This is a genomic window from Chloroflexota bacterium, from assembly GCA_026710945.1.
GTDB lineage: Bacteria > Chloroflexota > UBA11872 > VXOZ01 > VXOZ01 > VXOZ01.
The window spans coordinates 1-57,671 of sequence record JAPOQA010000020.1 but is presented as its reverse complement, the minus strand read 5'-3'; the positions used below and the strand labels follow the sequence as shown (position 1 = coordinate 57,671).

Here is a 57,671-nt window from a genome sequence, read left to right as displayed (position 1 = left end):
ATTTGCAACGATAGTCCACGCATTCTCCGAGAAAGAAGATAACAATGAGTGGACAGTCCACGATCTTGTAGATTTCGTGCGGACCAAGAATGCGAGGGATATAGATGCCCTCTTTGGTGATGCAACTGTTCAGTTACATACATCAACCCTACAGGCAATAAAACGAAAACTATTCCGTAGTGAAAGCAGAATCCCAGCTTTCATTGATCCTGAACCTTCCAATAGTGCGCTTGGTGAGCCGAAACGCAAGACTGGATCTATCGACGACATTTTCCTTCCCGGCCTTAATGTGATCCGAATAAGTGAAGGTGATGCCCGAGGGTACGCGCTGTTTCTATCACACCTACTTGGTCGCGCTGCTGATGTCAGGTCCCGCTCAATTCAATCAGATACGAGTCAGGCTGTTAATCCTGCTCCTGAGTTGCTCATGATAGTCGACGAGGCTGCGGACATCTTTAGGGCAGACTCGCGTTACTTGCGAAGCGCTGCAACTGGAATGCTCGCTGAACGCATAAGGAAGGGACGCTCCCTTCGCATTGGATACGTTATTGCAGTTCAGGATGCGGGCGACGTTCCGGAGAACATTCGTCACAATCTCAATACGACAATTGTTGGGCGTCACCGTCACCTTGGCACGTTGAGAGAGGCTCTCCCTACCGTCCGAGAGGGTCTTCTTTCTAGTGCAGACAAGCTTGATCCAGGTGAAATGCTGGTTGACTTATTCGGTGTACCTTCACTTCTGCTTGTCAAAATGGATATGTCGCGCTCGAATCTAACCGTCTTTTCGTAAGCCTCCATGCCTCGCGATTGGACACGATACCTTGCAAATGCCCGCACGGATGCGGGTCGGGCTCTTGTTGAGCAGGGGATGCGAATCAGTGAAGCCCGGCGGGAATTGGCTGCTGACGACTATCAACTTGTGCTCGAGGCCGCAGGTGTTACCCCCCGCGATGCGCGCCTCCTCGCGACGATTGGTAGCCGGCTAAGGCAAGTCCTAGACATTAGACCAGAACCACGCCTGCCTATCCGAATCCGAACCCTAGCCGCGCTTTCCGATTTGTCCAGTGACACTCTGCTGCGCGCTGCTAGGGACGGGCTAATTCACCCGGCGATGACAGAGTCTGATGCGCGATCGCTTCGCGGACCTGCAAGCGAAGCTCTTCCGTCCTTAGTTCGGCCAACCGACAATTGGAGCTTTTCAACTCTGAGATGGCCCCGAATAGACGGATGGGAGGGTCATGGCTATATACCAGGTGACATTTATGCCAACTGCCTCTGGTACTATGCGCACAATGGAGACAAAGTTGTTGATCCAATGGCTGGATCTGGAATGCTCCTTCGCGTCTGGGAAGACCGTGGTACATGGATTGAAGACGATTCACTGAGGATTGATATCGTGCTGTCGGATCTGTTGCCCCGTGGGCCATACGGCAAACAGATCATCCCCTGCGACTTGCTTAAGGGCTTTCCCACGGAACATGCTGATTACATTATCGTTGATCCCCCCTATCATGGATTGACCAAAGGTCAATATTCTAACCTCCCGAATGACCTTGCCAACATGGATGCTCCACAGTGGACAAGTGCAATGGTGCGTATTGCTCATCAGCTTCGAGCGACCCAAACTAGGGGTGGGCGATGCACCGTGATTGTTCCGAATAACCGCACGATAAGTACTGGCAAACGTTTGCTGTTCCCAGAGATAGTCCGGCGTATTTTTTGCGATGCGGATTACAAGCTCTTTGATGTCGCCTATGCTTCCCGAAGGACTCAACAGAAGCAAGGTCGACAGATGGGAATTCTAAATAACCGTGCGCGACGCAGTAGGATTCTAATGTCGGATGTTTCGGAAGTGCTTACCTTTGTCGTTCCTTGATCGGAGCAAACATAGAAGCAAACATGCAGGCGCAATCAGAGTAACCACACTTCATTGGAATAGTGTAGTAAGCAGCTAATGCAGCAGTTAGGAAGGATGTTCCTGTGAGCATGCTAATTCTCACCCAACCGGGTAGCCGCGCCAATACTTATGGACCGTATACCTCTGAAGTACTAAAGGCGGAGGGATTTGCGGACTTCGACGTGCAGCCCATCGGCCAGGATGCTCTGGCGCGGGTTGACGCCTATGATGCGGTTGTCCTGACGCCCAGTTTGCCGCGACGCGCCTACGTGGAGCGGCTTGTGGCCTATGTGAAGTCGGGCGGGCGGCTGATCGCGCTGCGTCCTTCACGCGTGCTCGCTGTGGGGCTTGGTCTGGCGCCGACGGACACCGCCGCCTATCCGGCCTACGTGCGGCCGCTGCCGGGCAATGCCATTGGCGCCGGCGTGCCGCATGAGTCGATCCAGACCCACATGCCGGTGGACAACTACGAGCCGCTGCAACTGCCGGAAGGCACACGAGAGATCGCCAGGATTTACGTCGATGCTGACGTCGAAACGTCATACCCCGCGGTCATGCACTTCCCGCTTGGTAAAGGACAGGTGGTGGCGTTCGGTTACGACCTTGCCCAAGCGGTGGCGTTGATTCGTCAGGGCAATCCGGTGCACTATGGCTGGCGCACCGTGGGATTCGGCAACCCCTACCGTCCCAACGAATTCTTTAGCAATCACCTGGATACGCGGCGCATGCACCTGCCGCAGGCCGACATCCATGCCATGCTGCTCGGCAATGCCATCAATGCCATCGCTAAGCACCCGCAGCCCCGGCTGTGGTACTACGACACGCCGGAGACCAAGAGCATGGTGGTATTGGACTCTGATGACGACTACTCGCCGCTCGAAGCCTTCGAAGCGCTGATGAATGCGGCGGAAGCGCACAACGGACACGTTACCATTTACCTGATGCTCGGCCCATCCAAGTACACCATCGCGACGCCGGAACGAGTGGAAGGCTGGCGCGCTCGTGGCCACTCCTTTGGCATCCACCACAACGCCTTTGATCCGCAATACGTCAATGAAGAGCAGGATGCCGTCATGGAAGAAATCGTGCGGCGGGATACCGACTATTTCCGGGAGCACTATGGCGGCGAGACCGTCATTGCCAACCGCAATCACTGCCTCGGCTGGAAGGGCTATGTCGACCTGCCGCGCATCTACGAGGACGTAGGTGTGGTATTGGATACCAACGTGCTCAGCATCCACGACCAATGGCTGCAGTACACCAACGGTTCCGGGCATCCCGGCAAGTTCGTGGATACCAACGGCGAGATCATCGAGGTCTACCAGCAACTGACTCAGGCGTACGACGACGCATCCGTCAAAGCCAAGCTCTCGTCGGACCCGGTGGGCGAAGCCAAGCGCACGCGCCAGGTGATGCTGGAGAAGAAGGAGCGCTATTTCAGTCCGCTCACGGTGCTCTCGCATCCCGTTTCGTTTTACACCTATAGCAGCGCCTACCAGAACCAGAGCTGGGACTACGCAAACGAACTGGGTCTGCCCATCTGGAGCGCTTTCGAATGGGCCGACTTTGTGCGCGCCCGCAACCGGGCGCAGGTCTCTCATAGCGCCTGGGATAATGGGAGCTTCTCGTGCCGGGTCTCCGGCAGTTCGCCCAGCGGCAACTTTACGTTGATGGTCCCGCTCGAAAACGGCGAGACTCCTCGTGCCAGCGTGGACGGTGAGGCGGTGGACGTGTCGCTGCAAGAGGCTTACGGGTGGACCTATGCCTTGGTGCCGGTGCCAATCAGCAGCAACGGGGCGGAGGCGCGGCAGGTAGTCGTGCAAACGTGATAAACTCGTCAAGACAAGATACGCTGGCTAGGCAGTGTTGATACTGGATCACGTCCAGCACAGGCCATGTCATGTCATTCCGAGCGCAAGCGAGGAATCCGGTGCGTAGCGCGGGGGTTGTCCCCGGCCTGAAGCAGTGTGCGCTTGGGCGGAGTGGATGGATTCCCGCTTACGCGAGAACGACGGAAAGGGCCGGCAAAGATGGATTCCGGCTTTCGCCGGAGTGACAGTCTGAGCGCTCGACGTTGGCATCTTCGCGGCATGTGAGATTCAGCAATGACAGCCTGGTTCTTGAATTGTCAACACTAGCTAGCCGAACATGTGTGTCGAAGAGAATGTGAGGTAGCAAGGAGAATTCGATGGAATTGACAAAAGACGAACGAGACTTGCTGGAGCACGGCAAGCGGCAGTTTCCGTTTCCGACCCTCGGCGGCTGGTACACCCAAGCAGAGGTAGACGCTATCAACGCCAGCCTGCAGGAGAGCATGGACTGGCGCATCGGCTTTCACGGCCCGGAGGTCGCGCAGTTTGAGGAGGCATTCGCTGAGTATTGCGACGTCAAGCATGCGCTGGCCGTGAACTCTTGCGGCACCGGCTTGGACGCGGCAATTCACGCCCTCCAACTCGGCCCCGAAGACGAGGTCATCGTGCCTGGCATCACGTTCAAGGCCACGTCCCTTTGCGTGATGGGCGTTGGCGCCAAGGTGGTGCTGGCGGAGATCGACCCGGCCACATTCAACATCGATCCGAATGACGTCGAGCGCTGCATGACCCCGAATACGCGCGCGATCCTGGCTGTGCACAACAACGGTCTTTCCGCCGACGTGGACGCCCTGGAAGACATCGCGCAGCGGCACCCGCACCCCGTCCACGGTCCGCCGCCTGTGCTTTGCGACGCGGCCCGCGCCGTCGGCGCCGGGTACAAGGGCACCAAGGTCGGCAAGAAAGGCGCCATGAACATCTTCAGCTTCCAGACCAGCAAGAACATGACGACCCTGGGCGAAGGCGGCATGGTCACGACCGACGATGACGATTACGCCGCATTCGTGAATAGCATGCGCTCGTTTGGCAGCGCGCTGGACGGCTGGGGCACCAACTTCCGCATGACGAAGCTGCAAGCGGTGGCCGGTTCCATTCAAGTCACGCGCCTCGACGAAATGAATGATGCGCGAAGGCAGCGCGTGGCTGATTTTGTCGAACTGATAGAGGATATTCCCGGCCTGATCCTGCCCATCGAACCCGAGGGTTACCACCACGTGTGGTACGGCTACACGCTCATGCTGGAAGAAGACTGGGCCGGCGACCCGCGGGACAAGTTTGCGGACCGCCTCATCGGCGAGCACGGCGTCGGCACGTGGATCATGAACGCCTCCTTGCCGGACTACGTCGGGTATATGGTGCGGATGGGGCACAGTCCGGAAGACGTGCCGGTCTCTACCGACACCGGACGCCGCCTCTTCTGTCCCGCCATCCATCCGCTCATGACCGATGAGGACCTGCGCTACGTGGCCGCGGCGATTAAGGAGAGTATGAACACGGTGGCGGCGGATATGCGCTTGCCGGTGGCGGTGGGATAGGACCGAGAGCACCTGAATAGCGACGAATTACAGGTAGTCTGTGGTTTGAGTCTTGCGGTGACGCTAGTCGCAGACTGCCAGTAGTATTCGGTTGTGTTTAACGCCTGCATGTCTGATCCTGCCTAAGTGCTGAGGGCACCCAATCATGCGGTTGATCGGCTGGTAGGGTTGGCATTACTGCGGAATGGCCCGGCCTATGTGGAGTGAGGCAGATGCTCCTCAAGTTCCTCAATTGGCTCTTCTCTACATCCAACGACAGTGTCGTTTTGCAGCAATCACAGTCACGCCCGCAGGACAGCCAAGTCATTGACGACAGTACTTGGTCTGGTGTGCAGGATGGTAACTGGGGCACATGGGACGACGACCAGGAAGAAGAGGACACTGACGAGTATGTGTTTGGTTACGAAATAGAGAGTGACTGGGACGAGTATGGAGATGAGATTGCAGGTGCTGTAGCATTTGCCTCCTGGCAAGAGAAGCCCAAGAGCGGCCGGGATTGGGATGAGGATGAAGCGGATTTGGCAGCAGGGGCGGAAGATTCCCATGAATACGTTGAGCGATGGGAAGATTGGGCAGCAGTGGATGAAGTAGAAGACGATGAGTCCTACCAGTGGAGTGAGGAGGAAGTGGAAGAGTATTGAGGTTACCGCCTGGAAGATAGGGATTGAGTGAGGTTCTGCTCCTGTCTAGCCGCTCCTAGCATGCGAAAGCAGGTGCGATAATTGTCCTGGGATTCGGTTGAGTCGTAGTCGAATAAGGAAATGAGTCTGTATGAAGAAAGCGATCGTTCACCCGCTGCGATTTGTGGTAGGACCGGGAATCGTTAGCGATGTTGGGGCGCATGCGGCGGCGCTGGGAAGCAATGCGCTGATCGTTGGCGGCGGCCGGGCCATGGCGGCAATCAAAGATACCGTTACCGGCGCACTCGACGAACATGGTATCTCGTACCACATCGAGCACGGCAGCCACGTCGACAAGAAGCGCCCGGAAGTGGATGCCCTTGTGGCCAAGGGCAAGGAGATCGGGGCAGACGTCGTCATTGCTGCCGGTGGCGGACGGGTGGTGGACGCAGCGAAGGCCATTGCGCACGAGATGGGCGCGTGGCTTATCAGTGTGCCGACCGTCGCTTCCACCAACGCGACGGCGACTTTTAGCGCCAGCATTGAAGGCGACGCCGACCGCAATGTGTGGTACGTCGGCCCGCATACCGTCATTGCCGACACCCGCATCATCGCCCAGGGCGGCGGCCGCTGGCTGGCAGCCGGTATGGCCGATGCGTTGCCCACGTGGACGGGCGGCCGCATCGGGCGCGAGCTGCGCCTGCGCAGCGGTACTGAACGCATTCTCGGCTTCGATAACGTCTTTCCTACCGGCGCGGCCGTCGCCATTGCCGAATGGACCTACGACACGATTCTCGAGCACGGCGCCTCGGCGTATCACGCGTGCGAGCGCGGCGTGGCTACAGAAGCAGTTGATAAGGTCGTAGAAGCGATTGTCTACGGCGGCGGTGTGGCCGGCCCGGCGTGCGGCGGGGTAGGTGGAGAACACGGTGTGCATCCCGGCAAATCGAAACACGCCACCATTGAGAGGGTGCACGGCGAAGAGGTGGCATTTGGCGTTCTGGTCGCGGTGGCGCTGATGCAGCAGGGCGATGCCGAGGTGCGCAAGCTGATCCGCTTCAACCAGTCGGTCAACCTGCCCTCGACGTTTGCCGATTTCGGCGTGCAGAATGTGAACCGCAGCCTGGTGTGCGAGATTGCGGAAGAAATCCTGGGGCCGGGCGGCAAGAGTACCTTCGGCCTGTGGTACGACGTTGACGTGGACTTGCTCACCGACGTGATGGTGGATGTGGACCGCATGGCGCAGGAGGAAAAGTGCTGTTAGCTATCGGTCAGCGTTTTCGGCATGCCGGGGCAGTTCGGAAGTGGCCCATGCGCCGGGCCGGACTTAGTAGCGCGGGGCCTTGTGCCCCGCCGGCTTAGAGGTCGAATTGGGAGGCAAGGCAGGGGTGTGGGGTAGCGCTGGCAAGTCAGCAAACTAGGATATGGGCGTTCCCCTCACCCTAACCCTCTCCCCCAGGAGAGGGAACCGGGGGCGCGGCCTGGGGAATGTAGCGCGGGGCCTTGTGCCCCGCCGGCTTAGAGGTCGAATTGGGAGGCAAAGCAGTGGTGTGGGGTAGCGCTGGCAAGTCAGCAAACTAGGCTATGGGCGATCCCCTCACCCTAACCCTCTCCCCCAGGAGAGGGAACTGGAGGCGCGGCCTGGGGAATGTAGCGCAGGGTTTTGTGCCCGCCGGCATGGAGGGCGCAAAGAGGAAGCTGGGATGCAAGATCTGAGGACTCGGGTCTCAGCGTTCCAGAACATAGGAGTTCCCCTCACCCCCGTATCAAGTACGGGGCAGGCTCTAGCCCTCTCCCCCAGGAGAGGGAACAAGAGAAGCAGACTCGTGCGGGTAGCAAGGGTCCTTGTGCACACCTAATTTAGGTGAGGGACACAGAACCACCAGAATTTTGCCTGACAACGGTATCTGAGAAGAGAGAGTAGTCGGTCGCAGCAGTACGCAAAGGATCGAGATTCATGGCCGGTAAGCCGCTCTATGTTATCTTCACGCAGGACTGCGAGCAGCTCATGGACGACTCCCTCCACGGCGGGCCGGAGGAGTGGGGCGTCAGCGAGCGGTCGGTCGCGGGGCTAGCTGACACCTTGGAAGAATACGGCCTGAGCGCGACGTTTTTCATCGTGGCGCAAACGGCGGCAGCGCAGCCCGCGCTTTACTGGGACTTGGAAAAGCGCGGCTTCGAACTCGGCCTTCACATCCATCCGCAGGATACCGGCCTCGGGTACACGGACTATCTCGGCGGTCACACCTTCGAAGAGCAAGTGACTATGTTCGATACGGTAGCCGACCAGTGGGCGGACGCCATCGGCAAGCGGCCGACAACGTTTCGAGGCGGCAACTTCTCCGCCAACGACAATACGTACCCCGCGCTTGTCGCCACAGGATTCACCCACGGCAGTGTGTCTTCGCCGGGTCGCCAGTACGACGTAGCCAAAGCCGTGTGGCAGGGCGCCGTGCCCTATGCGCATTACGCCCACAAGGCCAACCGCCTCTTTCCCGGCGACCTCGACTTCTACGAGATACCGCTCACGTGCGACCAGGTACGGCGGCGCGCGCCGCATCTGCCCATGGAACTCCGCATCGAGGGCGGCGATGGCGACACCCACCGGCAGACCATTCGCCAAGCCTGGGCCGACATGGCAGAGTATGACGACAGATTGCCCAAGATCATCATGCCTTTCACCCACAATACGCACTTCTACGAAGACACCACCAGCGAAAAACGGTTGGCGCTCGATGCCATCGTGGATGAAATCAACACGATTGCCGCGGAAGAGGGTTACGAGGTTATCGGCGGTACTATCGGCAGCGTGTACGCGGCGGTGGAAGGGATACGCAATTAGCCGGATCGGCTCCGGCGATTGGCGAAAGCTACGTGTTGTAGGCGACACAGGACTATTGCAGACAGGAGGATATTCCCATGCGGCAAGTGGTTCAGTCAGGCACGCCCCACGAGATGGGACTTCAGCATGGCGCGGCGTTTGCGGACATCCTTCCCGTGGCGGTGAAGCGGTTCGCGCTCGACCGCGGCTGGAACAATGCCCATGGCAGGCGGGTGCTGCGGCAGGTGGAGCGCAACCTGGACAGAGTGTTCCCTGAGTCCTTAGAGGAACTTCACGCCATTGCTGACGCCGCTAACGTGAACTACGACGATCTCCTCGCCTATAACGCCTGCCAGGAGATCGGGCGCTCCCGCGTGGAGTGCACGAACGTGGCGTTGGCCGATACACCCCAGGGCACCATCCATTTCAAGTCCAACGACGTGGACGCCGACATGAAGCAGTTTCATGTTCTTCAGGAGACTCACCCGGACAAGGGTCTTGCTTCAGTTGGCGTGAACTACGCCGGCACCACGTGGCTGAACGCGGGCGTGAACGAGGCGGGCCTCACCTACGGCGGCAGCAGCATTCCTAATAACGACAGCGACTGGGAGCACGGCATTCCCGCGAATACGTTCCTGCGCTATCTCTTGCAGTATGCCGATAGCATAGAATCGGCCGCCGATTTGGTGGCGCGCACGCCCATCATGAACCACGGAATCAACCTCATGCTCACCGATCCGACCGGCGCGGCCATCGTAGTGGAACGGTCGTCCACGCGTGTCGCAGTGCGGCGCATGGAAGGCCACACCATCTGGAATACGAACCACTTCTTGACCGACGAAATGCAGCCCGTGCTCAAGAACGACGGCGGCGCTGCCGCCCAGAACAGCCGCGATCGCTTCACCGTGCTCGCGCGGCTTACGGCCGAGCTGCCCCACTCGCTGGAGCAGCTCATGCGCATTGCCCGCACCCACACCGAGCCCGCCAGTATCTGCCGGCACGACGCGCTGGCCCAGAGCATCATGGGCTATATCATGATCGCGCGGGAACGCAGCTTGTTGGTGAGCTTCGGCTATCCTTGCGAGAATGAGTTTGAGGCGTTCACGTTTTCAAAGACCCCCGCGGCGGCGTCTTGAGTCTAGGGTATGCAGCATACGGCTGCTGCTGATTCGCGGCTCATGTCGGCCCATTTCCAGTGATGGGATTGGCGCAGGGCTCTCGTTTTCTGTCACTCCGGCGGAATCCGGAGTCCCGGGGCGCCGCGAACAAGAGCGAGAACGGTATCGAGTAGGGGTTCGGCACTGGAAACAAGACAAAGATGGATTCCCGCGTGCGCGGGAATGACAATCCAATAATGCGAACCACGCGATGTACCCGTGATGCGATGAGGTCTCTACCGCATGAAGTTAACGCTCGACGATTACCGATACATCGGCACGGAGCTTGGCCGCTACATTGCAGAGCACGCGCCGGGTCTCGCCGCCGCTGTCTACTGCAAGCATCACCTAGGCACGCTCACTCCAGGATTCAGCGATCATGATCTCCGAACCGTTGCGGCTGCGCCCGATGCCGAGTCCTGGCTGGCGCTCAGTCGTGCCGGTGGCGAATCGTACGTGGAGCTACTGGAAGAAGCACCCCAATACGCCCGCATTCTTGAGCATCCCCCGGGATTCATTTGCTCGCCGGCAGAGGCACAGCAACTCCTGCCCTTGATGGGCGAGGTGCGCGACTGGCAGCGGATCGGTGGCGCGGCGAATGAGCTAGATGACGTGCTGGCAGCGCAAAATCCGCAACTTACACACGCGCAGCAACATGAAGCGTGTGGCAAGTACAAGATCTATCTGGTCCCGCGTGAAGAGCAGTTCGATCCGCCCATCAACCTGCTGCCGGAGTACCTGCCCTACTACCCGGTTTACGGCGCGCTCTCGCACTGGTTCTTGCCGGCTGCCAAGCTGGCGTGCAGCCTGCTGCGTGATGCGTGGGTCCCAACCAAACCGGCGGCATTGCCGGTTCTCCCTGAGGTAATTGGTTCCCGACCGCTGCTTGATAGGCTGAATGCAATAGTCGACGCCGAGTACCGTGTAGAGATGACCGGCGACGAGTGCGCCGCCATGGCCGATGAACTCTTGGAAGTGGTCTACGAGTTGCGCGATATGGTTGCCAAGTATTGTAAGCAGTTGCCCCTACAAAATCCCGCTCAGGCGGCACGTGAGCAGCGGTTGCGGTATGCGCTGCAGGCGCTCGCCGGCATTCGCGGCCGTTTTGGCATAGCCGTCTTCTTCCGCCACGCCTCTCCCGACCTCTTCGACGGTGAATGGTTGCGCATGCACTTGGGTGAGGAGATCGAGGCGCTGAGCACGCAGTTCTTCAAAGCTCTGCTGGATGACGACGGCGCGGGTGATGGTCCTATTGTTGAGAAGCTCGGTAGCGTGCTGGACGCTGCTGCGGTGCAAATCGTCGCAAACCTCTTTGACGCGATTACGCCCCACGACGACATGAACGACGCTCGGCTCGACGCGCTCATGGATGTCTGGCCGGATTACGCGGCACTCATTGAAGAAGAGTACCAGGCCAAGATTGCCCCCTTGTGGCACGAGGCGTAAACCAAGGCAGCAGAGACCTTCTCATGTCGTTCTTCGAGCTAATGCCACCTGCCAACGTTGTTGAGGAATCTGACGGGTACAGGCTCTCCCTCCGGTAGCGCAGGTTTGCAACCTGCGTCTCCCGCCGGAGACCTTTGCGCAACTCAAGCGGTAGCGAAATAGTTCCCTCTCCCTCGACGGGAGAGGGCTAGAGCCCGCCCCGTACTCGATACGGGGGTGAGGGTGGATCTCCTGAAATCTCTCCATATGCACACCAAATCTGCCCTGATACGTCTTGACACTGCCTAGCGTAAAGGGCCATCGTAGCAAAAAGACCCCCTCACCCCAACGCTCTCCCCCAGGAGAGGGAGTGCCCCTGCTTGAAAGTGGGGTTATGCAAAGGTCTCCTCCGGTAGCGCAGGTTTGCAACCTGCGTCCCCCGCCGGCAAGTTCACGCGCGCGTACCCAATTAGCCTGATGTCTGGACGCCACTGCCGAAACTACTGCGGAGCAGGCGCGGCGCGGAATTACCGCTACCCTTCCGGCTCCCCAGAGAAGTCTGCCCGCCGGTTGGAGGACAGCGAGAAGAACGGCAGTTCCGGTTCCGTCCCGTCACGCCACCAGAGAAAGCCATCCCACTTGTACGTGGTCCAGCCGTGCTCCACCGGCCCCGGAATGAGAGTTGAGAGGTGATTGTTGCGCAGCACGAGTCCGCAGAAGCGGTAGAGGCCCAGCGGCAGCATCTCTTCGATCCAGCCGGGGCCAATCTTGACCTTGTCGGCGTTCACACCGGCAACGACGTCCAACTGATCGAGAGCGCCCACCCGCCAGGCATCATGTATTTCCAGCACGCTAAGCGGGACGCCGCCGCGCTCGACATGCGAATCGGTATCGGCATCCAGCATCACCCACTTGTTGTAGTCGCCGCTCCGGATTTCGGCTACAAAATGCCCGTTGTCGTGGAGCGTCGGCTCGGCGGACATGACCCAGAGCCGCGCTCGCCAGCCCAGTGCCAGAGCGCACTGGGCCAAAACCACCGCGTAGTGTGTGCAGTAGGCATCGGGTTGGGGCTGGCCGTGACCGCGGTCGGCGCGCATCCAATCCAATATCGTCAGGGCATCCCAGGGACAGCAGCGCCGGAACTCATGCGGCGCCCGGTGCACCCACTGCACCGCTACCCAAGCCCGCAGCGCCAGCATCTGCTCCCACTGCGTCCCCGCTCCGGCGATGATCTCATCAAGTCTCTCCTGATTGCGGAGGACTCCTAACTTCGGTTCCGCCGGATCTTGGTGGGTGAAAGTGTAAGAAGATATAGTTTTGCTCTCAGCACAAGACAGCTCGCCCACGGGTTTTGTCTCGTCAGAACTGGCGTCTTTGGGAAGAAGCGCCATGCCCCGCAGGACCGGCGATTCGCTCCCGTCGTTGGAATGTAGCTCTGCTTGCCATTGCACACATGGGCCGACGGGATTCGGAAACTCTGCTTGCCCGAATTCTTCATTCTTGCGCGATGTCTGCCCCGCATCTGATTCGGGAGGGGAATCCATCTGCTCATTTGCACTCGCGGCGGCATGCACCACGTCGCGCCAAGCTGAATTCTCTACGTCTTGCAGCGTTCCGCTGCGGTAGCGCAAGGCGACTCTCGTTCCAGCCGGCGTGTCGGCGTGCCAGTGAAGGACGAGCGGTGCGGACGGAAACAGCGTTTCCACGTTTAGTATGGAACTCGTGATCGCCCCCTGCGCCGGATGCTCCCACACCCGCAGTCGCACCACGTACTCGCCGGACAATGCGCCTTCCAAGCCGAGACCCGTAGTGTTCCAGGTTATTCCTTCGTCCGTGCTCTTGCGGCTGTGCTGGTTGGGGACGCTGGTGTCTACGGAGAGTATCCAAGCGTTGGCAGCGGGGCTGTCGCAGGCAAAGCGGACGGTATTCTGCCCGGGCCGCAGGTGTTGCCGCGGTAGCCGCAGGTGATACCAGGCAAATTCACCGGCCAGCGGCGTGCCGGGACCAAGAGTCTGTCCGTGACCGTTGACCGTCACCTTGAGCGGCCAGCGATTGTGCTGCTCTTCACGGGCGAAGAAATAGCAATCGGCCCCTTGTGGAATTGTCTCGCCCAGTGCGAAAGAGACTTGGGCTTGGACATTGCGAAAGAGTTCCTCGCCGTGCTGGGTAGAGAACGACCCGGGCTCGTGGGTGATGAGATGGCTCGTAGCGAGGCGCATCCCGCCCGCCTCGTCAATGGCGATGCCAGCGTCCCTGGCACAGGTGTCCCAATCAGGCGGTTCCGACCATATCAGCACGATCGATTGCTCCAGTTTTTGCCCGGAAGGCTCTAAGTAATGCTGCGCAAAGACCTGCAGCGTTATCCATAATGAGATTACACCAAGACTGATCTCCGTACATTAAAGTCCGGCACAATCGACACGGTTATTTCGAATTCCAGCCGTTAAGCTCGACGGCAGACAAAGATGGGTTTCCGCGAAAGCGGTAATCACCATGGCCTTGCTAAGGCCACACAAGAGTATGAAAAGCGACTCCGATCTCTCCGTTCATACTGCGACAAGCCTGTACTGAGCCTGTCGAAGTACTCAGAGCCTGCCCCGTACTCGATACAGCGTATCGCACGATACAGCGTATCGCACGATACGGGGGCGAACGGTATGATCGCCTATTTTCTTGGTAATGACGGATGATCGTGAAAGTATAACAACTGGTGCTGCAAACACCCACGTGTCTTGCTGGCAGGTCAGGAGTCAACAACAATCTGTTACTTCCGCTTGAACGTCTAACGGTGAAGAAGTAGAGTACAAAGGCAGAACTTAGTCGCAAGGAGACTGGCCCATGGCGATTGCTTCAGTACCGGATATCGAACAATTCATCGCGGCTCAGCCGGTCATCGATACCCACGAGCATACGTTCTCCGAGGCAGACCGGCGGCAGCGTTCGCTCGATCTCCTCTCTACCGAAATGCACCACTACGTGGGTAGCGACTTGGTTTCCGCCGGCATGACCCCGGCTGAGCAGGCGCGGATGTACGACCAAAGCCGCGACCCCGCCGACCGCTGGGACATTTTCCTGCGTTACTGGCAGTTTGCCAAGACCACCGGCTACGCGAAAGCCTTGCACATTGCCTGCCGCGATCTCTTTGGGGTGGACGACCTCATGTCGGCTGAGCCGTCGCTGGATGGCTACCGCAGCGTCAACGAACAGTTGACGGCCTCGCAGCGGCATGAGGCGTGGTACCGGCACATCCTGCAAGAGCGCGGGAACATCCCGCTGGCAATCCCCGACGTACAGTCGACGCAGGTGGACAAGACCCTGTTTGCCCCGGCCATGCGCTTTGATTCCTTCATTAGTGTGAGCAGCCGCAGCGGCATTGCGGAACTGGAACGCCAGACCGAACGCAGCATTTACGATCTGGACGATCTCGTGTCTGCCCTGGGCGTTGCCTTCGTTAAAGCCAAAGCAGAGGGCATGGTGACGGTCAAGAGCGGGCTGGCCTACCGGCGCATCTTGCAGTACGACAACGTGCCCCGTTCTGCCGCTGAGGAGATCTTCGCGCAGGTAGCAGCCGGCACCAGGCCACAGGGCGATGGCATGACCCAAGACGGCTTGACGTTCACGGAGTGCAAGCCGCTGCAGGACTACATGCTGCACCAGGTGGTGCGGCTTTGCATCGACCATGGCATTCCCATGCAGATCCATACCGGCCTCCACGCCGGCAACGGCAACATCATCACGAACAGTAACCCGACGCACCTGGTGAACCTTTTCATCCAGTATCCACAGGCGCGCTTTGACATCTTCCACGCGGGCTACCCGTACCAAAGCGAGCTGGCTACGCTCGGCAAAAATTTCCAAAACGTCTACGTCGATCTCTGTTGGGTGCACATCATCAGCCCGTACGTGGCGCGGGCCACCTTGCACGAATGGCTGGAAACGATACCCCACAACAAGATATTCGGCTTTGGCGGCGACTATGGACCTGTCGAGCTGGCGTACGGCCACAGCGTGATGGCGCGGGAAAATATAACGCGGGTGCTGAGCGAAAAAGTGGAGGAAGGGCTCTATTCAGTAGACCAAGCCAGAATCGTCGGCGCCCGGCTGCTCCACGACAATGCCAATGAGTTCTTTGGGCTAGGGCAAGAGAATCTTATTACGTGAACCGGTAAGGACGTGGCGGGGGGCAAGTCCCAGTGCTGTCGCTTAGAACCGATGAGCACTGTACTACCCGTTCGTGCTGAGCCTGTCGAAGTATGAACGGGTAGTGCAGTGCGCCACAACCAACCCGCCGTTCACCTTTCGACAGGCTCAAGGCGAACGGCTATGCGCACGCTCATCCATCTCTCAAGATCTGGAGGGACAGCGGCATGCATCACAGTTTAATGCGATACATTGGGGACAAGCCCCCGCGCTACAAAGAGCAAGCTCTAACCAGTGAACCGGCACGACTTCACAAAAGCGCACGCGTTCTGCGCTAAAGCGAGCGAGGTAATCTTTGAACAAACTTAGCGCCGACGGCAAAAGCGGCAACTCCAACCGCAAGCAACCAAACGTGCTGTTCATCATGGCGGACCAAATGCGCTGGGACGTGCTCAGTTGCGCGGGCCATCCAATATGCCGGACGCCGGTGCTCGACGCTATGGCGGCACGGGGCGTGCGCTTCGCGAATTTCTACACCGCGGCCCCGACGTGTACCCCCGCCCGCTACTCGATCTTCAGTGGACGGCACGTGCACGTCCATGAGGGCTGGAGCAACGGCTGGCCTACGCAGGATGGCGAAGTATTCCTTCCGTCTATCCTGAAGCACTACGGCTACGCGACGGCCATCGCCGGCAAGCTGCACTTCGCGCCCAGGGAGGACTCATTCGGCTTTGACGACTTTCGTTCGTTCCGTGCCGAGGGTCCGACACCGGAACGCGGCTACAACGCCCATATGACGCGAAAGTACGGTGAGTACACCCGCGATAGGATCGAGGAAGGTTCGGGGGGCAAGGGCGTGGGGCGCTTCGCTGATCCGCCGGAAGATTACGATACAAACTGGATTACGGCTCAGTCCCTGGAGGCCCTTGATGGGCTTGAACAGAGTGGCAAACCGTGGTTTCTCTTTGCCAGCTACCATGATCCGCACTCGCCCTTCGTCGAGCCGGAACCGTACTTTTCTATGTACGCTCGGGAATCCATCCCGCTGCGTGAAATTCCGCCCGAAATAGGCAAGCTGCGGCGGGACGCCCGCGGCACCCAGGAACGCGCCCACGTGATCGACGATCCCGAGGTGGTGCAAGCGATCACGGCCATCTACTACGCCTCCACGACGCACGTGGACCACGATATCGGTGTACTCTTGGCTGCGCTCGATGAACGCGGCCTCGCGGACAACACCATCGTGCTCTTTCTCTCTGACCATGGCGACATGATGGGCGATCGGGGCCGCATGAATAAACAGGTGATGTATGAAGGCGCGGCGCACGTGCCGCTCGTTCTGCAGGTCCCGGAGTCCATCCATCCGGCAGTGACCCCGGGTCGCGTGGTTGACGAAATCACCGGCCAGGTGGACATTCTGCCGACCGTACTTGAACTCTGCGGCCTCCCCGTCCCACAGGGTGTGCAGGGCAAGAGCCTCGTGCCGCTGTGCGCGGGCGAGACCGCCGGTTGGCCCAATGAGGCGTTCGCGGCGGTACGGGCCGCGCCGTTCGTGCGCCAGGAAGCGTATATGGTCGGCAAGAAACGCATGTTACGCACGCCTGAGTACAAATTGATCGACTACGGCGCGGACTTCCAGACGCAGTGGGAGCTCTTCAACATGGCCGACGACCCTGCAGAGTCCCGCAATCTCGCCGACGACCCTGCGTACCGTTACGTTCTGAGTGCGCTGGCGGCGCGGCTGGATGCGTGGCAGGCCGAAACGCCCTCACCAGTGAGAGTGCCCGGCATGCCGACGCCGAGCTATGCGTATCTTCCTGCGGAACGCCGCGCGGCAATGTACGCGGCTTGGGAGGCCAACATGCGCCGGTCGGCGGCGCGGCGCTGGCCGCAGGCTTCGTCCAATACGCAGTAGTGCAGCAATTAGGTAGGCATGCAATCCGCTAAGAGCCTATCTACAATGGTGGTGTCTGCTCGAACAACGTTCGACCCCGAAACCAGTACGGGGCAGGCTCTGAGTACTTCGACAGGCTCAGCACAGGCTTTGTCGAAGAGTGTATATTGCGGCATTGCGGGAACGGCAGTATACGAGCGCGCTGCCGTACATACTTCGACAGGCTCAGCACGAACGGCAGCAGGCTCAGGACAGGCAGGATCGGCGCCAACGATTCTGCTTGGACTTTGCAAGCACTCTCCTGAGTAGATCACATACAAGCTCTAAGGAGTCTCAATGTGAATGAGCAAACCGGCAACGGGCAAGGCGAGCATGGCGGAGGCGAGCAGCCGCCGAACGTGCTCATACTCATGACAGACCAGATGCGGTGGGACCTGCTTAGTTGCGCGGGGCATCCCGTCTGCCGGACGCCGGTGCTCGATGCATTGGCTGAACGGGGCGTGCGCTTCGCGAACTTTTACAGCGCGGCGCCGATCTGCACACCGGCGCGATATTCTGTTTTCAACGGCCGCCATGTCCCCGTCCACGAGGGCAATTGGAACGGTCTGCCCACGCGGGACGGTGAGGTCTTTCTGCCTTCCATCATGCAGCACTACGGCTATGCGACGGCCATCGCCGGCAAGCTGCACTTCGATCCCAAGGAAGACTCGTTTGGCTTTGATGACTTCCGCACGTTTCGCGCCGAAGGGCCTACGCCGGAACGGGGCTACGAGGCTTATATGAAAGACAAGCACGGCGCGTGGAAGCGCGACAGGATTGCAGAAGGCACCTGCCGGTGGCCGGGCGATCCCCATGGCGGTGGCGTGGGGTTGTTCGCCGATCCGCCGGAAGATAATGATACGAGCTGGATTACCAGACAGACTCTCGAGGCTCTCGACCTGCTGGAGCAGTCCGGCAAGCCGTGGTTCCTCTTCTCCAGCTATCACGATCCCCACTCACCTTTCGTCGAGCCGGAACCGTATTACTCGATGTATGCTCGGGATTCCATTGCGTTGCCTGACATCCCACCCGAGATCAGCGGACTGCGCCGGAATGCCCGCGGCACGCAAGAAGTCGCTCACCTGATCGACGATCCGGCGATGCTGCGCGAGATAACGGCAATCTACTACGCGGCCACCACACACGTCGACCACGACATCGGCATCGTCTTAGCAGAACTCGAGAGGCGCGGCCTGAAGGACAATACGATCATCCTCTTCCTCTCCGATCACGGCGACATGATGGGCGACCACGGCCGCATGTATAAGCAGGTGATGTACGAAGGCGCCACCCACGTACCTTTGATTGTGCAGGCGCCTGAGTCGGTGTTCCCGTCACTGACTCCGGGCCGTGTGGTGGATGAGGTAACGGGTCACGTGGACATTGTGCCGACGGTGCTCGATCTCTGCGGCTTGCCGGTCCCGCAGGGCGTACAGGGCAAGAGTCTCGCGCCGTTGTGCGCCGGCAATAGCGCCGGTTGGCCGGATGAAGCCTTCTCCTGGATGCTTGGTGTGCCGTACACGCGGCAGGAAGCGTACATGCTGGGTACCCAGCGCATGCTGCGCACGCCTGAATACAAGCTGATCGATTACGGTGCAGACTTCTGCACGCGGTGGGAACTCTTTGACATGGCAAATGACCCGTTGGAGATGCACAATTTGGCTGACGATCCGGCGCACAAGTCAGTGCTACAGGCGCTGGCGACTCGGCTGGACGAATGGGAAGCGGAAGAACCGCCGCTGGTCCAGATCCCCGGCATGCCCACGCCGAGCTATTCCTACGTGTCCCCGGAGCGGCGGGCCGAATTCACGGCAGCATGGGATGCCGTTGTGCGCCGTCAAGCCGCATGGCGGTGGCCGGCGACTTCGTAGCAAGCGCAGTAGGCGGTCAGGAGACGGCATGCAACGACAGGGGTTGCACGAAGTCATTGCCATGATTATGTAGGCAGGTTGCCATTCTGGCCTCGCCCGGGAGTCTTGATCCCATGTCATTCCTGTAAATGTCAGGTAATTCTTTGACAGATTTGAAAACAAAAGCATCCTTTCGCAGAGTTAGACATGACTAGTACATATGTCATTCCGAACGAAGCGCAGCGAAGAGAGGAATCTAGTGTGCTGAAGCCGTTAAAGTGCGTTGAGCAGGGACCCTAGATTCCTCGCTCCGCTCGGAATGACATGCACCGTCAACTCCTCAGAATGGAAAGCGGTTTCTGTCAACGAATTGCTCAACACTTACAGGAATAACATGAATTGTCAATTCTGTCAAGTGGGGGAAGGATTCTGTCAACGAAATACTCAACACATTCAGGAACGACAGGTAAGGTTGATACTGTCTAGTGAATAGGAGATTCTGTCAACGAAATACCTGACACTTACAATTCCGACGTGGGTGCGAATCAATCCAAATCCAAGACAACTGCAAGTACGAGCAGCGAATCGATAAGGAGATCACATGCGCGCGTTGTACGCAAACAATCGAGGTGAGACTTACCTGAAAGAAGTGCCGGAGCCGGAGCTTGGAGAGACCGGCGTGCTCATGGAGACGACCGTATCGGTGCTCGGCACGGGCTCAGAGGTCGGCGGTGTGGGCAAAGCGCGCCAGGCCACGCAAGCAGGCAGCGTACCCGGCGAGGTGCACGAACGTCCCATGAGCTACCAGTCGGCGGGCAAGGTCGTGGCAGTTTCACCCGACTTAGAGTCGCATGTTGCGCCGGGCGACCGCGTGGTGGCCGTGGGAGGCGGTTTTGCGCCGCATGCCGAGCGGGCGTTTGTGATTAGGCACAACTTCGCCAAGATTCCCGACAACTTGGATACGGCGGAAGCCGCGACGGCGAACATCGGTCTCACGGCACTGCACGCGCTGCGCCGCGCGCAATTCCTGCCGGGCGAAACGGCGGCGGTGATCGGTCTGGGACTGGTGGGCCAGATGATCGTACAGATGGTGCGGATGATGGGCGGCCAGGCCATCGGCATCGACCTTATTCCCTTCCGCTTGGAGAAGGCGCGGGAGCTGGGCGTAGACCTGGCATTACAGGGCGACGCGGATACAGTCGCTGCTGCGATAGCGGACTTCACGTGCGGTCTGGGCGTGGACGCGTCGTTTGTGGCAGCCGGTGGCGGTCCCGAGCCGGGTCGCTTGGGCGTACGCTTGGTGCGGCCCAGCGGTCGGGTGATGATGATTGGCGGTCTCGTGCCGGACTTCACCGTCGGTCACCCCGATGCTAACCCTCACACCAAGGAAGTCGACATCCGCTGGGTGTTTGGCCGCGGCCCCGGCAGCCGCGACCAGGACTACCTACATGCCCGCACGGACTATCCGAACCGTTTTGTGCAGTGGGACCAGGAGCGCAACCTCTATGCGTTGCTGGGGATGCAGGCTTCCGGCCAGATAAACGTCGGCCCGCTGCTCACCCACCGCTTTTCCTTCGCTGACGCGCCAAAGGCTGTCGACCTCCTCATCGACCATCCCGACGAGGCACTGGCGGTCGTGCTCGACTACTAGACTTATTCCGGCTACCAGGATGCGACGCAAGCCGTTGCTGCGCTCAATCGAGTAGAATGAGCAACCAGACTATGGCCGCCATGATGAGCGAAACCAGCACCGCGGTTGCGGCCATGTCCTTGGCTTTGCGGGAGAGTTCGTGGTGCTCGGGGCCGATGCGATCGATCGTCGTCTCGATCGCCGCGTTCAGTAGTTCAGTTAGGAGAATGAGGAGCAGCGCGCCAATTAGCAGCGCGCGCTCGACGCCGTTTTCACCCAGCCAGAGAGCGAGCGGAGTCCCGACCAGGATTATGATTACTTCCTGCCGGATGGAAACCTGGCTGCGAAAGGCATCACCGAACCCTCTCAAGGCGTGCTTCGTCGCCCGCAGCAGCCGGAGGATGTCGAATTCGCTCAGCCTCACCTCGATTTGTGCCTCCAGCCTCTGGGGCGTGCGTCCGTCCCGCAGGTGGCCTGCTCTCGCTCGCTCATCACACGTTGCCGACGCTATACTCGCGTGGTCTATCGGGGAGCGTGCTGGGTTTGCCCAGCGCGTCGGCCATGGCGCGGATGTGGTAGGGGAGCATGCCGCAGCAGCCGCCGATAAATTCGATGCCGATCCCCGCCGCTTCCTTAGCGTATTCTGCCGCGACGAACCGCGAAAGAATGCGTGGTTCCACGGTTGTCCAGAGGCCGGGCACAATGATCTCGCGGTTATACACCGCGCCCGATTCCAACTCATAGGCCGTGGGCTGCACGCAGACGGGCACATCCACCGCTTGGCGCACTTCGCGCGCCAGAGGGAGCAGGGTCTGAGGCGGCCGGTGACAGTTGATGCCCACCACGTCGGCGCCGTTAGCGACGAGTTGTCGCGCTCCCTCCGCCGGTGAAAGGCCGTCGCGGGTTACGTCGTCCTCCTGATACGTGAGCGTAACGACGGCGGGGATGCCGGCCTGCTTGATGAAAGGGATGACAACGCTTGCCTCTGCTACCGTGTGGAAGGTCTCAACGATGAAGAGATCGACACCGGCCGACACCTGTTGCCCGATGCGCCGATCGAAGAAAGCGGCAACCTCCTGACGGTCGGCAGCGCTGAGTTGCGGGCGGCGCTTGCCGAAATAGGGACTCAGGGTGCCGGCCACGTAGCGGTCCGGTCCGGCGGCTTCACGCGCTAGCGCCACGGCCGTGCGGTGCAGCTCCTCTTCGCGGTCTATCCTGCCCACGCCCCACGTCACGGCCTGCAGGACTTCCGCGCCTGCTCGGGCGAATTCGCGATGAAGTTCCAAGACGCCGTCGGGGTGGTCGAGCACGGCCAGCGGCACGCCTCCCCGGTAACTGCCGAGGCAGCGGCGTTCAAGCTCCAAGAAGTACCCGCCATCGCCAAGCACCGGTCCTCGCCGCAAGCGGTCAAGAAAGTCTTGTGGCAACGCAACACCCCCAGTCCTGTTGTGTCAGTATCTTCCTTAGCGTACTCGTGTCAGGGTCAGAACGCCACCTTGCGGTTCGGGTCTCGTCGGGCAGATTCCAGTTCGGACGCGGTGAAGCAACTCCCTCTCTGACTAGGGGCGAATCAAGGTTCCCGGCGCCCTACCGGGTGCAATTGAAGGAACAGTTGTCGCGTGGTAGGCTTGATCCAAGCCTCGCATGAGAAGCTGTCAGCGCGTTGCGCATGGAGATGCCTTAAGGGTGGCTCACGCCGTTGCAGAGACTCTCCATCGTTGAGAGTGTGCCCTGTTTCGCACATCCTTCCCGCCTGACAATTGCCCGCCGAGCTCGAGGAGCACGAGTTTGTCAGAGCCACTGCTGACCGCGTTCGCCGAAGTAGACATAACCCCCGCCGTCGAGACGATGCAAAACGGTAGGTGGAGGCGGCGCAGTTTTACCGTGCACGATCCGCTCATGGCGCGCCTCTGCGTGCTGCGGCAAGGTACCCGGACGGCGGTGCTGGGCGGGATTGACGTATTTGAGCTGGGCGGCGGATTCGAGGAGCAAGTATGCTCCCACCTGGCGGGTACGGGAATTGGCAGCGGGTCGCTGTTGTTCTCCCCGTCGCACGTGGGCATGTCGCCAATCTCGCATTACGGCGCGTACATCATCGTCTTTGCGCAGGACCTCATCATCAACGACTTTGAAGCGGAGTGTGCTAAACGCATTGCCGCAGGAATTCGTGATGCGCTCCAAAGCCTTACTCCCGTACATGTCAGCGGAGGGGTCGGGCATGCGCCGGAGCTCACCCGCAATCGCCGTTGGATCAAGCCTGACGGCGCCGTGGAAATGGTGGGGTTGAAGTCGTCAATCCCAACAGACTCGGACTGGCTCGAACAAGGCATCGACGATACGGTGCGGGTTGTGCGCTTTGATACGGTGACTGGAAAGCAACTCGGGGCGCTCGTGAACTTTGGCTGCCACGCGCTTTGTTCTGACGACCGGTATGGGCACATTACGGCAGACTATCCCCAGCACGTGGCGGCGGTCTTTCGCAAGGTGGCGGGCATTCCCGTCGTCTTTACGCAAGGCAGTATCGGCGAACAAATACCGATTGAGGCGGATGGGGCCCATTCTGCCCGCCGCATCGGCCATGCGCTCGGCGCCCAGGCACTCTACGTCTTCGAGCAGATTACGCCCACAGAGTCGCCGGTGCTGAGTATCCACAGCCGAGAAGTGCCTGTGCCTGCGCGGCTGGTGGCGGAAGAGCCGGAGGAAATGCGGTCCGAATTACGCAACTCGCGCGCTCGCTACCGCCGGTACCTCTTTGAACAATTCCACCAGAATCCATCGATTGCCTATCCAATACGCGTGGTCACGCTCGGCGATGCCCTTGCGCTGGTTGCGCTGCCCGGCGAGATGTTTCATGAGACGGTCGGCGCGATACAGGAGGCTTCTCCATTCACGCATACGATCATACTCAGCCGTGCCTCCCGGGAGGTTGGGTACGTGCCGGTGCCCGGCGCGTTTGCCCAGGGCGGCATGGAGCCGGCGCTCTCATCCCTAACAGCGGAATCCGAGCCGATAATTCGGCACAGCGCAATTGAACAGCTAGGCCGCTGCAGCCGGGCGGCGCCGGCGCACCCAAAAGGCTGATTCCTGCGAGGGAGCGGACGTAGTCCTCAGCGCTAACGGATGATTTCGGACTTAATACGTCAAGGCTGCAGGTCGTAAGACCTACAGCCTTTCGATTCCCCTTGACAGGGTACATTGAGATGCGAGTTAACGAGCCTCTAAGGGATCGCTAACTCGCAGATGTGTCGCGTTTTACCAGGAACGCGGTCGGCTATTGAACTCGCGCGGCCGTCGCTCGCCGCGGGGGCGTGCCTGGTTGACGTTTAGCGCACGACCGCCCATGTCCTTCTGGTTGAGGGCGCTAATCGCGGCTTCGGCTTCTGCCTGGGATGACATCTCGACAAAGCCAAAACCTCGAGAGCGACCGGTGTCACGGTCCATAATGACGGAAGCCGAGGCTACGTCGCCAAACTCGGCAAACAGCTCCCGCAGTTCTTCATCAGTCGTCGTATAGGGAAGATTCCCTACATAGATATTCACAGTCGGTTCCTTTTCTCAGACTGCCGCCTGACGCCGCCGGTCAGCAGACTCAATCTCATATTACAAAAAACATCGTGGTGCAGTCATTGCACCCCCATCCTGCACGGCGTTGCCGGTTCGCTTCACCACAGAGAGAACGTCCGCCATACTTCTTCAGGCGGCAATTCTACACTCTCAGCGATGCGCCAGAATTCCTTTCTGCGGTATCAACACTCCTTTCCTCCATCACGCGCCTGGAAAGGTAAACGGAAACTAATCCTGCCACGAAAATTCGCACTTCGGCGAGGCGCAGAGGCGAGACCGCAGACTCAACCTCTTCGCGCTCTTTATAGCACCGACGCCATACCAGGCCTACACACGTACTCCATCTACTCTACCACTTTCTACGGGTTTTGCAAGTGTATCTTGCAGGTCAAGTACTTTCGTTTGAGCAATTTTCGCCAAATAAAAGGCCCGGCGCGCGAGTCCCGCCGGCAAGAGACTGACGAGCCGCTCTGCGCCGGAGCGAACAGCGGCTACCTATCGCCCCTTTCGCCGAGAGCCTTCACATTCTGACCGATGGCGCGACGAGGCAGCACGGCACTTCATGTGGAGTAGGAGCACGCTCACCAGGGAGGGATGGGTAGGCCACCCACGAGTTGGAATGGCTGGCGAGAGCCGACTCTTGCCAAGACTCCTATAATGTGCGCTACCGGCGGACCAATGGTTTTCGCCACGACCCGATCAGTGCTGACACTGCAGAGGCGGTACAGCCTGAAACAGCCGCGTACCACTGCTCGGGGAATCAGGAGGGGAAGCCGAAGTTGCCATGTCGGATTGTCAACCTTATTGGCAACTATCCCATGCCACGCGTTGAGCCGCGGCGCGACTAGTACGTCGAATAATCGTCGTTGCAGCCATCGGCAACGCGTGAAGATGCTCCTGAGCAACAGTGGCACAGACCAACGAGCCTGTCGGTCGCCAGGTGTGGCGAGCTGGCTTCGTCGTCGCTTCATCAGATGACGAGAGGCTTAGGCTTCGTTTTCCTTGAGGTATTCGATTGCTCCGCGCACCAAGCCGAAGCGGCCTTCGCCGATCTTGGACATGCGCACGTCGCCTTGTCGGTCGATGAGGTAGAGGGTCGGCCAGGCGCGGTTGCCAAATGCGCGCCAGATCTTGAAGTCGTTATCGATGGCAACGGGATACGGCAGACCGAGCCGGTCTACGGCCTTGCGCACGTTATCCACGACTTTCTCATGGCTGAACTCAGGCGTGTGAATGCTGATTAGCGTAAAGCGATCGTCCGCGTAGGAATTATGTATATCCACCAGACCGGGGATATCGTTCAGGCAGTTGATTCAGCCATAGGTCCAGAAGGCTAAGCCCACTGCCGACTTGCCCTGAAAACCCGCCAGCGTGAGCGGTTCCGAGTTGATCCATGTCGTGTCAATGAGCTCCGGGGCTTTACCAAGCACGGGAAGATCATTGACGTCAACAAATGCGACGCCGGTGCTCCGCTGGCCGATTAACGTCTGGCCGCACGCGCTCAGACCGACGGCCGCGGCGCCGCAAGCCAGCCCGGACAACACGTTCCGTCTTCTCATCGTTTTGCTCCTCCTGAACTTTGCGTGACCCCTCGTCTTGCAGATGCTCCGGCCCTACTCTCATGCCCCGCAGCCCTTCGACAAGCTCAGGGCGAACGGAATGGCCTCTGCGTCACAATTGTTAGCACTCGTCCCATGACTACGCCAAGCGTAGTCACTTGCCCTTCGGCAAGCTCAGCACAGGCTCTGTCGAAGTATGAACGGCGCTGCCAACGAAACTGCTCTTCCGATTACTTGCCCTTCGACAAGCTCAGGGCGAACGGTGTGGCGAACGCACGAAATTTGGCGACAACCACTTTCGTCAGCTCCAGAGCCGTAAGTGCACCCAGCAATGAAAGTAGGGCGCTTGGTACCTACATTCAGAATACTAAGACACACAACCCAGGAAAAGTACGCAAGGCTACAAATTGGCTGCGAGCACGCGCTACCGGAACAAACTCCCAAAGCACCAACGCGCTTAGCGGCCCAGCTCTCCTCTAGCCCACCACCACGTTTACCAGCCGCCCGGGCACGTACTTCACCAGCTTTACGTCTTTGCCGTCCAAGAACTGCTGCACGCGCTCGCTTGCCAGCGCCAGTTCACGGGCGCTCTCTTCATCCAGCGAGACGGGGGCCTCGATGGTATCGCGCACCTTGCCGTTTACTTGCACGACGAGTGTGAATGTCTCTTCCTGGATTAACTCCTCGTCGAATTCCGGCCAGTCCTGCTGGTGCACGGAATACTCATGTCCCCAGCGCTCCCAGACCTCTTCCGCCAGGTGAGGCGCGACCGGCGCCAGCACCAGGAGGAATTGCTTCATGGACTGCTTCCACGTCTCCGTTGCCGCCAATTCGGGCGAGTAGACTTTGTAGAGCCAGTTCGTGAACTCCATGAAGTAGGCAACCATGGTGTTGAACTTCATTGCGTCGATGTCCTCACCGGCGCGCTTGATGACGCGGTTGATCCAGCGGCTCAACTCCGGCTCGGATTTCTCGACCGGCAGCGGCTCGCTGCCCTGTTCGACCCGGCCCAGCAGCATGTTCCACACGCGCACCAGCCAGCGGCGCGCGCCGGGAATGCCCTCGCTGTTCCAGCTCGTGTTTTGGTCGAATGGACCCATGAAGAGTTCGTACACGCGCAACGCATCAACGCCAAACTTGTCTACCATTTCATCCGGGCCGATAACGTTGCCGCGACTCTTGGACATTCTGCTCCCGTCCGGGGCCAGGACGACGCCTTGATGCCGCAGTTTGGTAAACGGCTCGTTGAAGTCGATGAGCATAGCGTCCTTGATGACCTTGGTCCAGAAGCGCGCGTAGATCAGGTGCATTGTGGCGTGCTCGGCGCCGCCGACGTAGAGGTCTACCGGCAGCCAATGGCGCGCCTTATCGAGGCCGAACGGCAACTCGTCGTTCTGCGGATCGGCAAAGCGCAGGAAGTACCACGATGAGCACGCGAAGGTATCCATCGTATCCGTCTCGCGTTCGGCGGGACCGCCGCAGTCGGGGCACGTGGTGGCCATGAATGAGCCCACCTTGGCGAGGGGTGAGCGACCGTCACCGGTCGGTTGAAAGTCATCGATTTCGGGCAGCAGCACCGGCAGCTTCGGCGTGGGCATCTCCACCCACCCGCACTTCGGGCATTTGATCATGGGAATGGGCGCGCCCCAGTAGCGCTGGCGCGAAATCAGCCAATCGCGCATGCGGAACTGCACCTTAGGTCCGCCCAGGTCGCGTTCGTTCAGCCATTCCGTTATCTTCTTCCCGCCTGCAGCGGACGTGTCACCAGCGAACGCCTCGGAGTTGACCAACGTGCCCTCGCCCTCGTAGGCGTCGGATACATCCCAGTCGACGTCGTCCGGCGGCTGCACGACGACGCGCACGTCCAAGCCAAACTTTTGCGCGAACTCAAAGTCGCGCTGGTCGTGAGCGGGCACGGCCATAATGGCGCCGGTACCGTACGTCACGAGTACGTAGTCGGCGATCCAGATGGGGATGTGTTCGTTGTTCACGGGATTAACGGCGTAGGAACCGGTGAAAACGCCGGTCTTTTCGCGCTCGGCAGACTGGCGTTCGGTCTCCGCCGTGCGCGCGGCGGCGGCCACGTAGCGGTCTACGGCCTCTTTCTGCTCCGGCTTGGTGAGCTTGTCCACCAGTTCGTGTTCCGGCGCCAGCACCATGAAGGTAGCGCCAAACAGCGTATCCGCACGAGTGGTAAAGACACGCAGTTCGTCGCCGAATTCCGTCAGAAAGACGGCTTCCGTGCCCTCGCTGCGGCCAATCCAGTTACGCTGCATTTCTTTGGTAGATTCCGGCCAGTCAATTTTCTCCAAATCGTTGAGCAAGCGGTCCGCGTAGTCCGTGATTTTGAAATACCATTGCTCCAGGCTCTTCTTTTCCACCAAGGAATCGCAGCGCCAGCAGCGGCCGTCGTGCACCTGCTCGTTGGCCAGAATAGTCTGGCATGACGGGCACCACCACTGTTGGCCCTTGGCCTTATACGCCAAGCCGCGGCGGTGGATGAGCAGAAAGAGCCACTGGGTAAATCTGTAGTATTCTGGCGCGCTGGAGTCGATTTCGCGATCCCAGTCGTACGAGCAACCGATGAGGTCGAGTTGGCGTTTGTAATTTGCCGTGTTCTGGTCAACGGTCAGCCGGGGCGCGATGCCCGTGTCACGGGCGCGGTTCTCAGCGGGCAAGCCGAAGGCATCCCAGCCCATGGGGTGCAGCACGTTATAGCCGCGCATGCGCATCTGACGGGAGATTACGTCCGTGGGAATGTAGTTATGGCAGTGACCGACGGAGAGACCGTCACCAGAAGGATAGGGGAAGAAATCGAGGCAATAGTACGTCTTGCGGCTGTCCTCGGTGTCTTCAGTCTTGTAGAGGTTCGTATCGCGCCAGCGCGCCTGCCACGCCTGCTCGAATTCCTGCGGCTGGTAGTCCTCTGAAGACTTCTCTGCTTCCACTGGAGCAACAGCCGCTACAGCTTCCGCCACGTCTACCGCAGCTTCCGGCGAGGCGGCTTCCGCTGGCGCTTCCGCAGGGCTCTCTACATCACTTGTCGACTCTTGCTCGGCGGCCGTCGACTTCGTCGCGGTCTCCGACTTCGTCGCGGTCTCCGACTTCGTCGCAGATGCCGGCTCTTCCGGTTGGCTCATATTTTCGAACGCCTCCGCATACGGTTTTACGTACAAAGTTGTGTCAAAATGTGTGAATCTACCGCTTGATACACCCCATTGTAGCACAGGAAATGCCGCCTACCCGCTTTACCTTGCGCCCATTGAACGGCTCAAGGCTCCGGCTAGACGGAGCGAGGAGGGGTACGTAATCGCGTGTGCTCGCGGCATTCGCGTATGATCGATTGGTAAAGCTGGTACCCTACTACCAAACTTCCAGAAATCTGCCTTTAGCAAGGAGAAGAGACGCATGGGCGCAGCGCCGAAGATTACGCGCATTGTCGTGACGAATTATGCGCACGAGATCGAGAATCTCACGCTGGAGGATATGTACGGTTTCGACATGGTCTACAAAGAGGGCGCTCGATTAGGCGGCGGCGGCAGCATCCTGATCATCGAAACCGATGCGGGCGTGCGTGCAGAAATTCCCGGCGGCATCGACGCCCGCACCGCCAACTATCTGCTGGGGCGCAACCCACTCGAACGCGAGATCATCTGGCAGGACCTCAAGCGTCTCTTTCGCGGCAGCACCTCCACGCCCCCCGGCGACCATGACGTGGCCCTGTGGGACATCGCCGGCAAGCTGGCGGGGGTGCCCATAGCGGCTCTCCTCGGCGGCTGGCGCACGCGCCTGCCCTGCTACGCCAGCACCTACCACGGCGACGAGAACGGCGGCCTGAGCACGCCGGAAGACTATGGCGAGTTTGCGCTTCATTGCAAAGAGGAGTACGGCTATCCGGCATTTAAAATACACGGCTGGATCGGCGCGCCCATCACCCGCGAAGTGGCGGCGGTGCTCGCCATTCGTGATGCCGTGGGCGACGACATGGACATCATGCTCGATCCCGCCGGGGCGTTCGGCACCTTCGACGACGTGCTCAAAGTCGGCCGCGCCTGCGACGAAGCGCAGTACTTCTGGTACGAAGATGCCTTTCGGGGCGGCGGCGTTTCTCAGTTCGTGCACGCCAAGCTGCGGCAGTTCATCAAGACGCCATTGCTGATGGGTGAGCACATCCGCGGTCTGGAAACCAAAGCTGACGCCATCCACGCCGGGGCCGTTGACTACCTGCGCGCCGGCAGCGGGCGTGACGGCGGCATTACGGGCGTGATGAAACTGGCGGTGCTGGCGGAAGCCTACGGCTTGGACGTGGAACTGCACGGCGGCGGCCTGGCCCATCGCCACTGCATGGCGGCCATCCGCAACACGAACTACTACGAGCTCGGCCTCGTTCACCCCAACGTGAAACACACCAAAGCGCCCATCTACGCCGATCCCAAGTGGCGCGACGAACTCTATTCCGTGGATTCCGAAGGCTGCGTGGCGGTACCGGACGGCCCCGGCCTGGGTGTCGAACTCGATTGGGACTTCATTAACGCCAACAAGACCGGTGAGACGGTGTATGAATAGCCCAACTGCGTTCCAGCTCAATCGAGAACAACGGGATTCTGAATTAGCGGCGAATTGTGCGTTAAGCGGGATCCAATCAGGTGCTTGACGCAGTCGTGGCCCGCGGCGGGCCCGGCCCAGGCTTCTTCTGAGCGCGCGTGATCGCTCCAACCGGTCGTCTTTGCCCTCGGCATTCGCGAGCAGGAGACGGCAGCGGGGTCACGCCAATGCCAGGCGCTCAACGGACCCGTTGCTGCCATTAGAGGTAGGCTTCCACAATCTCAGCCGCTTCGGCGGGCGGCAGCACCTGGGTGGCAAAGCCAAAGCCGTGCACATTGTTGAAGTAGTCGAGCTTTGCGGCCTCGGCGATGGTAGCAACGCTCTGCACCACTTCGCCATCCACTAAGAACACGAACTTGCCCCGATGGGAGCGCAGCAACTCATCGCGTTTCTCCAGGTAGACGCGCGCTTGGGCCCGGGTGGCGTCAAGAATAGCCGCGGCCTTGGCATGGGAAAAGTCTGCTTCCGGCCTCGTCTCAAACTGCAGACCGAACGACTCCGGCGACTCCCCAACCACCTCAATCTCATCAAGATTTGTTGTGCCGAGGCCTGCCCTCTCAGCCAGGAGGAGATGGTTTTCCGCGATGAAGAACGGCGGCGTGCCGAAGTCGGCCTGCGGGTCGAACCCCATTACCTTCATGCCCACAGCGTCCGTGGCGATGGAGTTCGTGCCTGCCATCACCAGTCCGGCTTCCTTGGGCTCGCCGCTCATGCCGTGATTCGTGCCTACGATGCCGTCAATCACCTGAAACGATTGCGGAAAGGCCTGATTGACCGTTACAAACACGCGCATGAGGCGGTGGGCGTTCTGATGCATGAAACCGCGATTACCCGCGCCGTAGTGCGCGCGGGGCAGCAAGCCGAACATGTTCTTCGTGGAAATAGTGAAGCCCGCGGTCTGATGGCACTTGAGCTTGGCGAGTGACACGTACGTATCGGCCTCGGCAATTTCACGGCGCACCCAGAGGTAGCGCAGCATCACACCGCCGGGTACGGGCACCTGCACGAACTCACCTTCGTTACAGTCCAGGAGCGTCAAGTCGTATTCCTTTGCCAGCGACGTGGCCCCCATGAAATCGAAAATATCCTCTTTCGTGCGGTGGGCGTGTTGAATGTCCAACCCGTCTCCGTAGTAGATGGTCGCGCTGGGGTTTGCCTCGCGAATCAGCTTGACGGCGGCGGCGCAGACGGCAGGTTCCGTGTTATGCGCGTGGCGCCCCTTGTGCATGCGCACGTCCTCGTTTCTTGCTCGGAACATGACGCCAACGTAGTTTGGCTTGACCACGATGCTCCGGGCAGTGCGGACCGCCGGCGGTATGCCGCCAATGGCATGTACGGCTTCAGCAACTGCCGCGTCTACTTCCGCTTGAGCTGCGCCGATAGCACAACGCTGAATGGCGACTTGTGGTTTGGACATTGCAGGTAACCTCCTAGGTATATGGCCTTGCCTTCATTATATATGCCCGGCGCGCGCTGCTCTCCTGCCGTGCGAATGGCACTAATATTCAATCGGTCTATGACCTGAGCACAACGCTCTCTCCGGTAGCGCAGGTTTGTAACCTGCGCCGTGGGCACAGGAAGAACTCCTTCGCCGCGTCTGCCTGCTGTCAGAGACGCGATGAGTCGACGGCTGCGGGGTGACAATGCTCACATTGACGTGGTGAAATAGGGTAAGGCTTGGCGCGATGGGGAGAAAAGGGCATGAGAGCACAGAAGCCGGTTCTCTTGTACTTCATGGTGTGGGCGCTCGTGCTTGCGGGTTGTGACATACGGGGCGTACGGGCGCCGGAGGCGCAGCAGCCCGTCCTCGACTATTCCTGGGTAGCCACAACGCCGTGGGCGGAATTGGCCGGGCACTACGACCGCCACAATGCGTTCATTTACAAGAATTACTACGAGCGTCAGAAGGGCTATGCCAGCGGTGAAATCCCGCCCATTCTCGCACCCAACGCCTACACCAGTCACCCGCTTGCGTACTACACGCTAGAAAGAGCCGATGTGGTGCCCACATCTTCGGCTAGTGGCGCTACGACGGCAACAAACACCGCAGCGCGGCACTTCAAGCGCGGGCTGACGTATTACGATCTCGGCGACTTTGACGGCGCGATTGCGGAGTTCACCCTCGCCATTCAACTCGACGACCGCCACGCGCGCGCCTACGCTTTTCGCGCGCTGGCCAATAGCTACGCCGGCCGCGCGGCCCGGGCACAGTCAGACCTGCAGAACGCTATCCGCCTCAAGGCCGATCCTGCGCTCATTGCTGAAGTGCGCCGGGGACTGGGGGAATAGCGTTGAAGGCCCTAAGGAGGCAGAGTCCGAATCTACGAATCTAGGCGCGGGCGCTGCAATTGGCAATGAGCACCGATTGCTACGAACGTTCACGGTTCGACAGGCTCACCGCGAACGGAACGAGGGGCTCACCGTGAACGGAACGACAGGCTCACCGTGAACGGAACGACAGGCTCACCGCGAACGATCGGAAGCGCCTACACAGGTGCTAGGGGGAAGAGAGTAAATGGACTGCTGATATGCAGTGTTCCCTCAGGCGGTACAACAGCGCCGCGCCCGGCATGGATTCCATGAACGTAGGCAGGACAACAGCGCCGCACCAGGCTACACGCACAAATGACTCCGCGGGCAGCCTGTGTCTAGTTCGCCAGGGCGCCCAGCGCTTCGTGGGCGGCGCGCTCTTTTCCATAGATTTCCAGGATGCGTTCCTTTAGCTCAGCTCTGAGCTGGTTGCTCTCCGCATCCGTGAGGGGGAATTCCTTGCCCATGGCCTGCTCCAAGGCGGTGAGCTGGGCCCAGATGCCCTTGATCTCCTCGGTAGCGTTGGGAGCTTGGCTGAGGAAGATCTCTTCCCGGCGGGCGAGCAGTGTCTTCGCTTCACGGAAAGGCGCCACGTCATCCGGCAGGGCCGCATTGGCCAGTTCGCCCCACAGCCTGCCCAGGTCGGCGTACATTTCTGCGAGCGGCAGGAAGGCATTCTCTTCCAGCGTCGCAGCCGCTTCTTGGAAGAATGCGGCATAGAGCGGGCGCATCAGGCCGCCGCCCGTATGGTAGTGCTCGACGAAGTCATAGACCGAGCGCAACCCTTGCAGGAGCCGGTGTCCGGGGGGAAAGACCTGCTCCCAACTCTCCTTGCCGCTGCTGCCGTGCATGCGGTCCGCCCAGGTCTTGAAGGCTTCCAAAGTGAAGTTCTTCATGCGCTGGTTCTGCAGTCCGTCGTGACAGGCCTTGACGCCCGCCAGCACTGCTACCCGCAGATCGAGGTCCTGCTGCGGGTCGGCAACGGTGAGCACACGGTTCTTCTGCTTCTTGATGCGGGCGCGGGCTGCAGCGAGGTCTGCAAGCGCTATCGGGATGGGTTGATCGGTAAGGTCGCCAATCAGCGCCTCGTCCTCGTTGATCTCATACACTGTTACCACGTGGTAGCCCCCGCCTTCCAGGCCGGGCGGCGCGCCCCGATACGGCAGCAGTCCCATGTCCACCCACGCAATGGCACAGCCTGTAGCTGCTACGGCTTCAGCCAGTTGCGCGGCGGCTCGTTTCTTGGCGCCAGTCTCGAGGACACTTGGCGTCACGCCAAAGCGCAGACAGGCGTCGTTCACATACATATCGCTCTCATGCCAGCGGTGCCGACCGGCAACATAAAAGCTGGCAAAGTCCTCGGCGGCGTAGTAGAAGTGAAACACGCCGGCGCCAATGCCGCCGGCAATGCCGAAGACCATGGATTCCGTGAAGAATTTGCCGGTTTCCGGATTAGTAACGCCCGCGTGAGCCAGGGCCGCCCGCAGGGCGGTTGTCTCCGGATGGGCACCGGGAAAGTGGGGAAACTCAGCCAAGGATTGCTCTCTTTCTGTGCGGGCTGCGAGTACGTGACGGCGAGCGGTGGTGTAACTTTCGCCGGTCTTCGCCATGCGGGCGCGGACGAGTTGCTTGAAATGCTTCTGCTGTGTCATGTTGAAACCTTTTCTCGCGAGGAGAGCAGCCAAAACCCTGCGCGCGCTGGCTTCTCCCTGTGAGAAACGTCACAACAACAGCCGAGATCGTAGCTCCGGCAGCATGCTTTCCCGAGGACACCAATCCCCTTTGCTCTCGCACCAGCCGGATAGCGCAGGTACCCGGTCAGAGAGTTCGGCGCGGGACTCGCCACTTTCGATGGTAGCGCAGAGGCTAAACTGGCACAAGCAGCGGCCAAACTTTCCAACTCTGCAACCTCCATTGGTCGTGAATAGTGCGAGCGTTGCTGACTACATGCGACTGGTAGTATGTTTGAGAGCGGAATTCGAGAAAGGGCACATGCCAATTGGATCAGCGATATGTTTCCCGAACTTACTGTTGTAAGAGGCACAAGACCACGTACGATCCTCTGGCATCTTGAAGTACGCCAATGAAACCGCCCCTGTCAGAGACACATATCAAGGAGCCACCCAGAATTTTACGGCGCTGTAAAAGGAGTCACTAATGGCATACATCTTAGACCTGTTCACGCCAGAAACCTGGCTGGCATTTCGGGGGAATGGCGCAACAGTTACCGGCTTTCGTGAACGCCATAGCAGATTAGCAAGTGAGCGAGTCAGCCAGGGAGATGTATTCCTCTGCTACCTGACACGCTTGTCACGATGGTGCGGTGTATTGCAGGCTGAAACCGAGGCATATCACGACGACAGTCCGCTCTTAGACGACCCGGATCCATTTACAGTACGATTCAAAGTCAAGCCCATAGTCATATTAGATCCCGAATCGGCAATACCAATATACGATGACAAGGTATGGGAAAAGCTGACAGTCACAAAGCAGCACGAGAAGGGGACTAGCTCCTGGACTGGGTTGTTTAGGGGCTCACTCAATAAAATCGGTAAAGAAGATGGGGATTATTTGGTCAAGCTCCTTGAGAGGCAGCAATCCAAGCCAGAGAGCTACCCACTTTCCGAAAGGGACAAGCGTCAGCTTGCGCGAAAGAGGAAGATTCCATCTCTAGATAGACAAGTCGAGGTAGAAGTGCCGGACGACGAGGAAGAAGAGTCTGTGCCCGAGCCTACTACGGTAGGGTCCACGCCAGCACTGGATGCCAGAGAGTCGATTCGGTATCAAGCAAAGGTAGCACAGATCGGAGCCGAGATGGGATTTCGCATCTGGGTACCAAGGAATGACAGATCGAGGGTGCTGGAGCTTGTTCCGCGGACCCTGCACGATAAATTCCTGGACTTGCTACCTCTGAACTATGATGACACAACTCTTAGAACTGTAGAGCAAATTGACGTCCTTTGGTTGAGTGGCCGTTCAATGGCAAGGGCGTTTGAAGTCGAACACACAACTGCGATTTATTCTGGCTTGTTGCGCATGGCCGATCTGTTGGCTTTGCAGCCAAACATGAACATTCGTTTGCACATAGTAGCTCCTCCTGATAAGCGGGAAAGGGTGCTTCGTGAGATAAGGAGGCCAGTATTCTCGCTGCTAGATAGGGGTCCCCTGTACGAACAGTGTTCGTTCCTTTCCTATGAATCAGTTGACCAGTTGGCTAAGACTGAATACTTGTCGCATATGAGTGACACGCTCATTGGGGAATATGAAGAGTCTACAGAGATATAGCGCAATTGGAGCAGTCTCTTACCAACTCTCGTGCAAGTTACCCTGCTTCCCATGTCAGTTCATGTCGTCCTCCAGGTTACAGAAGCTAGCCAGACGTCAAACCAAAAACTGAGCGTAATGGACTGGTTGTTGAAGATAGATTCCAAGAAGCGCGCCAGTTACGTCTACAGTGACCAGTCTAGTCAGTGTGCAATCAATGAGTAAACTGACTCGGCTTACTCAGAACAAGTGGCACCGAATTCGAAACAATCATGTATTGGAGTACAGTTCGCGTCAATCGATCGCCTTTCACCTCAACGATCAAGTCCAATTGCGCTGTTCTTGAATCCAAAACGGACGAGTGCATTGGCCAATCTGGGCCCAAGTGTCAACCATCTTTCTAGTCTTGGAGAATGCCAGGGAAGAAGGCTCGTTGAACGCAGTGATGCAGCATAAGTCAACAGGGATAAGTAATGAAGAGCCACCATAGAAAGTGTGAATGGCTGAAGGTTCGTTTTGTATCTCGTCGCTCTAAAGATGCCGAACAGGCTAGTTGCACATTGATACTGCCGCAGGGCTCTTAGGCCCCGCGTGTCTAATCACCATGCTGTGCACATACTTCCTGGTAGCCTTCGCTCTGTTGTACCCAGTCATCGATCCGCCCCGCAAGCCATAGCTGCAGGACATAGTTAAACCGCCGCTCGCCTTCTGTCGGATTGCGCTTGCCACGCACGCCAAATTTCTCGCGCCACCATTTCGCTTGCGCGCTGAACGCGAGGGTTTCTTCCTCGAAGCACTGCTCCGTGGAATAGTCCGTATAGTCTTTACCAGGCCGAGCGTGAAACAACTCATGCACCAGCACGGCCACGCGCACATACTGACTGGCTTCGCGGAGAGTATCGTCGAGCAGAATACGGCCGCGATTCTGGTCATAGACTCCCAAAACGTTCGGCACGTCAATGCGGCTCAAGTCGGCAAAGCCAAGGTAATGGACATTGGATTGCAGGTAGGCCGCGTAGAGGTCCTCACCGAACGCTGTGGTCCGCATGAGCTGGAGCGCTGTTTCAAGCAAGGGGTCGACGAACTGCTCCGGTGTGGGAATAGGCGGCAGCGTGCCGTATTGCGCGCACCACTCACGGTACGCCGAAGACGATAGCACCGAAAATTCCAGGTATTCCTCGCGATAGCGCTGTGCAAGGAGATTGAGCATTCGCTCCGTTGCTGTCCTGGGATTGCTCAAGCCCTCACGGCCAAAGCGCGAAATCCACCAGCGGGCGAGAGCTACTTCGGCGTCAACCACCTCGTTCAGACAGTCTGCCCCGGAGCGCCAGCGCTCGCTTTGCGGTCCATGGCGTTTGCTATTGACCGCCAGCACCGTCTCCCAGGCGATGAGGGCCGCGAGCACGTCGGCACTCTCGCTGCGCAGAGCCGCATCAATGACGATCTCGTTGCGCGGCGGGTCGTGGTAGCGAGACGTCCAGCCTTCCGGCGCTGTGCCAAACGTCACGCTGGGTGCTGCCTCGGTGAACCAGGCGTGGTATGTCCGGCCGAGTGATGTTGTCTGAAGCGCCTGCAATGCCCGGCCGAGGCGGGGATCTATCCTTGGGGTAGGAGTAGGCGTCGGCGGTGGGACGGGAGTAGGCGTGGGACTAGGTGGGATCGGTGTTGGCGTCGGTGTTGCGACGCCGCCACCGGGTGCGTAGTCATGCTCCCACGGGAAGCGCTCGGTGTTCAGCCGTTGCTGCAGGCCGTTGGGACCGTTTATCCACGTGCGATAGCCGTCCGTGAAGGCAGTCCAGTTGTCCTGCTTGCGCCAGACCAAGAGCCCACCGGTGGTGTGCTGCACGCCATCGCCACTGGCGTTGTGATGTTCGTTCTCCAGGCATTCGCCTACGGTTTCGTGACCGACGATGTCCCGCAGCGTTTTGAAGCCCAGTACGAACTGACAATCAACGCTGGCGCCGATGGAAGTGGCGGATAGAAGCGCCAGGCCGAGGCCCAGCACGAGTATTGCGACAGGTCTCTTCACGCCGTGTTCGCCCCTCGTCTGCGGTCAAGACTTGCGCGAGTTCTAGCGAATGCTCCCTCCTTTCATTCTACGCCCTGCCGCCACTGGTGCAGCATCTCTGCGCCCACAGTGCCTTCGAATACGTGGCCTTTGTCGAATTGGTGCACGGTGAGGTTGTCCGGTTGGCCGGAGGCGGCGTAGGCTTTGCGGATGCGGGCGAGGCCGCGCTCGGCCCACTCATGGGGAATGAGCTTATCCTGCAGGCCCCATTCGATGACCATCGGGCGCGGCGCAATGAGCGAGAAGATTTCGGGCGTGTCCCCGTAGAGCAGCAGGCTGGGGATGAGCTGTGAGCCGCACTGGTGCAAGTTCTGGTAGCGCTCCTGGTACATGTTCAGGCAGCCGGAAGGCACGCAGACCTTGATACGGTTGTCCATGGCGCTGATCATCATGGTCATGCGCCCGCCGTAGGAGAGTCCCGCCGCGGCCAGCTTTTCAGAATCTACAAATGGCAGCGATTCCAGCACGTCCACGGCCGCGTGCAGGTCGCAGAGCTGATAGCCGACCACGGTGCGGCCCAACAGCGTAGCGGCCATGTAGTTGCGGCAGCAGTAGTCGGGCTTGGGGTCGGGATAGTGGGGCTGGCGCTCACCGAAGCCGCGCAGGTCCGGCGCGAGCACCACGTACCCCTGTTCGGCAAAGCGGCGGCCGAAGTCGTATTGCAGGCGCTTCACATTCGCTGCGCGCTCCGGCGTGTCATCAATGCCGACCACACTGTCTTTGCCGTATTGCCCGTGCCCGTGCAGACAGAGAATCGCCGCTGACTGCTGCGTTGCGGTTACACCCTTCGGTACCAGGAGATACGCCGGTACCCAGACCGCTGCCTCGGTTTGGTAGCGAATCTTGTGGCGGGTGTAGCTCCCGCAGTCCGTTTCTTCTTCATACTCGACCACAAGGGCGGCGCGTTCCGGCAGGATGCCAAGCAGGCTCAGCACCTTGGCCCGGAAGCGCGCTTGCCAGTCGCGCAACTCTTCGACCGAGGAGCCGGTAAAGAGCATGGCGGGTTCCGCTTCGTCGATGTGTTGCGAGAGGTCGTATTCAAAAGCGAGTGGGCGCATAGCACTGTACCTCCATTTTGGGGAAGGCTATTCTTCACATTGTTTTCTTGCCACCACGCGCTAATTCCCGCGCAAGCGAGAATGGCAATGGCCGCGTGGATGACTGTCTCCAACATTGGGTTCCAGTGCCGCGCAAGAGTCTCGGGCTGCGGCCGAAGTCCAAGTGAGCGTGCAATGGGTATCTCCCCACCCTGGATTCCGGCTTTCGCCGGAATTACGGAACGCTGCACGCTGTGAGTAGTTCGGCGCGGTTGCCGTCAGCTATCAGATGCTAAGCCAGGGGCGGTTTCTCTTCCGCCGGTTCGGTGATGTTGGTGGGTGTGGGACGCGCGCCGAAATCGCGCCAGCCCCAGTCCACGTGGATGCGCGGCAGGTCGAATTCATAGTACCAGCGGATGCTCACCGGCCAGCCGTCAGCGGCGTAGTAGGCGTAGAACAAGGCCGCGCGGCCGGGGGCTTCATCCAGGAGCTTGATCGGAGTGAGGTCTCGGAACAGCGCCGGGTCTTCCTCGATCTCTAGGTATTTCAGGAGAGCGGCTGTGTACTGATCGGCTCCGCTTGGGCGCAGGCTTGTCAGGTCTACCGGTTCATGAGCATTCCACAGCGGCAGGCTGGGGTCGGGTGTTGCGCTGCCATGAGCGCATGCGACCCATACCGGCGTGCTCCACGCGTATTCGCCGTCGGTCTGGCGCAGTCGCACGTAATACGCCCCCTCCCGCAATGGCTGTTCATCCGTGTAATCAAGAGTGGCATCCAACGTGCCGGGGAACCATGACGCCAGGCAGCGATCGCCTCTGATCAAGTCCACGCGCTCGATAGGCGCGCAGGCATGGACAGCAATACTCACGCTCGCCTCCTCAGAGGAATCAACGATGCTGCCGGCCGGCTCGCCGTTCACACGAACGTCCAGTATGATGCGCGCGCCGGTGGTAGCGAAGGTGCGACGCTCTTGAACGGCCTGCCAGATTGCCACCCGCTCGCAGGCTGCCGCGTAGACCCCGGCCACTTGACCGCTGCCAAAGGCCGTGTCGCGAATGTTCAACTCGTGGTTAAAGCGACCCCGGAAGCAGTGGGCTGCCATGGGCGCGCCGAGGGTGGGCAAGTGCACGTCGCTGGAGCCAATTACGGCGGGATGGTAGCCATGCCGCAGCGCCCGCTGCAGCACCCACTCGAACGCGCCGTGGCCGCTGGTGATCTCCAGCAGCGGCGCTTCCGTTGTGGGGTAGGCCGTCCAGTTGGGCGGGCCGCCGCCGATGTGCGCTTCCAGCAGCACGTCATCCCGCGCGCCGTACGTAGCCATCACGTCGTCCATGGACGCTTTCATAGGCAGGTGGGTCGCTTCTTGTGCATGAAATACGACATTGCGGTCGCCGCCTTTGCCCGGATGGGCCTCGTAGGCCAGGAATGGCACGTACGCGCCCGGCTCGTCATTGGCACGGTAGGCTTCTTGGTGCGCCTGCCACACTTCCGGACGATCTTCGTCATTGGGCGCGGACATCGGCCCCGGCGCGCAGAAGTCCAGGCGTCCCACCTGCCGCGCCTGCTCGTGTCGCCGGACGGGGTGTACTTTGAAATTCGGTTCGCTCATCAGCGACAGCGTCGTATCGCCCCAGCTATGGCAGTGCAACTCGCCCCAGTAGAGGCGTCTCTGCGGTTTCGGCTCGCAGAGCGTGGGATTGCTCAGTGCCTGCAAGCCGTTAGTTTCGTCTTCGGCAGCGAAACGGTATAGCCCAGGGGACGAGAGACTCACGTTGTCGATAATCAGGATTCCCTGTTCCCGCGCGGTGAATGTGACAGTTGGCGGGAGCATGCCGCTTTTCCCGTCAGAACTGGAGAGTACTACCGTCCCCCGATACTGGTCACAAACATTACGATGCCGGTCGAAGGCAATGAGATGCACGGCGAACGGTTCGTCCGGCGCGACCACCGAGGGGCCGAGCAGGCGCAGCATGTCCGCGTGGGGTTCGGCAATAATGCGAATTGTCGCCGGGCTACACGCCAGCGTACGGTACGTCCCGCTACCGTTACGGTCGACGGCAATCACAAGTTTGCCGAGTGTCGTAGAGTCATACACCTCGCTGCCCGTGCCGCCTTGACGCCGGTCGCCCACCCGCAGCGTGAAGCAATCGCCGGGCGCGAGCGCGCCGTCCGTCACGAGCACCTGCGCAAAGCTGGGCCGGTGGGACTGGTTGAGCGAATTCACCACCAGGCGTAACTGCGCCGCCGCACTCGATTCCAGCGTCACGTAGTCCCGACCGCGCGGATTGTAGTCCTGCACACGGTGCCCGAGCAGAAAGCCATGGCGTTGGAAGAGGAAGCCGCCGCCGGCACTTACGGTGTCACGGACGGTAACCGTAAATTCCCAGGCGCCGACTCTGCCCGCCGGCAAGGTGAGCGCGAGGCCCCGGTCCACCGCGCCGTCTCTGCCATGGAACGCAACGTCGCAGCGGTCCGGCTCAGTCCCGGGCTCAGGCTGGACTTCGATCGATACGTACATGGGGGAAGAACGCGCCACGTCTCACCTCCCTTTGGCTTGGTAGCGATAGCTGCGGTGTGGAATGCACGAGCAAAGTGCTGCTACGGCTCCCTGCGCTGCTGTTTCTCCCAAAGAGACTCTTGCGTATTGCAGACGGACACGAGGAATTGGGCCTAAACGCTGAAGAGGTTCCCTCTTCCCAGGAAGAGGAAGTCTATCTGGTTGTCCGTCTTGGCTAAGCAGAGTTTTTTCTCCCAATACGGCGCAGCCAGAACGGGAGAGTCGGCCTCGTGAGTTCTTGCCGCCGGGAGCGACGCTATTTGCTTAAATCAGAGCCGACGAAGGGATTCGAACCCATAGCCTGCGGTTTACAAAACCGCTGCTCTGCCATTGAGCTACGTCGGCGGGTAATTCTTGGCTGGCAAACCCCGTTGCGGCTTTGAACTCCGCGTACTCGGGTTGACAACCACTCCAATGGGTACACTTGAATTATAGGTGTCGCCTAAGTGGAGGGTCAAGCAGGCAAGGTTGCGTTTGCCCAGCCAGGCACTGCATGGGAAACTAGAACGGATCGTGAGGCGGCGTGTGCTGCGTGCGCCACGCGCACCGATCAAGCCCGCACATCGGATGGACATCTCGCCCGGGTGGAGGCTAGATTGAGGGCCGGCATGGGGCTAGTGTGGCGGGATCGCGGGTGGAAACGGCGCATATTCAAGGAAACTTCCATGCCAAGAGAGCACAGGCTTGAAACCTGCGTTAGCGGCCAGTGTGGGCGCGCAATGTGGTACGTTGTCCACTTGAGCGTTTAGTGCCTCGACAAAGTTGGGGATGGAGCGTTCAGGGCGTACAATCCGGACGTTAGGCGTATGATAGAGGGGGAGGTCTAAACCGTGTATGGGGTCGTAGGCTACCTCGATCGCGCTGGCGAAGGCTATGCGCCGATCGGTCGTATCGCGCTCAGGATGCTGCGTTCGCTTTCGCCGCACGCGCCAGATTCTACCGGGGCCGCATTCTTTATGCCGGAGGTGCGCGGCCAAGTGCTGGTAGTCGTGAAGATCGAGGGCGATGACGTGCGCACACTGGGCGGGCGCGTCGTGCGGCGCGTGGGCCGCAAGGCCAATGTGGTCAAGTCTCGCATGGTGGGCCATACCCTGAGTCTCGTGCTCAATACCGTCGAAGACGTATATGGCGTCGTCGACGTCGTGGAGAGCGTCAGCGAGATCGGCGGCGTTGAGTGTTTCAGCGTCGGCCGGCGTCTCAGCATTTTCAAAGACGTAGGCTCCATCGACCATCTTGAAGAACAGTACGCTCTCTCCACGATACGAGGTACCCACATGATCGGCCAGGCCCGTCTCGCTACTGAAAGTAGGGTAGACATGAGCCATTCGCAGCCATTTTGGGCGCGCCCGCGTCCGGATGTGGCGGTGGCGCACGCCGGGCAGATCACGAACTACCATAAGCTGCGCCGCAAGTACGAGTCACATGGTCAGCGCTTCTTTACCACGAACGACGCGGAACTCATCGGCACGTTCCTCGCCATGGAAATGGAGCAGGGGGCTTCACTCGAGGACGCGATGCGCGCCTCTCTGGACGCGCTCGACGGCACGTATGCCTATGTCGTAGCCACTGAAAAGGAGCTTGGCGCAGCCAAAGACTTTATGGGTGCGCGGCCGCTGGTCATTGCCGAGACCGATGAATTCGTGGTAGTTAGCTCGGAAGCCGCCGCCGTCTGCGAGGGACTCGAACAAGACCTGGTCACCTGGGAGCCCGACGCCAAAGAAGTGCACGTTTGGACTATACGATCCCCGCTTACTGTGGATCATTCTGAACAGACAACCTTACCTTAGAACGCAGCGATGTTCTTTATTGAAGCTGTTGATAGCTCCACGCGAGAAGTAAACCAGCTCATTCGGCGCGCGATCGAGCAAGGCGAGCGCGACATCCACGTGTACGACCCGCGGGGTCGGCACAGTCTCGGGGTGGCGTTGTTGCAACCTGTGCACCTCATCTTTGCGGGCAGTGTGGGCTTTTACTGCGGCGCCATGGGGGACGGGCCTACTGTCGAGGTACATGGCAGCGCCGGGTGGAGCACGGGCGAAGGCCTGCAAAGCGGGAGTGTTGTCGTGAGCGGGCACGCGGGCAATGCCACAGGCGCCGCCATTCACGGCGGCATGGTGTGCGTGCACGGAAATGCGGCCGCGCGCACCGGAATCGGGATGGTTGATGGTATGGTGATAGTAGGGGGAAACGTGGGCTACATGAGCGGCTTCATGATGCACCTCGGTGACCTCATCGTTTGCGGCAACGCCGGCGAACGGCTGGGTCACGGCATGAACGGCGGCCGCATCTTTGTGGCGGGAGCAGTAAAGCAGCTTGGCGAAGGTGTAATGGAAACAGAGCCGACGCCGGAAGAGCGCACCTACCTCGCAGAGACTGTCGCCGCAGCCGGCCTGTCGCACGGGCGCCAATTCCGTAAGTTTTGCGCCGGCGACACTGGCGCCGGAAATACGGAGAGCGTCCTAAGTACCGGAGGTTAGAGCCAGTTATGGATTCGCTGGAGAACACTGACGGTGCGACCCATTCCGCGCACTTGGACGCTGAAATACAAGAGAAGGCTGAAACCGGGCGTTTCCGTGTAGGGCGTTCCGTACGCTCCCGGGACCTTCCAACCTTTGACGATCTTTCGTTGATCCCGTGCTCACTAAGCCGCGTGCCGCTGGAAGCATTCTACGAGCAATGCACCACTACCACTACCCTCGGGACGCGCTTTGCCGCGCAACCGCTTGTGCTCAGTACGCCGGTGACCATTGCCGGCATGGGCGCCAAGTTGCTGCCGCCCGCGGTGCGGGCCGCGCTGGCGTATGGGGCCGCGCGAGCCGGCATTCTCTACACCGCCGGACATGGCGGCATGTTGGCAGCGGAGCGTCAGTTTGCGAAGCTCCTCTCCTATGAGGTGCTGCCAAACCGCATCGGCTTTAGGCCGCGGCATCTCTTGCAGGCCGACGTCATAGAGCTTGTCAGTGTGCGGGGAGTGAGTCCGAGTATCGGCATGCTCGACCGGAATAGCCGCGGCACGGGCCTGTCGTCTGTCAAAGAGACCGCCTATTCACGGCTTTCTCACTCGCCGACGCGGCACCCCGACTGGGTAGGGTCGGATGACCTGCCGAAGAAAGTGGAGGAGTTGCGGGAAGCAACTGACTGGCAGGTGCCCGTCATCGTCAAGATCAGTGCCGCGCACGTCTACGACGACGTCCTGCTGGCAGCGAAAGCAGGCGCGGATATTGTGACCGTCGAGGGGATGGAAGCCGGTGCGTCTACCGGCCCGGCAATCCTGAATGAGCACACCGGGGTGCCCGGGATCGCGGCGGTCTGCCAGGCGCGGCGCGCCCTGGAGGAACTGGGACTGGAAGATGAGGTCAACTTGATACTCTGCGGGGGCATTCGCAGCGGCGCTGATGTTGCCAAGGCGCTGGCGCTGGGTGTGGATGCCGTTTCGATTGGCACCGCCGCGCTTGTTTCCTTGGAACCTTGGGCTCAGCACATCATGGCGCAAGGGGCGCAGGACGGTCCGGCAACAGACGGAGACTCTTCCACCGTGGACGGTGACGGACACGACGTCGCCGCGCCCGAAGTAATCGCCGACCTGCCGGGTTTCGAGGACGCGGCGCAGCACCTCGCGAACTTCATCGCCAGCTTGACGCAAGAGATTCAACTGCTGGCGCGGGCGTGCGGCAAAGCCAACGTGCACGATCTGGAAGCTGAGGATCTTCGCGCCCTGAGTCTTGAGGCCTCGCTGATCACCAACGTCCCGTTGGTGGGCATGGATACCGTGGTTGGGCGTTGATGCAAATTCATCTTAAGAATGAATATTGTGATTGTGCGTGTATATGCGATACGAATTACAATCTTGCATTAAATTGTTTGAACTTATTAAAGATATGAATTACACTGGATTCAAGACACCGCTGCAACCCTGCACATGCATATGTCACTGAGTAAGTGGACGGAAGAAAGCTATGGCAGCTACAGCACTAGAGCCGCCACCCAATCGCCAGGAATCCGCCGATCGCCTGGCGACAGCTATCAACCGCGTCTCGCCGCGCAAAGTCAATCGACTCACGGTGAGGAAATACCTGAGACGGCTCGTGACGCTTGTGCTCTGGCCGTCCATCGATATCATCGTCACGCTCTTCTCCAATTATTTGATACTGCGATTCAATCCGTTCGTTGCCACCGCCGCTACCATTTTGGTGATGATCGTCCTCAACGGCGCGCTCCTCTACCTGCTCATGCTCGAGCTCGATTTCTCTGACTGGATACGCGCTAAAGCCGAACGTCTGCAGAGGATTCGTAACTTCGTCTATGCGTCTGAGAGACGGCGCGATCTCATGGTTCTTCTGGTCTATACGTTCTCCGGCCCCACCATGGCGGGCGTGCCGCTCATCTGGCTTATGGGAATTACGGGAAGGCGCGCGTATTCCTTGGTCGTTATCGGCACCACTCTGAACGGCATCTTCTGGGTGGGCGCGATCTACAGCAGCATCTGGGCAATTCTGGGGGAACTCTTCGCATTCAACTTGCCCTTTTGAGCAGCGAGTTCAAGGTGGACACAGTCCGGTCCCAGGCCAATCGACTGTGTTTGGGCGGCACCGGAAATGGGTTCTTCCTTACGCTTAGAGCTCGCGTCGACACGTAAACCTCGTGCCTCCGACCAGAATACAGAGCCGCTTGCCAGAGGGCCAATCTTCCTTCCCCTGTAACTACATAATCACTTCTAAAAGTGTAGACAAACTTACCGAGTGCGTATATGATTTCAAGATACTCGGTAGGTGTTTTGTGCCTCTAGACTAGGAGGATCACCATGGCGGCTCTTGTTTCTCGCAGAAGGCTGTTTGCAGCCACTGGCGTGATGAGTGGAGGGATCGCGCTGGCCGCGTGCGGCGCGGTGCCCGCGGCCGCGCCCTCGAGTGAAGGCGATGCCCCGGCTGCGGAAGAGTCCGCGCCGGCCCCAGCGGAGCCGGTGACCATTAGCTTCTGGGCCTACAGCGGCTTTGCCACGCCGGACGGGCTCGGCTACAACATCGTGGAGCGGTTCCGCGAACAGAACGAAGACGTCAACGTCGAGGTCCTGCCCATCCCCATCGGCTTGGCGGCTAAGGAAAAGTTCATCACCGCGGCGGCTGCCGGTTCACCGCCTGAGGTCTTCTACATGGACCGCTACTTGGCCGGTCAGCTCTCCGCGCCGGGCTTTTTGGCTGACCTCACCCCGCGCGTGAATACGTCCAGCGTATTCGTGTGGGAAGACTTTTGGCCCAAGCTCCGTGAGGACGTGACGTGGAAGGGCAAGGTCTACGCCGTGCCCTTGCATACGGACGGTCGCGCGTTCCATTGGAATGAGGAGCACTTCATCGAGATTGGCCTGGACCCTGAGGAGCCGGTGGGTACCTGGGATGAGCTAGAGTCCGCGATTACGCGGCTCTACAAGACCAGCGGCGACGCGGTGGAACGCATCGGGTTCACCCCCACGTTCGGCAATCCGCCGCATTTCCTGCAGTGGTACATCTACTTCTGGCAGCTCGGCGGCGAGTACTTGACGCCCGACAACCGCAAGCCGAACTTCAATAACGAAATGGGAATCGAGGCCCTCAAGTTCATGCTGGGCTTGCTTGACTTGCAGGGCGGTCTGGAGGGTATCACCGAGGCGCTCGGCAACGCGAATCCGGCGCGCAACGACCACTTCACTGTCGGACGTGTCTCGATGATGATCCATACTGGCGGCACCACGCGGCGCTACCAGAACTGGGGCGTGCCTGTGGAGTGGGGCGTGGGCGGTCTGCCGATTCCTGAAGGAGGACTGCGGACGAACTATCAGGGCGGCTGGACGCTCGCCATGCCGCAAGTCGGCGGACACCAGGACCAGGCCTTCCGGTTCATCGAGCACCTCATGGGCAAAGAGAGCCAGCTTGAGTGGGCGGCGGGACTCGGTCTCATCCCGGCGCTGGAATCCATCGCGCAGTCCGATGAGTTCCGAGGGGCCTCGCCCCATGCCATTCCCATCATGGAAGAGCTCAAGGTAGCCAAGTGGGTGCCGGTGATCCCCGGTAACGACGAGATCATCGGCGTCGACCGCACCATGTGGGTGAACGCCTCCACGCGCGCCGTGACGCCGGAAGAGGCGATCGCGCAGAAGGAAGCGGAAGTCCAGGCCATCCTGGACAAGTGGGCGGAGTTCCTGTAGGAGCCGATGCCATTTACATGTGTCGTACAGGGGTATGAGCATGTCGGACAAGGCGTAGGCTTGTGAGCGGCTTGCCCAGACGCGAGGAGGTGTTTGTCATTCCTGTAGATGTCAGGTAATTTGTTGACAGATTTGACGGTAGGAACCTGGAGACTATTCGCCCTGCATGCCCCACACACATGTCATTCCGAACGGAGCGCAGCGCAGTGTCGCTAAGAGCGCGGAATCTACAGCACTGAGCCTAATAAACACGCTCGACATGAACCCTAGATTCCTCGCTGCGCTCGGAATGACATAATGTGTCAACGCTGTCTAGTGGACAGGAGATTCTGTCAACGAATTAGTCAACACTTACAATTCCGATCGAGGTGGAGCGGGGTATTGCTACGAGCGCGGAATCTAGAATGCCTCCCTGAAGCACCGTTCTTAGGAGGGACTCTAGATTCCTCGCTGCGCTCGGAATGACATTAGCTGCCAACACAGTCTTGTGGGTAGAGAATTCTGTCAACGACAAACGCAACACTTACAAGAATGACAGGGCTGCGCAGTGACGGCGCTACGCTCGGCATGACTGGATAGCGTTTGGCGCCCGCGCAGTGTGCCGATGTGATCCACCGTCCCGGATACGCAGTGAGGAATACCGTCTTCCATGAACATCATCGTCATCTGCACCGATAGTCTCCGCGCCGACCACACCAGCCTGGACCCGCTCTGTTACAACTACCACGGCACAAAGGTGGCAACGCCCAACCTGGAGCGTCTCGCCGCCGACGGCACGGCTTTCCTGCACGCCTATGCCGACAGCATGCCCACGGTGCCGGCGCGCACCGTTTTCTGGACCGGCCGCACGCACTTTCCGTTTCGTCCCTGGCAGCCGTTCAGGCTGGACGACTATTTGCTGGCGGAAGTGCTTTGGGACAAAGGCTACACCTCCGCGCTCATCACCGATACCTACCACCTGCACAAGCCGGTCTTCAACTGCGGGCGGGGCTTCAGCACGGTCGAGTTCGTGCGCGGCAATTCTATCGACCCCTGGGTGACGGAAGATGTACCCGTTGACCTGAGCCTCTGGCACCGGCTGCGGGGTGACCAGGGCGATGCCCTCTGGGAAGAGTACTACGTTCAGTACCTGCGCAACCGCGCGCACTTCAAGGAAGAGGAAGAGTTCTTCGCGCCGCAGGTAACGAAAGCCGCTATGAAGTGGCTGGACGGCGCGGTGAAAGAGAAAGGCGTGCGCGACAAGATCTTCCTGTGGGTGGACTACTTCGATCCCCATGAGCCGTGGGACCCACCGGAGCCATTCTGGTCCATGTACAAGACACCCGGCTATAGCGGCCAAGAGCTTATCGATCCGGTGCCGGGTCCCGTGGAGGGGTACATCACGCCGGCGGAACTCCAGCGCACCCTCGAACTCTACGCGGGCGAAGTGACGTTCGTGGATAAGTGGGTGGGCACTTTGCTCGACCACATTCGGGACCTGGACATCTACGACGATACCTTGATCATGTGGACGAGCGACCATGGCGAGCCGTTCGGCGAGCACGGTATCGTGCGCAAGGCGCGCCCGTGGAATTACGAGGAACTGGTGCGTGTGCCCTGGGTGCTCAAGCTCCCGGCGGAACTGCGCGAGTCCATCCCGGAGCCACCGCCGCGTGTAGAGGCGCTCGTGCAGCACACCGACCTCATGCCGACGGTGCTGGACGCGCTCGATATTCCTACGCCGCTCCCGCTTGAGTACATCGGGCCCCGCACTGCCGGCACTTTTCCGCAAGATCTGTCCATCGGGCGGAAAGACATCCCCATGCACGGCTCCAGTGTGCTGCCGCTGCTGCGCGGCGAGGCGGACAGCATTCGCGACTACGCGTATTCAGGACACTACCAGGGCTGCTGGTCGATTCAAAACCATGAGTGGCGGTACCTCTACTTTCTCAACGGACAGGAGCGCACCGCGCCGGAACTCTACCACCGCCCCGACGATCCCTACGATCAGAATAATGTGCTTGACGCGCATCGCGAAGTGGGAGATGCCTTGGAATTGGAGATCCTGCGCTACGTCCACAAGGTTGCGAATGAATGAGGAAGCATAGCAGAAAGGCTTGTGTAGGAACCTGGCACATGTCGTGACAGCTATGCTATATTGGCGCAAGTGACACACAGAGAAAGGAGGAAAATCGACAAGTTACCGACCGGTAGTGTGTTATCGATCCAAGGCACCAGAAGCAGGAGTTTCGTTGTGGAGAAAGGCAGTACATGTGCCTGGTGTCACACCGGATGCTCCTGAGAAGCATGAGAGGGAATTTTGATGAACGGCAAAGCCAGTCGAAGAGTAGTGCTGAAGAGTGCTGTGCTCTCCGGAGCGGTCAGCCTCCTCGCAGCCTGTGGGACCGCCGTGATGCCGGCGGAGACCATGGAAGAGAAACCCGCGGCGGAGCCGGCTCCCACGGAAGCGCCCGCGCCTGAGCCGTACGCGATCACGATCTTCACCGTACCCTTCTGGACGCTCAGCGAGGGTTTGGGGGCGGAAGTTGTGGCGGAGTTCGAGGAACAGAACCCCGGACTGACTGTAGACTCCACTATCCCCGAGGGCAATCGCGTCACCCAATTGCAGACGGCAATGGCTGCCGGCAGCGGCCCTGACATCGGCCAGTCCGGCTCGTGGCAGGCCCAGACCCTCGCGGCGCTGGAGATCGGGCAACCGCTCAGTCCCTTCATGGCGGCGTCGGCGGTCGTGCGCAGAGAGGATATCTGGCCCTCGCTCCAACGCGATCTCACGTGGCAGGGCCAAATCCAGGGCATGCCGTTCGGTCCGGACGTGCGCCCGGTCTACATGAACGACACCATCTATCTGGAAAACGGCCTGGACGTGGAGAACCCGCCGGCAAGTTGGGAAGAGCTGGAGGAAGCCATCCCTAAGCTTACCCGCATCAGCGGCGATACCACCGAACAGGTAGCGTTCGCGCCGCTCTGGCAGATCAACAGCATCTGGATGGTGCCCATGTGGCAGTTGGGCGGGGAGACGCTCAGCGATGACGGGAGCAAAGTAACCATCAATACACCGGAGGGCATCGAGGGCCTGCGCTGGCTCAAGAAGATCTACGAAATGCAGGGCGGCTGGCAGGCGCTGGAGGACTTCCGCAAGGATTCGCGTCCACACTTGCTCTTCTACGACGGTCACGTGGCCAATCTCTACTGGCCGAGCACGCTCCACAGCATCATGAAGCGGGATGTGCCGGATCTGCAGTACCATGTCGCCCATTGGCCCACGCCGCCCGGCGGCCGCCACATGACGTACGGCGGCTGCCACACTTGGATTCTGACCACCCAGAGCGAACAGCCGGAGAACGCCTGGAAGTTCCTGGAATACTTCGGCAGCGGGGACGTGAATGTGCGCTGGTCGCACAATTTCAACACCCTCCCCATCCGACCGGACGTTTCCCGCCAAGAGGAGTATCACCAGAATGATCCCTTCCTCCAGATTACGGTGGAAATGATGGAGAACCGGCGTTTCGTCATTCCCGCGCCCGGCGCGCCCCAGATGCTGGCGGCAACGCTGGCGGTGGTTCCCACCGCGCTCGGCGGCGAGAAGACCATCGAGGAAACCCTGCGGGATACCGAGGTGGAACTGCAGACAATCATGGATACGTTCCTGAGCAATCTGGGCGGCTAGCGGCGGGTGATGACTGGCCTTGCGGTCGGTAAGGGCTGCTGGCTGGGCATGCGTACACGTTACGCTCAGTCTGGAATTTGGATGCGGGCTGATTGCTAAGAAGCAAAGGCAAACCGCCGGAGTGCGGCGGGTGGGCGCAGGGCTTGGCTACGAGCCGCCGCCTGCCCGCCGCGCTGGCTATGCTACTATCGAGCCGGATGAGCGGTACCGGCGGGAGCGCCCGGAAGGTATCGGTGCATCGGCAGTCCCGCATGAAATGCACAGGTGAATCCCCCAAGGAGTATGCGAATGTCAGCAGATGCCACCGCCCAACGTCCTAATTTGCTCTTCATCATCTCCGATCAACACAATCCCATGGTGACGGGCTGCTATGGTGATCCGGTGGTGCAGACGCCGCATCTGGACCGCCTGGCCGAGCGCGGCGTGGTATTGGACAATCTCTACTGCACCGCCCCGCTCTGCGTGCCTGCGCGCATGTCATACATGACCGGGCAGTACCCCACCGACATCGAGACCTGGGACAACCGGCACATTCTCGATCACGGCATTCCCACGTTCGCTCATGCCCTGGGCGCCGTAGGCTACCGACCGACACTCATCGGGCGTATGCATTTCGTGGGGGCGGACCAGCACCACGGTTTTGCCGAACGGCTCGGCGGTGACGCCACGCCCAACTATCCTGGTGGTACGGGGATCGACTTGGGCATGCTGGGTGGCGGCACCGCCGGCCCCTACCACGTGGCGCTGGAACGCTCCGGCGCCGGCCAGAGCGGCTACGAGGTGATCGACGAGGATACCACCGCCGTGACGGTGGACGTGCTCAACCGCCTCGGCTGGCAAAGGCGCGCCGGCGTGCTCGATGAGCCGTTCTGTTTGACGGTCGGCTACCTGCTGCCGCACCAGCCCTACGTGGCGCGCAAGGCGGACTACGACCGCTACTGGGGCAAGGTGCCGCCGCCGACCCATCCCAATCCGCCCAGCGATCCGCATCCTTACATCGGCTGGTGGCGCGAGCAATGTGGGCTGGACAAAGCTACCGACGATGAGATCATGCGCTCCCGCACGGCGTACTGGGCGCTGGTGGACCGCATGGACGCGATGATCGGGCAGATCCTTGATGCTTTGGAGGCGAACGGCCTGGCGGACGACACCTTGGTCGTTTATACCTCCGACCACGGCGACCAGGTAGGCGAGCACGGCCTTTGGTTCAAGCAGACCTTCTACGAGGGGTCGCTCCGCGTGCCGGCCATATTCTCCTGGCCCGGCAAGCTGCCTGAGGGCACGCGTTTCTCGCAGGCGACAAGTACGGTGGACGTGGTTGCCACCATGCTGGACGCCCTCGGCGCGGCGCCGCTGCCGCAAGGGCGGGGCGACTCGCTGCTGCCCGTCCTGCGCGGCGAGGACGCTAAGTGGAAAGACCTTGCCCTGGCGGAATACGCTCCCCACGGGCGTTTCCAACGCATGGTGCGGCGGGGTCCCTGGAAGCTGAATTTCTACCTGGGCGAGCCGACGCAGCTCTTCAATCTGCAGGATGACCCCCTCGAAACAACAGACTTGGCCGGAGACCCGCAATACCGTCACATCCAAGAGCAACTGCTCTCAGAGGTGTACGCGGGCTGGAATCCCGACCACATCGCCCGCCGCCTGGAGCAGAAAGCGGCCGACCTGGAACTTATGGTGCATTGGACCCGCCACGTGCGGCCGCCGGAGCCGTACCATTGGCCGCTCACTGGCGAGATGAATTATCTGGACGACTACGACGGCCCGGACAAGGATACGCGCGAGTTTGCCGATCCGCTGTAGAGCGCAGGCATACAGGGCGCGCGTAGCCCTTTCTGCGCTTGCAAGCGGGTTCGCACTCTCACTCTGAAGCTCAAGTGCGAACTCGTAGGGGCACGATATATCGTGCCCCTACGAACCACAGGCGGTTTTGCCGCTCCGTCGTTTCACCGCTAAGCAATCACACGGCCGAACCTCACTTCAAGCGAAACAGGGGAGTCTGTCATTCCATGCCTGACGGGCAGTGTTCGCTAGGATGCACCCTAGACCCCTCGCTGCGTTCGGGGTGACACGGGTGACTTTCATTTGATGTGATTTGTGTACACCAAGACGTCTTGGCAATGGGCCTAGCCCGTGCTATACTACTTGCGCCAAGGCAGGTATGACACGTGAGGGTGTTTGATACACTGAATTGGCAGTGCAGTGCAGTGATTGTATTCCTACTACGGTTTCAAACACAGGAGGAGACCGATGGAGACCCGATTGACACGCAGAATGCTCATTGGCACGGCGGGCGCGTTTAGCGGCGCAGCCCTGTTTGCCGCCTGCGCCACGGGTGGCGCAATGGCCCCGGCGGCTGATGCTCCGGCCGATGATGACATGGGCGAGGCCAAAGCCGAAGAGATGATGGGCCCCTCCGAAGTGAAGTTCTGGACGTACCAGGACTTCCTGCTGGAAGGCCACATAGGCAACGACCTCCTTAACGAGTTCCAGGAAGCGAATCCCAACGTCGACCTGGCGCTCACGCCGACTCACATCGGCAGCGGCAGCAAGGAGAAGCTCATTACCGCGGCGGCGGCCGGCGCCCCACCTGACGTCTTCTACATGGACCGCTATCTGGCGGGCCAGCTCTCCGCGCCGGGATTCCTCTTGAACCTGAACGACCACATCAAGGCGACCTCAGCGTTTAGCTGGGACGACGTATGGCCCAAACTGCGGGACGACTGCACGTGGAAGGGCAACATCTACGGTGTGGGACTGCACACCGATGCTCGCACGTACATGTTCAACGCCGACCACTTTATCGAAGTGGGCCTCGATCCGGAAAGTCCACCCACCACCTGGGACGAGCTTGAATCGGCGACGCTCAAGCTCCACAAAGCGGGGCAGGACGGCGTGATCGAGCGACTTGGCTATTCCACCGGCCCTCCAGGCAACCCACCGGTCGGCTTGCAGTGGTACATCCACTTCTGGCAGCAGGGCGGCGAGTATCTCACACCCGACAACAAGATGGTCAACTTTGACAATGATAAGGGCGTGACCGCGCTCAAATTCATGATCAACATGGTCGACCTTTGCGGCGGCAACGTGCGGATCGATGAGTTCTTGGGCCAGCAGCGGCCCGACCGTAATGATGCCTTCACCACCGGTGGTGTCTCGCAGATGATCGGCGGCCACTGGTATGCTGCCACGTATCGCAAGGCGTGGGAATCGGCGATCAACTTCAAATCGGCTCCAATGCCGCTCCCGCCGGATGGCGTGGCAACTAACTACCAGGGCGGCTGGGCGCTGGCACAGCCACAGGGCGCTGCCAATGCCGAAGGGGGCTTCTCCCTCATCGAGTTCTTCCTGGGTGAAGACGTGAACCTGCGCTGGTCCATTGGCGCCGGTGACTACATCCCCGCGCTGCAGTCAGCTTCATTCGGCGGCTACCTGGACCAGGTGCCTGAGGCTGAGGCCTACCTGGCAGAGTTGGAGCTCGCCAAGTGGGTGCCGGTTATCCCCGGTAACGATGAGATCATCGGCATCAACATCGATATCTGGTTCAGAGCCTATGCCAAGGAGATCACGCCCGAAGAGGCCAACAGGGAGCACGCTGACCGTGTGCAAGAGGTCCTCAACGCGCACGCCGACCAGCTCTAGGCAGCAGGAGTACGCAGTGCAGCAGTCGCCCACGAGAAGTAGGCGAGACTTCTGCCAACATTGAGCAGAGCTGAATTCTATGCCGTTCACCCTGAAGATGATTCTGGGTGAGCGGCATGGTGATTCTTTACGGCGCGCTGCGTGGCGAGGTTAGAGAAGATGCGGGGGACAAGCCCCCGCGCTACACATTGTGGTGGTGTGCTCTGTCTGCGTCTCTGCCTTGTGCCACTCTTGTCCGTCACTTGTATGTTGAAAGAGGCGTACGAGTGAGCGAATGTACGTAGGAAACACGAGGGACGCGTGGTCCGTCATTCCCGCGAGAGTTCGCCCCCGTGCGGGGGCGCGGAATCCATCTTTTCTTAGGCTGAGGCAAGAGCCAGTGTAGATTCTTGGCAATCCGGGACCATTCTTGAATTCAAAGCATGAGCTAATGCGGCAAGAGGTCCATTCCCTGTAAACCTGGAAGAGTGTTCTCATACATGCAATCACCCTGCGTCTACACACTTGCAAACAACCCCAAAGGCACTCTCTACATTGGCGTGACATCGGACCTCGTCAAGCGAGAGTGGCAGCACAAAAATGACTTGGTGGAGGGATTTACAAAGAACTATGCTGTTCACCGGTTAGTCTGGTATGAGCAGCACGAATCCATGGACAGTGCCATCAAGCGCGAGAAAGCACTCAAGAAGTGGAACCGGGCGTGGAAGATCGAGTTGATTGAGAAGACTAATCCAAATTGGACGGACTTGTACGACGAAATCCATTGAGATGGATTCCCGCGAAAGCGGGAATGACGACAAGAATTGCCGCCCGTCCGCATGAGGGTTTCGCCCAAGGAACGCAACCGTTCCGTCGAGCGAAGAATAGGCTGCTGTGCCATTCAGCGGGAGAGTGATTCCGGGTGGACGGCAAGGGTTCTGTATTGGATGGGTGTATGGATAATAACGGAAATCCCCGAGGATCAGGGCCCTGCGCTACATTGGTGAAGGACGATTCTATCGGGGTATCTGCTTGTTGCCGCTTTAGCTTGTCATTCCCGCGAAAGCGGGAATCCATCTTGTCTTTGGGTGGGGCACGAGACCGTAACAAGATTGAGTGATACGCTGTTAATCAATGCATTGGCAATCCGAGTTTCACACGTCTACGGTAGAATCTAGCGGAAGCACCTTTTGAAAGTCCTCCATGATGAAATCACCTTGCGTCTACATACTCGCGAACAACCCCATAGGCACACTCTACATTGGCGTGACATCTGATCTTGTCCAACGGGTCTGGCAGCATAAAAGTGACTTTGAAGAAGGGTTCACGAAAGATTACGGTGTGCATAGATTAGTGTGGTATGAGGTACATGAAACTATGGAGAGTGCAATCGCCAGGGAAAAGGCGCTCAAGAAGTGGAACCGGGCGTGGAAGATCGAGTTGATTGAAAAGACTAATCCCAAATGGACGGACTTGTACGACGAAATCATCTAAGATGGATTCCCGCTTTCGCGGGAATGACGGATTGACTGCCGATCTCTGATGCATACGATGATTCTCGGAGCCAACTCTTGGTTGACCAAGCCTTTGAAACCTCCACCACCCTTCCCGCCCTTGGCGGCGTGCGTTTCCATTGCCTGCGCGCCACGGACGCAGACCTGCTCTACACGTTTTTCCAGATGCTCGGCAAGCAGACCCGCGCCTGGTTTCGGCCCCATACGCCGTGGACGTATGCCGTAGCGCAAGACCTGGCGGCACAGGCTGAAGACCCGGATTTTATTAGATTTCTTGTGCTCGCCAAGAAGGACGGAAAAGACGAACCGGCGGGGTATGGCTTCTTCGAGAATCTGCAGTCCGCACGGCTGGTTCTCGGCATTGCGGTGGCCGACGCCTACCAGGAGATGGGGGTTGGACAAGCAATCATGCAGCACCTGAAGGATGTTGCACGTCAATTGGGCAAAAGGCGTATCATACTCACTGTGGATGGCGACAACCTGCGGGCGCAGCATGTCTACACGAAGATGGGCTTTACCATGACGCGGTTGATACCGGGGAGTTCCCACAACGCCCGTGAGATGGAGTGCAGGCTGAAAGCGACTTCGTGACGCATTGGCAATGGCGTCCTCCCTCCCCCCTGGATTCCGGGTTTCGCCGGAATAGTAAATGTCAGGTAATTCGTTGACAGATTTGAGAACAAAAGCAGCTGAACGCAGTACTCTACATGAACAGTACACATGTCATTCCGAACGGAGCGCAGCGAAGAGAGGAATCTAAGATGTTGAGCCTATTGGGCGACACGTTGCATGGGCCCTAGATTCCTCGCTCCGCTCGGAATGACATGATCTGTCAACACTGTCAATTT

General features: G+C 59.6%; 42 protein-coding genes and 1 tRNA gene (1 of these 43 running past the window's edge). 30 read left to right on the top strand and 13 right to left on the bottom strand.

What is annotated here, in order from left to right; all coding sequences use genetic code 11:
- The 9 genes from OXE05_03780 to OXE05_03740 form a co-directional block, all read left to right on the top strand.
- On the top strand, positions 1-790 hold the 3' portion of the coding sequence (locus tag OXE05_03780; GenBank protein ID MCY4436435.1) for a DUF87 domain-containing protein. The gene continues 839 nt to the left of window position 1, outside the view; the window shows 790 of its 1,629 coding nt (coding positions 840-1,629); its start codon lies beyond the left edge, outside the window; its stop codon occupies positions 788-790.
- A gap of 525 nt (positions 791-1,315) precedes the next feature.
- Positions 1,316-1,876: a hypothetical protein gene (locus tag OXE05_03775; GenBank protein ID MCY4436434.1), complete on the top strand. Its 561-nt coding sequence runs from the start codon at positions 1,316-1,318 to the stop codon at positions 1,874-1,876.
- A 104-nt stretch (positions 1,877-1,980) separates the two neighbouring features.
- The gene (locus OXE05_03770) at positions 1,981-3,726 is read left to right on the top strand and encodes a hypothetical protein (protein MCY4436433.1); all 1,746 of its coding nucleotides are present in this window, start codon (positions 1,981-1,983) and stop codon (positions 3,724-3,726) included.
- Between the two features lie 359 nt (positions 3,727-4,085).
- Positions 4,086-5,303, top strand: a complete 1,218-nt coding sequence (locus OXE05_03765) for a DegT/DnrJ/EryC1/StrS family aminotransferase (GenBank protein ID MCY4436432.1) — start codon at positions 4,086-4,088, stop codon at positions 5,301-5,303.
- Positions 5,304-5,515: 212 nt separating this feature from the next.
- Positions 5,516-5,944: a hypothetical protein gene (locus tag OXE05_03760; GenBank protein MCY4436431.1), complete on the top strand. Its 429-nt coding sequence runs from the start codon at positions 5,516-5,518 to the stop codon at positions 5,942-5,944.
- A gap of 130 nt (positions 5,945-6,074) precedes the next feature.
- Entirely contained in the window at positions 6,075-7,187 is a 1,113-nt protein-coding gene (locus OXE05_03755; protein ID MCY4436430.1) for an iron-containing alcohol dehydrogenase, read from the top strand.
- A 693-nt stretch (positions 7,188-7,880) separates the two neighbouring features.
- Positions 7,881-8,765, top strand: a complete 885-nt coding sequence (locus OXE05_03750) for a polysaccharide deacetylase family protein (protein ID MCY4436429.1) — start codon at positions 7,881-7,883, stop codon at positions 8,763-8,765.
- A 77-nt stretch (positions 8,766-8,842) separates the two neighbouring features.
- Positions 8,843-9,880, top strand: coding sequence for a C45 family autoproteolytic acyltransferase/hydrolase (locus tag OXE05_03745; GenBank protein MCY4436428.1), 1,038 nt, complete (start codon positions 8,843-8,845; stop codon positions 9,878-9,880).
- A 264-nt stretch (positions 9,881-10,144) separates the two neighbouring features.
- Positions 10,145-11,347, top strand: a complete 1,203-nt coding sequence (locus OXE05_03740; protein ID MCY4436427.1) for a hypothetical protein — start codon at positions 10,145-10,147, stop codon at positions 11,345-11,347.
- A 512-nt stretch (positions 11,348-11,859) separates the two neighbouring features.
- Here the strand turns inward: OXE05_03740 and OXE05_03735 are convergent.
- Positions 11,860-13,623, bottom strand: a complete 1,764-nt coding sequence (locus OXE05_03735) for a hypothetical protein (GenBank protein ID MCY4436426.1) — start codon at positions 13,621-13,623, stop codon at positions 11,860-11,862.
- 541 nt (positions 13,624-14,164) lie between these two features.
- On the opposite strand from OXE05_03735, the gene OXE05_03730 reads away from it, so the two are divergent.
- The 4 genes from OXE05_03730 (at position 14,165) to OXE05_03715 (ending at position 20,900) form a co-directional block, all read left to right on the top strand.
- Positions 14,165-15,487: an amidohydrolase family protein gene (locus OXE05_03730; GenBank protein MCY4436425.1), complete on the top strand. Its 1,323-nt coding sequence runs from the start codon at positions 14,165-14,167 to the stop codon at positions 15,485-15,487.
- Positions 15,488-15,821: 334 nt separating this feature from the next.
- Positions 15,822-17,381, top strand: a complete 1,560-nt coding sequence (locus OXE05_03725; protein ID MCY4436424.1) for a sulfatase-like hydrolase/transferase — start codon at positions 15,822-15,824, stop codon at positions 17,379-17,381.
- Between the two features lie 317 nt (positions 17,382-17,698).
- The gene (locus tag OXE05_03720; GenBank protein MCY4436423.1) at positions 17,699-19,270 is read left to right on the top strand and encodes a sulfatase-like hydrolase/transferase; all 1,572 of its coding nucleotides are present in this window, start codon (positions 17,699-17,701) and stop codon (positions 19,268-19,270) included.
- Positions 19,271-19,850: 580 nt separating this feature from the next.
- Positions 19,851-20,900 carry a zinc-binding alcohol dehydrogenase gene (locus OXE05_03715; protein ID MCY4436422.1) on the top strand — a complete coding sequence of 350 codons (1,050 nt, stop codon included), beginning with the start codon at positions 19,851-19,853 and terminating at the stop codon, positions 20,898-20,900.
- 43 nt (positions 20,901-20,943) lie between these two features.
- On the opposite strand, the gene OXE05_03710 is transcribed toward OXE05_03715, so the two are convergent.
- Positions 20,944-21,303 (bottom strand): diacylglycerol kinase, encoded by a 360-nt coding sequence (locus tag OXE05_03710; protein ID MCY4436421.1) that lies wholly within the window; start codon positions 21,301-21,303, stop codon positions 20,944-20,946.
- A gap of 67 nt (positions 21,304-21,370) precedes the next feature.
- A complete protein-coding gene (locus OXE05_03705) occupies positions 21,371-22,306 on the bottom strand; it encodes a homocysteine S-methyltransferase family protein (protein ID MCY4436420.1) in 936 nt (311 codons plus the stop codon).
- Between the two features lie 361 nt (positions 22,307-22,667).
- Between OXE05_03705 and OXE05_03700 the strand changes: the two genes are divergently transcribed.
- Positions 22,668-23,960 carry a hypothetical protein gene (locus OXE05_03700; GenBank protein ID MCY4436419.1) on the top strand — a complete coding sequence of 431 codons (1,293 nt, stop codon included), beginning with the start codon at positions 22,668-22,670 and terminating at the stop codon, positions 23,958-23,960.
- Between the two features lie 171 nt (positions 23,961-24,131).
- Here OXE05_03700 and OXE05_03695 read toward each other — a convergent pair whose 3' ends face one another.
- The 4 genes from OXE05_03695 to leuS all read right to left on the bottom strand — a co-directional run bounded on the left by OXE05_03695 (position 24,132) and on the right by leuS (position 29,142).
- Positions 24,132-24,419 (bottom strand): RNA-binding protein, encoded by a 288-nt coding sequence (locus OXE05_03695; protein MCY4436418.1) that lies wholly within the window; start codon positions 24,417-24,419, stop codon positions 24,132-24,134.
- Positions 24,420-25,429: 1,010 nt separating this feature from the next.
- Positions 25,430-25,738 (bottom strand): redoxin domain-containing protein, encoded by a 309-nt coding sequence (locus tag OXE05_03690; protein ID MCY4436417.1) that lies wholly within the window; start codon positions 25,736-25,738, stop codon positions 25,430-25,432.
- A gap of 18 nt (positions 25,739-25,756) precedes the next feature.
- Positions 25,757-26,002, bottom strand: coding sequence for a hypothetical protein (locus OXE05_03685; GenBank protein MCY4436416.1), 246 nt, complete (start codon positions 26,000-26,002; stop codon positions 25,757-25,759).
- A gap of 476 nt (positions 26,003-26,478) precedes the next feature.
- Positions 26,479-29,142 carry a leucine--tRNA ligase gene (leuS, locus tag OXE05_03680; GenBank protein ID MCY4436415.1) on the bottom strand — a complete coding sequence of 888 codons (2,664 nt, stop codon included), beginning with the start codon at positions 29,140-29,142 and terminating at the stop codon, positions 26,479-26,481.
- A gap of 268 nt (positions 29,143-29,410) precedes the next feature.
- On the opposite strand from leuS, the gene OXE05_03675 reads away from it, so the two are divergent.
- Positions 29,411-30,568, top strand: a complete 1,158-nt coding sequence (locus OXE05_03675) for a mandelate racemase (protein ID MCY4436414.1) — start codon at positions 29,411-29,413, stop codon at positions 30,566-30,568.
- Between the two features lie 238 nt (positions 30,569-30,806).
- Here the strand turns inward: OXE05_03675 and OXE05_03670 are convergent, their stop codons facing one another.
- Positions 30,807-32,024, bottom strand: coding sequence for a DUF362 domain-containing protein (locus tag OXE05_03670; GenBank protein MCY4436413.1), 1,218 nt, complete (start codon positions 32,022-32,024; stop codon positions 30,807-30,809).
- A 284-nt stretch (positions 32,025-32,308) separates the two neighbouring features.
- On the opposite strand from OXE05_03670, the gene OXE05_03665 reads away from it, so the two are divergent.
- Complete coding sequence (locus OXE05_03665) at positions 32,309-32,896, top strand: tetratricopeptide repeat protein (GenBank protein MCY4436412.1); 588 nt, start codon at positions 32,309-32,311, stop codon at positions 32,894-32,896.
- Between the two features lie 359 nt (positions 32,897-33,255).
- On the opposite strand, the gene OXE05_03660 is transcribed toward OXE05_03665, so the two are convergent.
- Positions 33,256-34,569, bottom strand: coding sequence for a DUF4872 domain-containing protein (locus tag OXE05_03660; GenBank protein MCY4436411.1), 1,314 nt, complete (start codon positions 34,567-34,569; stop codon positions 33,256-33,258).
- A gap of 505 nt (positions 34,570-35,074) precedes the next feature.
- Here OXE05_03660 and OXE05_03655 point away from each other — a divergent pair.
- Complete coding sequence (locus OXE05_03655) at positions 35,075-36,202, top strand: hypothetical protein (GenBank protein MCY4436410.1); 1,128 nt, start codon at positions 35,075-35,077, stop codon at positions 36,200-36,202.
- 574 nt (positions 36,203-36,776) lie between these two features.
- On the opposite strand, the gene OXE05_03650 is transcribed toward OXE05_03655, so the two are convergent.
- The 4 genes from OXE05_03650 to OXE05_03635 all read right to left on the bottom strand — a co-directional run bounded on the left by OXE05_03650 (position 36,777) and on the right by OXE05_03635 (position 42,188).
- Positions 36,777-38,210: a hypothetical protein gene (locus OXE05_03650; protein ID MCY4436409.1), complete on the bottom strand. Its 1,434-nt coding sequence runs from the start codon at positions 38,208-38,210 to the stop codon at positions 36,777-36,779.
- Positions 38,211-38,272: 62 nt separating this feature from the next.
- Complete coding sequence (locus tag OXE05_03645) at positions 38,273-39,307, bottom strand: alpha/beta fold hydrolase (GenBank protein ID MCY4436408.1); 1,035 nt, start codon at positions 39,305-39,307, stop codon at positions 38,273-38,275.
- Positions 39,308-39,578: 271 nt separating this feature from the next.
- On the bottom strand, positions 39,579-41,822 hold the full coding sequence (locus OXE05_03640; protein ID MCY4436407.1) for a DUF3604 domain-containing protein: 2,244 nt from the start codon (positions 41,820-41,822) through the stop codon (positions 39,579-39,581).
- Positions 41,823-42,116: 294 nt separating this feature from the next.
- Positions 42,117-42,188 (bottom strand) — tRNA-Thr (locus OXE05_03635).
- Between the two features lie 485 nt (positions 42,189-42,673).
- Between OXE05_03635 and OXE05_03630 the strand changes: the two genes are divergently transcribed.
- The 13 genes from OXE05_03630 (at position 42,674) to OXE05_03570 (ending at position 57,414) form a co-directional block, all read left to right on the top strand.
- Entirely contained in the window at positions 42,674-43,630 is a 957-nt protein-coding gene (locus OXE05_03630) for a hypothetical protein (GenBank protein ID MCY4436406.1), read from the top strand.
- Between the two features lie 9 nt (positions 43,631-43,639).
- On the top strand, positions 43,640-44,320 hold the full coding sequence (locus OXE05_03625; GenBank protein ID MCY4436405.1) for a glutamate synthase: 681 nt from the start codon (positions 43,640-43,642) through the stop codon (positions 44,318-44,320).
- A gap of 8 nt (positions 44,321-44,328) precedes the next feature.
- Positions 44,329-45,627: a glutamate synthase-related protein gene (locus tag OXE05_03620; GenBank protein ID MCY4436404.1), complete on the top strand. Its 1,299-nt coding sequence runs from the start codon at positions 44,329-44,331 to the stop codon at positions 45,625-45,627.
- Between the two features lie 172 nt (positions 45,628-45,799).
- Complete coding sequence (locus tag OXE05_03615; protein MCY4436403.1) at positions 45,800-46,372, top strand: hypothetical protein; 573 nt, start codon at positions 45,800-45,802, stop codon at positions 46,370-46,372.
- A gap of 272 nt (positions 46,373-46,644) precedes the next feature.
- Complete coding sequence (locus tag OXE05_03610; protein ID MCY4436402.1) at positions 46,645-48,021, top strand: ABC transporter substrate-binding protein; 1,377 nt, start codon at positions 46,645-46,647, stop codon at positions 48,019-48,021.
- Positions 48,022-48,670: 649 nt separating this feature from the next.
- Entirely contained in the window at positions 48,671-50,098 is a 1,428-nt protein-coding gene (locus OXE05_03605; GenBank protein MCY4436401.1) for a sulfatase, read from the top strand.
- 225 nt (positions 50,099-50,323) lie between these two features.
- A complete protein-coding gene (locus OXE05_03600; protein ID MCY4436400.1) occupies positions 50,324-51,688 on the top strand; it encodes an extracellular solute-binding protein in 1,365 nt (454 codons plus the stop codon).
- A 121-nt stretch (positions 51,689-51,809) separates the two neighbouring features.
- Positions 51,810-51,956: a hypothetical protein gene (locus tag OXE05_03595; GenBank protein MCY4436399.1), complete on the top strand. Its 147-nt coding sequence runs from the start codon at positions 51,810-51,812 to the stop codon at positions 51,954-51,956.
- Positions 51,957-51,976: 20 nt separating this feature from the next.
- Positions 51,977-53,491 carry a sulfatase-like hydrolase/transferase gene (locus OXE05_03590; GenBank protein MCY4436398.1) on the top strand — a complete coding sequence of 505 codons (1,515 nt, stop codon included), beginning with the start codon at positions 51,977-51,979 and terminating at the stop codon, positions 53,489-53,491.
- 447 nt (positions 53,492-53,938) lie between these two features.
- The gene (locus tag OXE05_03585; protein ID MCY4436397.1) at positions 53,939-55,330 is read left to right on the top strand and encodes an extracellular solute-binding protein; all 1,392 of its coding nucleotides are present in this window, start codon (positions 53,939-53,941) and stop codon (positions 55,328-55,330) included.
- A 479-nt stretch (positions 55,331-55,809) separates the two neighbouring features.
- Positions 55,810-56,097, top strand: a complete 288-nt coding sequence (locus tag OXE05_03580; GenBank protein ID MCY4436396.1) for a GIY-YIG nuclease family protein — start codon at positions 55,810-55,812, stop codon at positions 56,095-56,097.
- A gap of 418 nt (positions 56,098-56,515) precedes the next feature.
- Positions 56,516-56,803, top strand: a complete 288-nt coding sequence (locus OXE05_03575) for a GIY-YIG nuclease family protein (GenBank protein ID MCY4436395.1) — start codon at positions 56,516-56,518, stop codon at positions 56,801-56,803.
- 77 nt (positions 56,804-56,880) lie between these two features.
- Positions 56,881-57,414, top strand: coding sequence for a GNAT family N-acetyltransferase (locus tag OXE05_03570; protein MCY4436394.1), 534 nt, complete (start codon positions 56,881-56,883; stop codon positions 57,412-57,414).
- Positions 57,415-57,671: the final 257 nt, after the last annotated feature.

What these genes read in the sequence shown, in the direction of transcription:
- OXE05_03600 (MCY4436400.1), top strand. Translation starts at nt 50,324, where the DNA reads ATGAACGGCAAAGCCAGTCGAAGAGTAGTGCTGAAGAGTGCTGTGCTC.
- OXE05_03585 (MCY4436397.1), top strand. Translation starts at nt 53,939, where the DNA reads ATGGAGACCCGATTGACACGCAGAATGCTCATTGGCACGGCGGGCGCG.
- OXE05_03760 (MCY4436431.1), top strand. Translation starts at nt 5,516, where the DNA reads ATGCTCCTCAAGTTCCTCAATTGGCTCTTCTCTACATCCAACGACAGT.
- OXE05_03765 (MCY4436432.1), top strand. Translation starts at nt 4,086, where the DNA reads ATGGAATTGACAAAAGACGAACGAGACTTGCTGGAGCACGGCAAGCGG.
- OXE05_03655 (MCY4436410.1), top strand. Translation starts at nt 35,075, where the DNA reads ATGGCATACATCTTAGACCTGTTCACGCCAGAAACCTGGCTGGCATTT.
- OXE05_03610 (MCY4436402.1), top strand. Translation starts at nt 46,645, where the DNA reads ATGGCGGCTCTTGTTTCTCGCAGAAGGCTGTTTGCAGCCACTGGCGTG.
- OXE05_03750 (MCY4436429.1), top strand. Translation starts at nt 7,881, where the DNA reads ATGGCCGGTAAGCCGCTCTATGTTATCTTCACGCAGGACTGCGAGCAG.
- OXE05_03670 (MCY4436413.1), bottom strand. Translation starts at nt 32,024, where the DNA reads ATGTCCAAACCACAAGTCGCCATTCAGCGTTGTGCTATCGGCGCAGCT.
- OXE05_03740 (MCY4436427.1), top strand. Translation starts at nt 10,145, where the DNA reads ATGAAGTTAACGCTCGACGATTACCGATACATCGGCACGGAGCTTGGC.
- OXE05_03775 (MCY4436434.1), top strand. Translation starts at nt 1,316, where the DNA reads ATGGCTGGATCTGGAATGCTCCTTCGCGTCTGGGAAGACCGTGGTACA.
- OXE05_03645 (MCY4436408.1), bottom strand. Translation starts at nt 39,307, where the DNA reads ATGCGCCCACTCGCTTTTGAATACGACCTCTCGCAACACATCGACGAA.
- OXE05_03665 (MCY4436412.1), top strand. Translation starts at nt 32,309, where the DNA reads ATGAGAGCACAGAAGCCGGTTCTCTTGTACTTCATGGTGTGGGCGCTC.
- OXE05_03730 (MCY4436425.1), top strand. Translation starts at nt 14,165, where the DNA reads ATGGCGATTGCTTCAGTACCGGATATCGAACAATTCATCGCGGCTCAG.
- OXE05_03685 (MCY4436416.1), bottom strand. Translation starts at nt 26,002, where the DNA reads ATGAGAAGACGGAACGTGTTGTCCGGGCTGGCTTGCGGCGCCGCGGCC.
- OXE05_03580 (MCY4436396.1), top strand. Translation starts at nt 55,810, where the DNA reads ATGCAATCACCCTGCGTCTACACACTTGCAAACAACCCCAAAGGCACT.
- OXE05_03625 (MCY4436405.1), top strand. Translation starts at nt 43,640, where the DNA reads ATGTTCTTTATTGAAGCTGTTGATAGCTCCACGCGAGAAGTAAACCAG.
- OXE05_03590 (MCY4436398.1), top strand. Translation starts at nt 51,977, where the DNA reads ATGTCAGCAGATGCCACCGCCCAACGTCCTAATTTGCTCTTCATCATC.
- OXE05_03615 (MCY4436403.1), top strand. Translation starts at nt 45,800, where the DNA reads ATGGCAGCTACAGCACTAGAGCCGCCACCCAATCGCCAGGAATCCGCC.
- OXE05_03660 (MCY4436411.1), bottom strand. Translation starts at nt 34,569, where the DNA reads ATGACACAGCAGAAGCATTTCAAGCAACTCGTCCGCGCCCGCATGGCG.
- OXE05_03675 (MCY4436414.1), top strand. Translation starts at nt 29,411, where the DNA reads ATGGGCGCAGCGCCGAAGATTACGCGCATTGTCGTGACGAATTATGCG.
- OXE05_03605 (MCY4436401.1), top strand. Translation starts at nt 48,671, where the DNA reads ATGAACATCATCGTCATCTGCACCGATAGTCTCCGCGCCGACCACACC.
- OXE05_03745 (MCY4436428.1), top strand. Translation starts at nt 8,843, where the DNA reads ATGCGGCAAGTGGTTCAGTCAGGCACGCCCCACGAGATGGGACTTCAG.
- OXE05_03715 (MCY4436422.1), top strand. Translation starts at nt 19,851, where the DNA reads ATGCGCGCGTTGTACGCAAACAATCGAGGTGAGACTTACCTGAAAGAA.
- OXE05_03575 (MCY4436395.1), top strand. Translation starts at nt 56,516, where the DNA reads ATGAAATCACCTTGCGTCTACATACTCGCGAACAACCCCATAGGCACA.
- OXE05_03620 (MCY4436404.1), top strand. Translation starts at nt 44,329, where the DNA reads ATGGATTCGCTGGAGAACACTGACGGTGCGACCCATTCCGCGCACTTG.
- OXE05_03755 (MCY4436430.1), top strand. Translation starts at nt 6,075, where the DNA reads ATGAAGAAAGCGATCGTTCACCCGCTGCGATTTGTGGTAGGACCGGGA.
- leuS (MCY4436415.1), bottom strand. Translation starts at nt 29,142, where the DNA reads ATGAGCCAACCGGAAGAGCCGGCATCTGCGACGAAGTCGGAGACCGCG.